This window comes from Mycolicibacterium pyrenivorans, from assembly GCF_025821625.1.
Taxonomy (GTDB): Bacteria; Actinomycetota; Actinomycetes; order Mycobacteriales; family Mycobacteriaceae; genus Mycobacterium; species Mycobacterium pyrenivorans.
In genome coordinates this window covers 1-42,054 of the sequence record NZ_JACKSH010000232.1, presented here as the reverse complement: position 1 = coordinate 42,054, position 42,054 = coordinate 1, and the positions used below count along the sequence as shown (strand labels likewise).

43 protein-coding genes, 1 tRNA gene and 1 pseudogene are annotated in these 42,054 nt (G+C 67.7%); 11 read left to right on the top strand and 34 right to left on the bottom strand.

The window, feature by feature from the left end; translation table 11 throughout:
• Positions 1-242: 242 nt before the first annotated feature.
• Positions 243-2,714 carry a cadherin-like domain-containing protein gene (locus H7I57_RS24930; RefSeq protein WP_264026795.1) on the bottom strand — a complete coding sequence of 824 codons (2,472 nt, stop codon included), beginning with the start codon at positions 2,712-2,714 and terminating at the stop codon, positions 243-245.
• A gap of 157 nt (positions 2,715-2,871) precedes the next feature.
• On the opposite strand from H7I57_RS24930, the gene H7I57_RS24925 reads away from it, so the two are divergent.
• Positions 2,872-3,651, top strand: a complete 780-nt coding sequence (locus tag H7I57_RS24925; protein WP_264026794.1) for an acyl-CoA thioesterase — start codon at positions 2,872-2,874, stop codon at positions 3,649-3,651.
• 49 nt (positions 3,652-3,700) lie between these two features.
• Here the strand turns inward: H7I57_RS24925 and H7I57_RS24920 are convergent, their stop codons facing one another.
• Positions 3,701-4,549 (bottom strand): endonuclease/exonuclease/phosphatase family protein, encoded by an 849-nt coding sequence (locus tag H7I57_RS24920; protein WP_264026793.1) that lies wholly within the window; start codon positions 4,547-4,549, stop codon positions 3,701-3,703.
• A gap of 125 nt (positions 4,550-4,674) precedes the next feature.
• On the opposite strand from H7I57_RS24920, the gene H7I57_RS24915 reads away from it, so the two are divergent.
• Positions 4,675-5,718: a PQQ-dependent sugar dehydrogenase gene (locus H7I57_RS24915; protein ID WP_264026792.1), complete on the top strand. Its 1,044-nt coding sequence runs from the start codon at positions 4,675-4,677 to the stop codon at positions 5,716-5,718.
• A gap of 32 nt (positions 5,719-5,750) precedes the next feature.
• Here H7I57_RS24915 and H7I57_RS24910 read toward each other — a convergent pair.
• Positions 5,751-5,836 (bottom strand) — tRNA-Tyr (locus H7I57_RS24910).
• A 161-nt stretch (positions 5,837-5,997) separates the two neighbouring features.
• Between H7I57_RS24910 and H7I57_RS24905 the strand changes: the two genes are divergently transcribed.
• A complete protein-coding gene (locus H7I57_RS24905; protein ID WP_264026789.1) occupies positions 5,998-6,489 on the top strand; it encodes a YajQ family cyclic di-GMP-binding protein in 492 nt (163 codons plus the stop codon).
• Here the strand turns inward: H7I57_RS24905 and H7I57_RS24900 are convergent.
• Positions 6,476-6,919: a type II toxin-antitoxin system VapC family toxin gene (locus H7I57_RS24900; protein WP_264026787.1), complete on the bottom strand. Its 444-nt coding sequence runs from the start codon at positions 6,917-6,919 to the stop codon at positions 6,476-6,478. The two genes, H7I57_RS24905 and H7I57_RS24900, sit on opposite strands and share 14 nt — an antisense overlap.
• Positions 6,906-7,163 (bottom strand): ribbon-helix-helix domain-containing protein, encoded by a 258-nt coding sequence (locus tag H7I57_RS24895; RefSeq protein ID WP_264026786.1) that lies wholly within the window; start codon positions 7,161-7,163, stop codon positions 6,906-6,908. The genes H7I57_RS24900 and H7I57_RS24895 overlap by 14 nt, the downstream gene beginning before the upstream one ends.
• Before the next feature lie 122 nt (positions 7,164-7,285).
• On the opposite strand from H7I57_RS24895, the gene H7I57_RS24890 reads away from it, so the two are divergent.
• The gene (locus H7I57_RS24890; RefSeq protein ID WP_264026784.1) at positions 7,286-8,311 is read left to right on the top strand and encodes an NAD(P)H-dependent glycerol-3-phosphate dehydrogenase; all 1,026 of its coding nucleotides are present in this window, start codon (positions 7,286-7,288) and stop codon (positions 8,309-8,311) included.
• Between the two features lie 21 nt (positions 8,312-8,332).
• On the opposite strand, the gene H7I57_RS24885 is transcribed toward H7I57_RS24890, so the two are convergent.
• The 4 genes from H7I57_RS24885 to grcC1 all read right to left on the bottom strand — a co-directional run bounded on the left by H7I57_RS24885 (position 8,333) and on the right by grcC1 (position 11,580).
• A complete protein-coding gene (locus H7I57_RS24885; RefSeq protein WP_264026797.1) occupies positions 8,333-8,863 on the bottom strand; it encodes a hypothetical protein in 531 nt (176 codons plus the stop codon).
• 51 nt (positions 8,864-8,914) lie between these two features.
• A complete protein-coding gene (locus tag H7I57_RS24880) occupies positions 8,915-9,385 on the bottom strand; it encodes a hypothetical protein (protein WP_264026782.1) in 471 nt (156 codons plus the stop codon).
• Positions 9,386-9,535: 150 nt separating this feature from the next.
• On the bottom strand, positions 9,536-10,423 hold the full coding sequence (gene htpX, locus H7I57_RS24875) for a zinc metalloprotease HtpX (RefSeq protein ID WP_264026781.1): 888 nt from the start codon (positions 10,421-10,423) through the stop codon (positions 9,536-9,538).
• A 149-nt stretch (positions 10,424-10,572) separates the two neighbouring features.
• Positions 10,573-11,580: a nonaprenyl/(2E,6E)-farnesyl/geranylgeranyl diphosphat synthase gene (gene grcC1, locus H7I57_RS24870; RefSeq protein ID WP_264026780.1), complete on the bottom strand. Its 1,008-nt coding sequence runs from the start codon at positions 11,578-11,580 to the stop codon at positions 10,573-10,575.
• Between the two features lie 21 nt (positions 11,581-11,601).
• Here grcC1 and menJ point away from each other — a divergent pair, with 21 nt between their 5' ends.
• Positions 11,602-12,864, top strand: a complete 1,263-nt coding sequence (gene menJ / locus H7I57_RS24865; RefSeq protein ID WP_264026779.1) for a menaquinone reductase MenJ — start codon at positions 11,602-11,604, stop codon at positions 12,862-12,864.
• On the top strand, positions 12,861-13,298 hold the full coding sequence (locus tag H7I57_RS24860; protein ID WP_264026777.1) for a GAF domain-containing protein: 438 nt from the start codon (positions 12,861-12,863) through the stop codon (positions 13,296-13,298). The genes menJ and H7I57_RS24860 overlap by 4 nt, the downstream gene beginning before the upstream one ends.
• Here H7I57_RS24860 and H7I57_RS24855 read toward each other — a convergent pair.
• A pseudogene (locus tag H7I57_RS24855) lies at positions 13,270-14,170 on the bottom strand (alpha/beta hydrolase fold domain-containing protein). The gene H7I57_RS24860 and the pseudogene H7I57_RS24855 sit on opposite strands and share 29 nt — an antisense overlap.
• Before the next feature lie 192 nt (positions 14,171-14,362).
• Here H7I57_RS24855 and H7I57_RS24850 point away from each other — a divergent pair.
• The gene (locus tag H7I57_RS24850; protein ID WP_264026776.1) at positions 14,363-14,839 is read left to right on the top strand and encodes a YflT domain-containing protein; all 477 of its coding nucleotides are present in this window, start codon (positions 14,363-14,365) and stop codon (positions 14,837-14,839) included.
• Between the two features lie 98 nt (positions 14,840-14,937).
• On the opposite strand, the gene H7I57_RS24845 is transcribed toward H7I57_RS24850, so the two are convergent.
• The 3 genes from H7I57_RS24845 to H7I57_RS24835 form a co-directional block, all read right to left on the bottom strand.
• Positions 14,938-15,837: an FAD-dependent oxidoreductase gene (locus tag H7I57_RS24845; protein ID WP_264026774.1), complete on the bottom strand. Its 900-nt coding sequence runs from the start codon at positions 15,835-15,837 to the stop codon at positions 14,938-14,940.
• The gene (locus H7I57_RS24840; protein ID WP_264026773.1) at positions 15,834-16,463 is read right to left on the bottom strand and encodes an NAD(P)/FAD-dependent oxidoreductase; all 630 of its coding nucleotides are present in this window, start codon (positions 16,461-16,463) and stop codon (positions 15,834-15,836) included. Before H7I57_RS24840 ends, H7I57_RS24845 begins: the two co-directional genes overlap by 4 nt.
• A gap of 130 nt (positions 16,464-16,593) precedes the next feature.
• Positions 16,594-17,286, bottom strand: coding sequence for a demethylmenaquinone methyltransferase (locus tag H7I57_RS24835; RefSeq protein ID WP_264026772.1), 693 nt, complete (start codon positions 17,284-17,286; stop codon positions 16,594-16,596).
• Between the two features lie 69 nt (positions 17,287-17,355).
• On the opposite strand from H7I57_RS24835, the gene H7I57_RS24830 reads away from it, so the two are divergent.
• Entirely contained in the window at positions 17,356-18,180 is an 825-nt protein-coding gene (locus tag H7I57_RS24830; protein WP_264026771.1) for an SDR family oxidoreductase, read from the top strand.
• 2 nt (positions 18,181-18,182) lie between these two features.
• Here the strand turns inward: H7I57_RS24830 and H7I57_RS24825 are convergent, their stop codons facing one another.
• Positions 18,183-19,310 carry a glycosyltransferase family 4 protein gene (locus H7I57_RS24825; protein WP_264026770.1) on the bottom strand — a complete coding sequence of 376 codons (1,128 nt, stop codon included), beginning with the start codon at positions 19,308-19,310 and terminating at the stop codon, positions 18,183-18,185.
• 90 nt (positions 19,311-19,400) lie between these two features.
• Between H7I57_RS24825 and H7I57_RS24820 the strand changes: the two genes are divergently transcribed.
• A complete protein-coding gene (locus H7I57_RS24820; RefSeq protein ID WP_264026768.1) occupies positions 19,401-20,084 on the top strand; it encodes a DsbA family protein in 684 nt (227 codons plus the stop codon).
• 1 nt (position 20,085) lies between these two features.
• Here the strand turns inward: H7I57_RS24820 and H7I57_RS24815 are convergent, their stop codons facing one another.
• From H7I57_RS24815 to H7I57_RS24790, 6 genes are all read right to left on the bottom strand, one after another.
• Positions 20,086-20,613: a DUF3592 domain-containing protein gene (locus H7I57_RS24815; protein ID WP_264026767.1), complete on the bottom strand. Its 528-nt coding sequence runs from the start codon at positions 20,611-20,613 to the stop codon at positions 20,086-20,088.
• Positions 20,610-22,268, bottom strand: a complete 1,659-nt coding sequence (menD, locus tag H7I57_RS24810; RefSeq protein WP_264026766.1) for a 2-succinyl-5-enolpyruvyl-6-hydroxy-3-cyclohexene-1-carboxylic-acid synthase — start codon at positions 22,266-22,268, stop codon at positions 20,610-20,612. Before menD ends, H7I57_RS24815 begins: the two co-directional genes overlap by 4 nt.
• 2 nt (positions 22,269-22,270) lie before the next feature.
• Entirely contained in the window at positions 22,271-23,053 is a 783-nt protein-coding gene (locus H7I57_RS24805) for an alpha/beta fold hydrolase (protein WP_264026765.1), read from the bottom strand.
• Positions 23,054-23,063: 10 nt separating this feature from the next.
• On the bottom strand, positions 23,064-23,834 hold the full coding sequence (locus tag H7I57_RS24800) for a DJ-1/PfpI family protein (protein WP_264026764.1): 771 nt from the start codon (positions 23,832-23,834) through the stop codon (positions 23,064-23,066).
• Between the two features lie 19 nt (positions 23,835-23,853).
• On the bottom strand, positions 23,854-24,819 hold the full coding sequence (locus H7I57_RS24795; protein WP_264026763.1) for a GlxA family transcriptional regulator: 966 nt from the start codon (positions 24,817-24,819) through the stop codon (positions 23,854-23,856).
• Positions 24,820-24,883: 64 nt separating this feature from the next.
• Positions 24,884-25,840: an o-succinylbenzoate synthase gene (locus H7I57_RS24790; protein WP_264026762.1), complete on the bottom strand. Its 957-nt coding sequence runs from the start codon at positions 25,838-25,840 to the stop codon at positions 24,884-24,886.
• A gap of 130 nt (positions 25,841-25,970) precedes the next feature.
• Between H7I57_RS24790 and H7I57_RS24785 the strand changes: the two genes are divergently transcribed.
• A complete protein-coding gene (locus H7I57_RS24785) occupies positions 25,971-26,600 on the top strand; it encodes an SOUL family heme-binding protein (protein WP_264026761.1) in 630 nt (209 codons plus the stop codon).
• On the opposite strand, the gene H7I57_RS24780 is transcribed toward H7I57_RS24785, so the two are convergent.
• The 14 genes from H7I57_RS24780 to H7I57_RS24715 all read right to left on the bottom strand — a co-directional run bounded on the left by H7I57_RS24780 (position 26,597) and on the right by H7I57_RS24715 (position 41,058).
• A complete protein-coding gene (locus H7I57_RS24780) occupies positions 26,597-28,159 on the bottom strand; it encodes a long-chain-fatty-acid--CoA ligase (RefSeq protein ID WP_264026760.1) in 1,563 nt (520 codons plus the stop codon). The two genes, H7I57_RS24785 and H7I57_RS24780, sit on opposite strands and share 4 nt — an antisense overlap.
• A gap of 144 nt (positions 28,160-28,303) precedes the next feature.
• Complete coding sequence (locus tag H7I57_RS24775; protein ID WP_264026759.1) at positions 28,304-28,891, bottom strand: TetR/AcrR family transcriptional regulator; 588 nt, start codon at positions 28,889-28,891, stop codon at positions 28,304-28,306.
• Between the two features lie 13 nt (positions 28,892-28,904).
• Entirely contained in the window at positions 28,905-29,864 is a 960-nt protein-coding gene (locus tag H7I57_RS24770) for an oxygenase MpaB family protein (protein ID WP_264026758.1), read from the bottom strand.
• A gap of 66 nt (positions 29,865-29,930) precedes the next feature.
• The gene (locus H7I57_RS24765) at positions 29,931-30,527 is read right to left on the bottom strand and encodes a hypothetical protein (RefSeq protein WP_264026757.1); all 597 of its coding nucleotides are present in this window, start codon (positions 30,525-30,527) and stop codon (positions 29,931-29,933) included.
• Between the two features lie 2 nt (positions 30,528-30,529).
• Positions 30,530-31,321: a mannan-binding family protein gene (locus tag H7I57_RS24760; RefSeq protein ID WP_264026756.1), complete on the bottom strand. Its 792-nt coding sequence runs from the start codon at positions 31,319-31,321 to the stop codon at positions 30,530-30,532.
• Positions 31,322-31,344: 23 nt separating this feature from the next.
• Positions 31,345-31,989, bottom strand: a complete 645-nt coding sequence (locus H7I57_RS24755; protein ID WP_264026755.1) for an Rv1363c family protein — start codon at positions 31,987-31,989, stop codon at positions 31,345-31,347.
• Positions 31,990-32,015: 26 nt separating this feature from the next.
• Entirely contained in the window at positions 32,016-33,266 is a 1,251-nt protein-coding gene (locus tag H7I57_RS24750; RefSeq protein WP_264026754.1) for an MlaD family protein, read from the bottom strand.
• Complete coding sequence (locus tag H7I57_RS24745; protein ID WP_264026753.1) at positions 33,263-34,501, bottom strand: MCE family protein; 1,239 nt, start codon at positions 34,499-34,501, stop codon at positions 33,263-33,265. The genes H7I57_RS24750 and H7I57_RS24745 overlap by 4 nt, the downstream gene beginning before the upstream one ends.
• Positions 34,501-35,619 (bottom strand): MCE family protein, encoded by a 1,119-nt coding sequence (locus H7I57_RS24740; protein ID WP_264026752.1) that lies wholly within the window; start codon positions 35,617-35,619, stop codon positions 34,501-34,503. The genes H7I57_RS24745 and H7I57_RS24740 overlap by 1 nt, the downstream gene beginning before the upstream one ends.
• Positions 35,616-36,662, bottom strand: a complete 1,047-nt coding sequence (locus H7I57_RS24735) for an MlaD family protein (protein WP_264026751.1) — start codon at positions 36,660-36,662, stop codon at positions 35,616-35,618. The genes H7I57_RS24740 and H7I57_RS24735 overlap by 4 nt, the downstream gene beginning before the upstream one ends.
• On the bottom strand, positions 36,655-37,710 hold the full coding sequence (locus H7I57_RS24730; protein WP_264026750.1) for an MCE family protein: 1,056 nt from the start codon (positions 37,708-37,710) through the stop codon (positions 36,655-36,657). Before H7I57_RS24730 ends, H7I57_RS24735 begins: the two co-directional genes overlap by 8 nt.
• On the bottom strand, positions 37,707-39,389 hold the full coding sequence (locus tag H7I57_RS24725) for an MlaD family protein (protein WP_264026749.1): 1,683 nt from the start codon (positions 39,387-39,389) through the stop codon (positions 37,707-37,709). Before H7I57_RS24725 ends, H7I57_RS24730 begins: the two co-directional genes overlap by 4 nt.
• Positions 39,390-40,247, bottom strand: a complete 858-nt coding sequence (locus H7I57_RS24720) for an MlaE family ABC transporter permease (RefSeq protein ID WP_264026748.1) — start codon at positions 40,245-40,247, stop codon at positions 39,390-39,392.
• 1 nt (position 40,248) lies between these two features.
• Positions 40,249-41,058 (bottom strand): MlaE family ABC transporter permease, encoded by an 810-nt coding sequence (locus tag H7I57_RS24715; protein WP_264026796.1) that lies wholly within the window; start codon positions 41,056-41,058, stop codon positions 40,249-40,251.
• 468 nt (positions 41,059-41,526) lie between these two features.
• Between H7I57_RS24715 and H7I57_RS24710 the strand changes: the two genes are divergently transcribed.
• A complete protein-coding gene (locus tag H7I57_RS24710) occupies positions 41,527-41,946 on the top strand; it encodes a YciI family protein (RefSeq protein ID WP_264026747.1) in 420 nt (139 codons plus the stop codon).
• The last annotated feature ends 108 nt before the right edge of the window (positions 41,947-42,054 follow it).

The window sequence follows — 42,054 nt, the reverse complement described above, 5'->3', positions numbered from 1 at the left end:
CACCCACCACACCCCCACCCGCGGTCGCCCCATACCCCGGGCCCACCGGCGAACGCGCCGACTGGTGGTGGTACCAACCCTTCCAACCACAACCACCAGCGACCAACAACTAAGCCGGTCACCGGCCCCGCCCACGCCGGGAACGGTATCGAACGCCACACGGGTTGGTGCACAAAGGAATCGCGCTGCTTCCCTGTGCATCGTCGTGTCACTGCGTCACAGCGGTTGTTGCAGTCAGCGGGTCAGGTGATCTGCCAGCCGGTGGCGGGATCGACGGCGATTTGTGTGACGTCAACGGCTTCGAGCCACTGCAGCGGGATGGTGGACAGCTCGCGCTGCATGTCGGCCCTGTCGGTACCTTCCCACCCATTGCTCATGCCGGCGAGGTTTATCCCGTCGTGGCCTGGACCACCCGAGTCATAGATGACGGCACCGTGGACCTGCAGTGCGCGCAGCACCGCCTGCGTCGATTCGGCATAGCCGCTGAGGTCGATGTCTTCGCGCAGCCGGAACACCATGCCCATCGGGACACCGTCGGCACCGCTGCCGTCTCCGGCCCGCGCCGGCCAGACATAGCCCGCGCCGAGGTCTTTGGCGATGGTCAGGCCCAGCATGTGGTCGATGTAGCCGCGTTCGATCTCGTCGGGGCGCAGCATCATCGGCACCTGCGGAAGCTTGGACGCGTTGGCGAAGCCGATTGCAGGATAGAACCCTGAGTTCATGTCGTACTGCACCCCGCCCTGGGCGATCCATGACGACCCCCAGATCGACCGGTAGACGGCGTTGCCGAGAATGTCGAGGACACCGGCCCCCGGTAGCTCGACACCGTTGGCGACGTTGATGAGTTCTTGCGAGACGCAGGTTCCCTCTTGGAACACGAACAGGTGGCGGTCCCACGCCGGATACGACGGCATGCCCTCGACCAGCGGCCGATCGGGAATCGCGTACGGCCGGTCGTCGATGCCGGGACCGGAGGTGGAGTAGCCGCGGTTGAAGATGACCCGCTCGGTGGGGTGGTCGGGGCCCACCACATTGACCGGGATGCCGCCGGTGCTGCCCATCCACTCGTTACCGCCCCAGCTCGCGCGCAGGGTCGCTCCCCGGCTTCCACCGAGCAACTCGATCCAGGTATCCGAATCGGAAACTGTTGGCAGATCACGGATATCGGCGTGGAAGATGGTGTCGGCCGGCATCAGCGTGCAACCGCAGAACGTCGACTGCGGCACCGTCGGCGACTCCGTGTCGGGGGTGATCACGACGCTGACCGTCACGGTCGTGCTCCCGCCGTGGCCGTCGGAGATCGTCACCCCGAACGTATCGGATCGCCGCGCGGGGGTGGCGTACACCGAAGCCGCGATACGCCGCGCGATGTCGTTGGGAGAGTATGTGATTGCGCCGTCAGCACTCACCACGACTGCGCCCTTGGCAGTGGTGGTGGAGCCGCTGTAGGTCAAGCCGTCGCCGTCGGCGTCGAATCCGATCACTGTTCCGGTGACGACGCCGCTCGTCGCATCCGGATCCTGGAGCGCCGCGTTGCCGGTCGGCGCGGTGTTGGACGGGCTGATCGCGACCGTGACCGGGATTTCGGTGACCGCGCCGTAGACGTCGGAGACGACAATCCGGAAGGTGTCGGTGCGGTCGGCCGCCGGTGCGGTTTCCGCGGCCGCGTTGTGGCGGGCCGCCGCCGTCGGGGTGTAGGTGAAGGTGCCGTTGGCGTTGACGGTGACGCTGCCCTTGGCGGTCGGGGTCGTCGTGGCGAGATAGGTGAGCTTGTCCCGGTTCCGATCGGTGGCGTTGGCCTTCCCGGTCACCGCGCCGGTGTCCGATGCCGGTGCGTTGACGGTGGTGCCGCGTGCTGTGGGCGCGCTGTTGAGCGGGACGATCGTGGTGGTCACGGTCGACCCCGTGACGCCGCCGCGGCCGTCGCTGACTGTCACCGAGAACCGGTCGGATCTGACGAACGGAAGGAACCGGGCCAGCAGCCGGGAAAATGACGTCGGCGTGTAGGTGAACGCGCCGGTACCGTCCCCGGTGACAAGCCCGAGCCTTGCTCCGGCGGCGGTGTAGTTCAGCTCGTCGCCGTCCGGATCGTCGCCGGTCACCGTGATGTTGGTGACGCCGGTCAGCCCGTCGGGGCGGTCGACCTGGGTCGTGACCGTGGGGGCGGAGTTCGGTGCGTCAGCGGTGGCGGTGGCGGCGGCTACTGCGGCTACTGCGGGTTCCGCGGGCTCTGCGGGTTCTGCGGATCGGCGGCCTGCCGACGACACCAGTGCGGCGACGGCCTGGGTCTGCACCGGAAGCGACCGGTCGCGGTCGTCAGTGTCCTCGGCGTCCGTGACGTCGTCGATGTCCTCATCGAGATCCACGTCGAGATCCACGTCAAGGTCCACGTCGGCGAGAGTGTGTTCGTCGCCCTCCTCTTCGTCCCGGTCGCCGTTCTCTTCATCCGCCCAGGTGTCTGAAAGCTCAGCCGGCAGGCTCTGGTCGGCAACGTCGTCATCGTCCGCTGAGGCCGAAGCGTCGGCCGCCGTGCCGTCTCTGTGGTCGCGCGGACCGTTGTCGGCGGTGGACTCCTTGGCGTCGTCCGAGGCGGAACTGTCCGACGCCGAGGTGTCCGCGGCGGCCACCGCCGCACCACCGAGAAGAACCGCGGCTCCGACACCCGCCGACACCGCCAGGCCGGCGACCCACCCGAAATGTTGCTGCGCTACCACGGGACCCCCTCCCACTTCCGCCTGAGGGTAACGATGCCGTTAGCCCGACGAGGCCGAATCACCAAATCGCAGGAGCGCCACGGCCGACCCCGCAGTGACGACGGCCGGGGACAGACCCTTAACATGTGTCGACCGCGCCGATCACCGATGGAGGGCCATGCCGAGCTGGATCGCCGAGCTGGTACGACTCGACGGTGAGGGCGAGAATTTCTGCAGCACAGTGACTTTCGGAGCCGGTGGCCGACTCTTCGGTGGCCTGATCGCCGCTCAGGCGCTCGCCGCGGCCGGTGCGACCCTCGAGCCCGGCCGGCTGCCGCAGTCCCTGCACGCGTACTTCATCAAAGGCGGCCGCGTCGGCGTCGATGTCGAGTACGTCGTCGAACTCACCCGAGACGGCAAGTCGTTCAACACCCGCCGGATCACCGCCAGCCAGGACGGAGTGCCGATCTTCGAGATGCTGGCGTCGTTCCACCGATCCGAGACGACCACGGACTGGCAACGGCCCGGGGGCCCGAGCGTCGCCTGGTCGGAGGCCACCACTGAGACCGGGCTGCCGGAGCAGTGGGCCGATCACTTCGAGGTACGCACTGCTCGCGCGGGCCTGGACGACTGGCCGGTCCAGCCGATGTGGTTCCGCAGCCGCGAGCCCATCGAGGACGATCCGCTGCTGCGGGCGTGCGCGCTGACGTTCATCTCCGACGTGGGACTGGTGGCGGTGGCCCGGCCGCCCGACGCGGCGCAGCTACCCAGGGGCGGCGCGGCCAGCCTCGACCACGCCCTGTGGCTGCACCGCCCCTTTGATCCGCAGCGGTGGCATCTCTACGACGCCGAGGCCATCAGCCACTGCGACGCCCGCGGTCTGGCCCGAGGATCCATCCTCGACGAGGACGGCACCCTGGTCGCCAGCGTGGCACAGGAGTCGCTCTGGCGGATCTGAGGGACTGTCCCCGCCTGCGTCACAACGCCCGGGTCGGCCGGAACGGGGCCTATCCCGGCGCGGACATCGTCAGCCGGCACCGCAACCCGAAATGATCGGACGGGAAAACCCGCGGCATCGCCGGCGAAATCGGTTCGGTACCAAGCACGTCGATGTCGGTAGGGGTCCAGTCGGCACCTTTGACGAGGACACGGTCGAACCGTACCTGCCGGGGCTTCTTCTTGGTCTCACGCAGCATCGGGTTGGTCCAGGAGTCCTCGGTGTACCCGGGGTCGCGTGGACGCAGCGCGGTCCAGACATCGCGATACGCCGAGGAGATCCACCTGTCCTCGTCGTCGCGCATGTTGAAGTCGCCGAGAATGATTGCGTTATCGGTCGCCACCGCGCGGAACACCCGGCGCAGCTGCCAGGCCCGCAACCATGCGCCGTCGTTTCCGCTTTCCAGATGTACCGAACAGATCCGCAGGGTCCGGCCGTTGATCGTGAGGTCGGCGTGCAGGAGGCTGCGCCTGCGCCGGCTCGGCAGCCGGCGGAAGGTCACCGCGGCGATCGGCAGCCGGGACAGCATGAGCATGCCGTAGCCACCGATCCTGCCGCCGACGAAGCCGGCGCAGCGGTATCGCTCACGCACCCAGGGCTGGCACAGGAGAACCCTCTGCGCTGCCGGGGTGACCTCCTGGAACACCATGACGTCAGGGGCGTCCTCGGCCAACAGGTCTGCCACTGCCTGATAGCGCTCGTCGGCGAAGAACGCCTTGTTCCAGACGTTGAACGTCGACACGGTGATGTCCTCGACCTCGACCGAGATGTCGTCGACGGTGCTCTCCGACCACCTGCGCCGGTCGGCATCAAAAGTGCTGACCGTCAGCCGACGCCGGCGAAGTAACGCCGGGATCACGTCGGCAACATCGCCGCGACGGCACGCGTCGTGGCGATGGTCGCTGTCGACAACTCCGTCACGGTCATGCGCGCGATGATTTCAGACGCCCCGATGCAGTCGCGAATCCTGGGTACCCCGTACCCATGACCACGCCCGTGCGACGAGCCACCTCCGTTTTCGCCGCCGCCCTGCTGCTCGCCGCGTGCGCCGGCCAACCGCAGTCACCGGCGCAGCCCGCAGCCGGCACGGCACAGGACATCGCCACCGGTCTCGAGGTGCCGTGGGGAATCGCCTTCCTGCCGGACGGCAGCGCGCTGATCGCCGAGCGCGACAACGCCACCATCCAGCGCCTGTCCGAGCCCGGGGTCGTCAGCACGGTCGGTGAGGTTGCCGACGTGGCGCCACGCGGTGAAGGGGGGCTGTTGGGCCTGGCCACCGCCGGATCCGCCGTGTACGCCTACATCACCACCGGCACCGACAACCGGGTGGTGACGATGCAATTCGACGGCACCGCGCTGGGTACCCAGGCGCCGCTGTTCACGGGCATCCCGGCCGGCACCATCCACGACGGCGGCCGCATCGCGTTCGGCCCCGACGGCAAGCTCTACGTCGCGACCGGAGAAACCGGCAGCCCGCAACTGGCGCAGGATCGGTCGTCGTTGGGCGGCAAGATCCTGCGGATCAATCCCGACGGTTCGGTCCCACCGGACAATCCAGACCCCGCTTCACCGGTGTTCTCACTGGGACACCGCAACGTGCAGGGGTTGGCATGGGACTCCGCCGGACGGCTATGGGCCAGCGAGTACGGCGCAAACACCTGGGACGAACTCAATCTCATCGAGCCGGGCGGCAACTACGGCTGGCCCACCGTCGAGGGCCGCGCAAACCGCGACGGGCTGATCGACCCGGTGCTGCAGTGGCGACCCGACGAGGCGTCGCCGTCGGGACTGGCGTTCCACGGCGGGTCGCTGTGGATGGCTGCGCTCCGCGGGCAGCGCTTGTTCCAGATCCCGGTGCGCCCCGACGGCACCGTCGCCGAGCCGGCGTCGTTGTTCGTCGGCGCGTACGGGCGGCTGCGCACCGTGGTGGCGGCTCCCGACGGCGCGCTGTGGTTCACCACGTCCAACCTCGACGGCCGCGGAAGTCCCCGCGCGGGCGACGACCGGATCCTGCAGTACCGGCCGTAGGCGGCGAGCGGGCCGATACGGCCCTCTGATCATGGTGGCAGGTACAGGATTCGAACCTGTGTAGGCGTTAGCCGACGGATTTACAGTCCGCTCCCATTGGCCGCTCGGGCAACCTGCCTGGGTGCTGCATGTGCGCTGCACAGCGCGCTCAGCAGGATACAACGACGACACGCCCCAGGCACAAACCGGCGGGTGGGGGGCGGTGTTCACCGCTTCACGCCGGGCGTCCAAGATGGAACCAAGCCACTCAAGACCACCATCGAGGGAGGGACGAGTCCAATGGCGGATTCATCGTTCGACGTCGTCAGCAAGGTCGACCGCCAGGAGGTCGACAACGCGCTCAACCAGGCCGCCAAGGAGCTGTCCACACGCTTCGATTTCCGCGGCACCGACACCACCATCGCTTGGAAGGGTGACGAGGTCATCGAGCTGGTCAGCTCCACCGAGGAGCGTCTGAAGGCCGCGGTCGACGTGTTCAAGGAGAAGCTGGTCCGCCGGGACATCTCGATGAAGGCTTTCGACGCCGGCGACCCGCAACCCAGCGGCAAGACCTTCCGGCTCACCGGCACTCTCAAGCAGGGCATCAGCACCGAGGAAGCCAAGAAGATCACCAAGCTCATCCGCGACGAGGGCCCCAAGGGCGTCAAGGCGCAGATCCAGGGCGACGAGATCCGCGTCAGCTCCAAGAAGCGCGACGACCTGCAGGCTGTTCAGGCGCTGCTGCGGGGTGCCGACCTCGACGTCGCGCTGCAGTTCGTCAACTACCGCTGAGCGGGTCCAGTGGATGGCGCCATCGCAGCCGGCTGAACCTGGCGAAGCCGCGATCAGCGCTCAGGAACGTCGCGTTGTTGTCGATCGCGTACGCGCCCAGATAGGCGTCGGGCACGTCGTTTCCGCGGGCATCGATCTCGGTTGCAAGCTGCCGGAACAATTCCCAATGTCGTGAACCCGCCCGAAGGACGATCGACGCGGGAGCTCGCAGCACGGCGTCGACCGCCGCCCACGCTTCGGCCGGCCGGGTGGGTTCGCGGAAGACCCTGCGGTTTGTCATGATCCGCACGAATCCACTCACCACGACATCGGGTAGCCCCAGCGGCTCATCGCCGTTGGCCCAGTCTTCCAGCAGCGCTCGGTACGCCTGGTTCTCAGGCAGATCTGCCCGGAACGCGTACACCAGAACGTTGGTGTCAACGCATCGCATCGAGGGATGTCTCGTCGTCCATGACCTCGGCGAGTGCGGCGTTCGAGGACAAATCCACGCCGGGCATCAGCCCGCCTGCGCCTGTGGGATGCACGGTCAATCGCTCGCGTGCATCGCCGTCCGTCGGATTGAGACCGCGCCGGACCGCGTCCTCGAGCACCGCCGCGACCGTGCGGCCCGAGCTGGCCGCACGCTGCTTGACTTCGCGGTAGAGCGCGTCGTCGATACGGATCGTGGTTCGCACTTTTGCACTTTAGCACCACTATGACGCATCAAGATGCCTCCATTTGACCGATTCGCGCAGCCCCCCGGCGATGCTCGCCAAACCCGCCCTCGCGCCGAGGTCATCGACCTAATGTGATCGCCATGGCACCTGCTCAGCGCGAACCCAAAGTCGTCGTCCTCGGGGGCGGATCCTGGGGCACCACCGTCGCGTCCATCTGCGCCCGGCGCGGGCCGACGCTGCAGTGGGTGCGCTCGGAGGAGACCGCCAAGGACATCAACGACAACAACCGCAACTCGAAGTACCTCGGCGACGAGGTCGAGTTGACCGACACCCTGCGCGCCACGACCGACTTCTCGGAGGCAGCCGCCTGTGCCGACGTGATCGTGATGGGCGTGCCGTCACACGGGTTCCGCGGCGTGCTGGAGCAGCTTGCCATGGAGTTGCGGCCGTGGGTGCCGGTGGTGTCGCTGGTGAAGGGTCTCGAGCAGGGCACGAACTACCGGATGAGCCAGATCGTCAACGAGGTGCTGCCCGGCCACCCGGCGGGGATCCTGGCCGGGCCGAACATCGCGCGCGAGGTCGCCGAGGGCTATGCCGCGGCCGCGGTGTTGGCGATGCCCGATCAGTATCTCGCCGCGAACCTGGGACAGTTGTTCCGCACCAAGCGGTTTCGGACCTACACCACCGACGACGTGGTGGGTGTCGAGATGGCGGGGGCGTTGAAGAACGTCTACGCAATCGCGGTCGGGATGGGCTACTCGCTGGGCATCGGCGAGAACACCCGCGCGATGGTGATGGCCCGCGCGGTGGCCGAGATGTCGAAGCTGGGCGTGGCGATGGGCGGGCACCGGGACACGTTCGCCGGCCTGGCGGGGATGGGCGACCTGATCGTCACGTGCACCTCCCAGCGCAGCCGCAACCGCCACGTCGGCGAGCAGCTGGGTGCGGGCAAGCCGATCGACGAGATCATCGCGGCGATGAACCAGGTGGCCGAGGGCGTCAAGGCGGCCAGCGTGATCATGGAGTTCGCCGAGAAGTACAGCATCGCGATGCCGATCGCGCGCGAGGTCGACGGTGTCGTCAACCACGGCTCGACCGTCGAGGACGCCTATCGCGGGCTGGCGGCGGAGAAGCCGGGCCACGAGGTCTACGGCGCCGGCTTCTGAGCGGGCTTCCGAGCGCAGCGCTCAGTTGAAGTACGGGTTGGTGCCTTCGGGACGCGCGACGAGCGGGTTGACCTGGTTGACGATGTAGGAGCCGCCGGGTCCGACGACGAATCCCGACTGGTTCTTGGTGTCGACGCACGCCGTCATGGCACCGTCGCCGCCGCAGCTGACGGTGCCGAAGCTCAACCGTGTGTTCGGAGGCAACGGGTTGACCTCCCCGGTGTACATAGGGGTCGGTGAGGCGCCGAAGACAGGCACACCGCCGGAGCTACCGCCGACGAGGTTCGCGCCCTCGGGTCCCCCGGGGATCGGACCGTTGCAGCCGTAGCCGCCGGACCGCTGCAGCATGCACGTCAGGCCCGCCGAGCCGAAGACGTAGGCCGAGCCGTCGTACACGGCGAAGTCCTTCGGGTTCACCGGCGGCAACGCGTTGATATTCGGGGCGGGCGGTGGAGGCGGCGGCGGCGCGGGCTGCGCGGCGGCGAACCCGGGTGTGGTGAGGACACCGGCCGCGGCCACGCACGCTGCGGCCACGAGTCTGCCGACGGACATTCTGCTCAGCACTGTCACAGCCTAGATGTCGTCGCAGGGGCCGGCATCGTTTCAGAAAGTGAAGCTACCGGCCGGGCTCAGCACGAACCCGGAGTTGTCGACGGTGTTGAGGCAGGACGTGATGAGGCCGTCGGTGCCGCAGCTGACGGTCTGGAAGCTCATCCGCGTGTTGGGCGGAAGCGCGGGCGGGTTGTCAACTGCGCCGTACATCGGCCGAGTGGAGTTGGCGAAGCCAGGACTTCCATTCGCGTACCCCGTGACCAGGTTCGCACCACCCGGCGCCGCGGGCAGCGGGCCGCTGCAGCCGTAGCCGCCGGTCTGCCTGTCCATCACGCACGTCAACCCGCCGGGGGCCCCGAACGCATAGGCAGCGCCCTCCATCACGGCGAAGTCCTTCGGATTCACCGGCGGCATGGCGTTGATGTCGGGCAGCGGCGGCGGGTCGGCAGCGGCGATGCCTGGCGCCGCGAGGACCGCCGCCCCCGCGGCCAATGCCACTCCGGTCAGGATTCTGGTCAGCACGGACCACACCCTAAGGGGCGCACCGTATGCCCGCAGAGCTAGCCACAGAGTCTGACGCAGCCGTCAACGAAGTGACCCGCCCGGCCGAAATTGCATTCCAGCAGAGGAATCGCGGGTGGACGCCTGCCGGAATGCAATTCCGGCGGGGAATCAGTAGAGGCCGGGGCCTCGGTAGTTGGGGCCCGCCATCGCCTCCAGGCGTGCGATGCGCTCCTCCATCGGGGGGTGCGTCGAGAACAGCTTGCCGATCTTCTCGCCGGCACGGAACGGGTTGGCGATCATCAGGTGCGCCTGATCGGCCAACTGCGGCTCCGGGGGCAGCGGCGCCCGTTCCACGCCGCCGCTGATCTTGCGCAGCGCGCTGGCCAACGCCAGCGGGTCGCCGGTCAGCTCGGCGCCGGACTGGTCGGCCTGGTACTCGCGCGAGCGTGACACCGCCAGCCGGATGACGGTCGCGGCGATCGGGCCGAGCAGCGAAACCAGAAGGATCGCAAAAGGATTGGTGCCGCCGTCGCGGTTGCCGCCGAACATGCTCGCGAAGAACGCCAGGTTCGCCAGCGCGGTGATCACCGAGGCCATCGCGCCGGCGACACAGGAGATCAGGATGTCGCGGTTGTACACGTGGGACAGCTCATGGCCGAGCACCGCCCGCAGTTCGCGCTCGTTGAGGATTCCCAGGATGCCCGTCGTGCAGCACACCGCGGCGTTGCGCGGGTTGCGTCCGGTCGCGAACGCGTTCGGGGCGGCGGTGTCGCTGATGTAGAGCCGCGGCATCGGCTGCCGCGCCGTGGTGGCCAGCTCCCGCACGATCTTGTACATCAGCGGCGCCTGCATCTCGGTGACCGGCTGGGCGTGCATCGCCCGCAGCGCCATCTTGTCGCTGTTGAAGTACACGTAGGCGTTCATGCCGACGGCGAACACCACCGCCAGGAACATGATGTTGCGCCCGAACAGGGCGCCGACACCGACGATCAGACCCGAGAACACCGCCAGCAACAGGAAGGTCTTGGCCCTGTTGGCATGCGGGTGCCAGGTCATCGTGGCTTACCTCCTTTACGAGCTGCCGACTTCAAAACTGCCGACTTCAAAACTGCCGACTTCAAAGCTGCCGACTCACAGAAACCTGCGAGAGTCATCGGCTAGTCAACGCCCGGACAGCACGTGCGGGTTCCGCGAGCCCCGAAGTCTCAGCCGTGCCGGTTGACGGTGTAGTCCACCAACGTGGCCAGCGCCTGCCGCCCCGGCCCGTCGGGCAACTCGACGAGCTCCCGCTGGGCCTGTTCGGCATACCCGGCGACGGTCTCCTTGGCCTTCGCGATGCCCTGCGACGCCCGCAGCAGCCGCAGCGCCTCGGCGACGTCGTCGTCGTCGGTCACCGGACCGGCCAGCAGCTCACGCAGCCGGTCGGCGTCGGGGCCGGTCTCGCGCAGCGCGTACAGCACCGGCAGCGTGTGCACGCCTTCGCGCAGGTCGGTGCCCGGCACCTTGCCCGACTCGTCGGGATCGCTGTCGATGTCGATGATGTCGTCGGAGATCTGGAAGGCGGTACCCACGATGCCGCCGAGCCGGGCCAGCCGCTCGACCTGTGCCTCGTTGGAGCCGGAGAAGGTCGCCCCGAAACGGCCCGACGCCGAGATCAGGCACGCCGTCTTCTCGTAGACGACCTTGAGGTAGTGGTCCACCGAGTCGACCTGGTCGGCGGCGCCGCGCGTCTCCCGCATCTGCCCTGTCACCAGCAGCGCGAAGGTGTCGGCGATGATCCGCACCGCGTCTGGCCCCAGCCGCGACACCAGCCGCGACGCCGTCGCGAACAGGTAGTCGCCCGCCAGGATCGCGATGTTGTTGCCCCAGCGCGCGTTGGCGCTGGGCGCACCGCGCCGCACCTGCGCCTCGTCCATCACGTCGTCGTGGTAGAGGGTCGCCAGGTGCACCAGCTCGATCACCGAGCCCGCGACGGTGACCTGCCACGCGTCGGGCTCGGGCCCCAGCTGGGCAGACAACACCGTGAACAGGGGCCGGAACCGCTTGCCGCCCGCCTGGAACAGATGGTTGACCGCCTCCGCCATCAGGGTGTCGGCGCGGCCCAGTTCCTCGGACATCAGGGCCTCGATTCGGGCCACTCCGTCGCGAACATCCTGTGCGAATCGGGCATCCCCGAAGTCCACTCCCGCCACCACGCTCGCCGGTGTCCTCACACAGCCAACATACTGGGAGTCATGACCGGTTCGACGAGCGAGGCGACCGAGCCCGAAGTGCAGGGGTCGAGCAGCGCGGAGGTCGTGGTCGTCGGGGCAGGGCCCGCCGGATCGGCGGCGGCGGCGTGGGCGGCGCGCGCCGGCCGCGACGTGCTGGTCGTCGACTCGGCCCAGTTCCCCCGGGACAAGGCGTGCGGCGACGGGTTGACGCCCCGCGCGGTCGCCGAGTTGCGGCGCCTCGGGTTGGGCGGGTGGCTCGACGGGAAGGTCGCCCACCGCGGGTTGCGGATGTCGGGGTTCGGCGCCGACGTCGAGGTGGCGTGGCCGGGACCGTCGTTCCCGCCGACCAGCAGCGCGGTGCCCCGCACCGAGCTCGACGAGCGCATCCGCCTGGTGGCCGTCGATGACGGGGCCAAGATGAAGCTCGGCGTCAAAGCCGTTGACGTACAGCGGGATTCCACAGGCCGGGTGACGGCGGTGGTGCTCGGCTCCGGCGAGGTGATCCGGTGTGAGCACCTGATCGTCGCCGACGGCGCGCGCTCGACGCTGGGCCGCGTCCTCGGCCGGGAGTGGCACCGGGAAACCGTCTACGGGGTGGCCGTCCGCGGCTACATCGCCACCCCACGCAGCAGCGAGCCCTGGATCACGTCACACCTGGAACTGCGCTCCCCCGAGGGCCAGGTGCTTCCGGGCTACGGCTGGATCTTCCCGCTGGGCAACGGTGAGGTGAACATCGGCGTCGGTGCGCTGGCCACGTCGAAGCGGCCTGCCGACGCGGCGCTGCGCCCGCTGATGAACTACTACACCGACCTGCGCCGAGACGAATGGGGCTTCGACGGGGAGCCGCGCGCCGGGCTGTCGGCGCTGCTGCCGATGGGCGGGGCCGTTTCGGGGGTGGCGGGGCCCAACTGGATGCTGATCGGTGATGCCGCGGCGTGCGTGAATCCGCTCAACGGCGAGGGCATCGATTACGGGCTGGAGACCGGCAGGCTGGCGGTGGATCTGCTGGGTCATGGCGACTACTCGCAAGCCTGGCCGGCGGTTCTGCACGAGAATTACGCGCGCGGCTTCTCGATTGCGCGGCGGCTGGCTCTGCTGCTGACGATCCCGCGGTTCCTCCCGGCCACCGGGCCGTTGGCGATGCGGTCGTCGGCGCTGATGAAGGTGGCGGTGCGGGTGATGGGCAACTTCGTCACCGACGAGGACGAGGATGCCGTCGCGCGGGTGTGGCGCGGCGCGGGCATGCTGTCGCGGCGCATCGACCACCGCCACCCCTTCACGTGACGGCCGTGTACCGGGCACCGATGCGGTCGCGGCGCGACGACATCGACCCGCAGGGGGCGCTCGACCGCGCACAAGCGTTGGGCCTGTGCGGTTTCGGCGGCCACGACGATCCGGTGCGGCTGGCCCGCCGCATCGAACGTTTCGCCGAGGTGGCCGACGGCTCGTTCGTGTGGACGCGTGACGTCGACGGGCTCTACTGGCTGGGGCGGCTCGACGGGGCGTACTTCTACGACGCGGACGGCGAGAGCGTCGACCTCGTCCATGTCCGCCCGTGCGAATGGCGCACTGCCCCGATGGCCGAGTCCGCGGCGCCGACGGCGGTCGTCGCCACCTTCGGGCGGGGCGGACGCAACTTCCAACGGATCCACGACGCCGCTGTCGGCGACGAGTCCGCGAGGCTGTGGGTTAGCTCAGTGAGTGGGCGAACCCGCTGACGTCGCGGATACTGGCGCCGAACACCTCCGGCATCGCGCTTCCCAACATCAGGTCCCCACCGTGGCAGGTGCCCGCCACCACACGGCCGACGGTGGGCACCCCCGCGCGCAACAGCCTGCGGTAATACTGCAGACCCTCGTCCCGCAGCGGATCGAGTTCGTTGACCGAGATCACGTGTGGCGGAAGGTCTCTCAGTTCCTCGTCGGTGGCGACCGCGGCCCAGCACGTCGCGTCCCCGGCGTACGTGCCGTCGGGATCGTAGAGCGATCCGAGCAACGCGAGTTGTTCACGGCTGATGAAGTACTCGTCGTTCTCCTCGAGCGACGGCAGATCATCGCACGCCTCGAGCCACCTGTTGGAGATGAACGGGCACTGCGCGTAGAAGCCGGCGATCTCGTCGATCCACCCTTCTCGTTTCGCCTTGTGCGCCAACGTGAGTGTCAGGTTCCCTCCGCCGGATTCCCCCGACGCGATGAAACCGGTGATGCCGAGGTCGTCGCGGTGGGCGCTGACCCACCTGGCCGCCGCCGTGCAGATGCAGCACACCCGGCAATGGGCCTGCCGTGCCGGCGGGCCGGCTGACGAAGAGCGTGATGTCGTTGCCGTCGACGCCGATGATCGTGCTCGTCGACGTGGTCACCAAGCCGGCACCGGGGGGCTCGAGCGCCAGCTCCTCGAAGATCGCGCCCATGCCCTCCTCGCTCATGGCCGCGAACGCATGCCGTTCCTCGATCGGCGAATCGCAGGTGAGACCGCTCGCGGGCAGCCGGCCCTCCAGGCCGAACCGGGAGAACACCCCGACCATGCGTGGGTCCGATCGCGGATCGTTGCCCAGCGTCGACTCGGGGTCAGCGTGGCGCCCATACAGCATGGTCTGAACATAGCGGTGTCGCGCGCGCCTCCTGCACGTAGTTGAGCACCGTGTTGAGCGTGATCACGGCCAAAATCGCCGCCCGGGGTCTCCCAGATCGTTCATGCGCATACCGTTGTCGGTGCCCACCGACTGGTGTTCCCTGGAGGGGGTAACCGGGCGACAGGCCGACACAAGTTTCTGGAGGAAGAAGTGACGAACCCAAGTGGACCGCACGAGCCGCAGGACGGTATCAGGCCCGCCCCGCGGCAGGTCATCGCCTCATTCGACGATTACGCTGACGCCCAGCGACTGGTGGACCGGATGTCCGACGACGGCTTCCCTGTCGAACACGTGCGCATCATCGGCGACGGATTGCGCACGATCGAACGCGTCACCGGGCGGATGACGAAGAGCAGGGCGGCGTTCGCAGGCGCTGCCAGCGGCGCCTGGTTCGGGTTGTTCATCGGTCTGCTTCTCGCGATCTTCACAGTCGGACCCGTCTGGATCGTGACGATGTTGATAGCGCTGGTGATCGGCGCCTTCTGGGGAGCGGTGTTCGGTTTCGTCGCCCACGTCGCCACCGGAGGCGAACGGGACTTCGCGAGTGTCAAGTCGCTCGAGGCCCAGCGCTACGACGTGTGCGTATCGGCGGAGTACGCCGCCGAGGCTGCGCGCTACGCGTCATGACGAACTATCGGGTGAACCCTCGGAGGCTGTGTCACCGGACCCGAAGACGTTGCCGCACAACAGCGCTGGCGCCGGCCGACTCGTGAACATCTGACGCGCTATGGCCAGCGGGTGTCGAGGATTTCCAGCGCGTTCGGCAGCTTCGCGCGGTAGCGCGCCCGGTCGGCCTGTTTGAATGGTATCCACCAAGGTGCCTTGAACAGTTCGACGATCTTGACCATCGGACCGCGAAAACCCGACGCCTGCAGCACACCGTTCGCCGCGTACCGCCCACCCTCGTTGGCACCCTCCATGGTGGTGACGTTCTGGTCGGTCTTCACCCACTCACCCGCCAGGAACAGGTTGTCGATACCCGTCACGGCCTCCGGCCGGCGCGCCCACGAACCGGCGTGCTGGATGAACAGCGGTTCGTCGTTGCGAACCTCCGGGGTTCCCGGGGCGATGATCGACGGGTCGAGGAACCACGAGTGCAGCATGTCGTCGGTGAGCACGGTGCCGGTGTCGTTGAGGTGCGCCTTGATCTGCGCCCACGCCTCCCGCGCGATCTCCTCCGGAGTGCAGTCCCGCGCGCTTCTGCGGTTGAAATTACCGGCGGTCGTCCAGTCCGAAATGATCGCCGACAGACAGTCCTTGACGGTGCCGTCACCGTAGCTTCTCAGGCTCCGCTTCCAGAACTGGGCCTCACTGATCGAGGTGATCGCCCAACCCGAATCAACATAGCTCACATGGCCTTTCGTGACGTCTACCCGTTCTCTGAGATAGAACATCAACCCGTTCATCCATTCGGTGCGCAGCAGTGCGACATCGGCCAGTTTCGGGTCTGCGGCGACGACGTCGGGGGTGAGCACCGCGGCGAGTTTCTCGCATGGGATCGCGCTGACGTACCAGTCGGCGATGACGGGCTGCGCCACGCCACCTGGGCCCACGACGGTGGCCGACGCGATGTGTTTACCGTCCGGGGTCAACCGGGCCAGCGCCTGGCCCACGTGGAACGTCACACTTTCGACCGCAGGTGGGCGACCCACGGGTCGAGCCATTGTGAACTCGTCGGGCCATTGAGTACGCGGTCAAAACCCTTGTAGTCATAGTCGTTGCCCAGCAACAGGATCGACCACACGGAGGCCTCACCGACCAGGCCGATGGAATGCGCGCTGGCGTCCTTGGACTTCGACGCCGCCAGATTACGGATGATGCCGTCGGCGAGGTAGCGGTTGTACTCGTGTGACCGCTTGTTCGCGCCGATGTAGTCCTCCCACGTCATGTTCTCCCACTGCCCGAGTTTGCGTTCGTCGCAGCTGGTTACGTAGACCGCCAACTTCTGGGCCGCATAGGCCGCCTCCCACAGCGGCAGCCGGTAGAGCGTCTGGAACACGGTGGTGACCGACTCGATGAGCGCCTTCGGGGTGATCGGATTCGGCAATGTCGGCAGCGGGAAAGGCAGCGGCACAGTGAGATCAGCGCGGTTGAGGCCTGAATGCAGGTACGACGTCGCCCTGGTGAGGTTCTGCCACGTGCCGCGGCTGTTTCCAGGGAACGGGATTCGCCGCATGGTATCGGTGACGTTGTAGCCGCGGTCGACGAGTTCGTGCGCGGCCGTCAACCCGGCGATTCTGGCGCGACACATGCTGTTGATGCTGTTGATGAACCCGACCCATGCCCCACCGCCTTGCCGCGGAATCCCCTCAGGGCGATAAGTTAATGGTGATTCGCGTCACAACCGTGCATTTGGACCGGGTTCGCGCGTGTCGGACCGGTCAGCGCGGCGGCTTGACCGCGGCGTGCAGGGCCACGATGCCGCCGGTCAGGTTGCGCCAGCGCACCTGCGACCAGCCCGCGGCCTCGATCCGCCGCGCCAGACCCTCCTGATCCGGCCAGGCGCGGATCGATTCGGCGAGATAGACGTAGGCGTCGGGGTTGGAGGCCACCGTCCGCGCGATCCGCGGCAGCGCCTTCATCAGGTACTCCTTGTAGAGCGTGGCGAATGCCCGGTTCGTCGGCGTGGAGAATTCGCACACCACCAGCCGGCCACCCGGCCGCGTGACCCGCGCCATCTCGCGCAACCCCGCGGAGTGGTCGACCACGTTGCGCAGGCCGAAGCTGATCGTCACCGCGTCGAAAACACCGTCGGCGAACGGCAGTTGCGTCGCATCACCCGCCACCTTCGGCACGTCACGGCCGGCCCCCGCGGCGAGCATGCCGACGGAGAAGTCCGCGGCCACACACCATGCGCCGGAGGCGGCCAGCTCCTCGGTCGACACCGCGGTCCCGGCCGCCAGGTCGAGCACCTTGTCGCCGGGACCGATCCGCAACGCCTCGCGGGTGGCGCGGCGCCAGAAGCGGTCCTGGCCGAGCGACAGCACGGTGTTGGTCAGGTCGTAGCGGCGCGCGACCCCGTCGAACATCGACGCGACCTCGTGAGGATTCTTCTCCAGCGACGCGCGGTTCACGCAGCCGACGCTACCTGTGAACATGCTTGCGGCGGGAATGCGCGGTCACACCGCGGGCATTGACCAGGCATGAGCGAAAAAATCTGGTTCATCACCGGCACGTCGCGCGGGTTCGGGCGCGAATGGACGATCGCGGCGCTGGAGCGGGGCGACAAGGTCGCCGCCACCGCCCGTGACGTGTCCTCCCTCGACGACCTCGCGGCCGAGTACGGCGACGCGCTGCTGCCGATCGCGCTCGACGTCACCGACCGCGCCGCGGACTTCGCGGCGGTCAAGCAGGCCCATGAGCACTTCGGCCGGCTCGACATCGTCGTCAACAACGCAGGCTACGGGCAGTTCGGCTTCATCGAGGAGCTCTCCGAGGCCGAGGCCCGGGCACAGATCGAGACCAACGTGTTCGGCGCGCTGTGGATCACCCAGGCAGCGCTGCCGTACCTGCGGGCACAACGCAGCGGTCACATCGTCCAGGTGTCCTCGATCGGCGGCATCACCGCCTTCCAGAACGTCGGCATCTACCACGCGTCCAAGTGGGCGCTGGAGGGCTTCTCGCAGGCACTGGCGCAGGAGGTCGAATCGTTCGGCATCCACGTCACCCTCATCGAACCGGGCGGCTTCTCGACCGACTGGGCCGGGCCGTCGTCGAAGCGGGCGACGCCGCTGCCCGACTACGACGCGGTCCACGCCGAGGCCGACGCCAAACGCGCGCAGCGGATGCCCGCCCCCGGTGATCCGACCGCGTCGGCGCGGGCGATCCTCAAGGTCGTCGACGCCTCCCCGCCGCCGCTGCGGGTGTTCTTCGGTGAGAAGCCGCTGGAACTGGCCAAGGCCGACTACGAGAGCCGGCTGGCGAACTGGGAGAAGTGGCAGCCGGTCGCCGTCGAAGCCCAGGGGTGAGGTCAGGCTGCCCGCAGCCGGCGGGCACCGACGACGTCGTCGTAGTGGCCGAGCAGCTCGTCGCAGATGACGGGCCAAGTCCGGCCCAGCACGCTGCGCCGCGCCGCCAGCGAGTAGCGGCGCCGTTCGGCCACCAGATGGTCAACCGACTCAGGCAGCCGGTGTTCGAACTCGCCGACGGGCAGGAGCAGGCCGGTGCGGTAGGGCGCGACCAGATCCCGCGGGCCGCCCGCGTCGGGGGCGATCACCGGGAGCCCCGACGCCATGGCCTCCTGGACCGCCTGGCAGAACGTCTCGTGCTCGCCGGGGTGGACGAAGACGTCCATGCTGGCGTACGCGGCAGCGAGCGCGTCTCCGTAGAGCGCACCGGTGAATACCGGTCGGGGAAGCGCTGATTCGAGTTCGGGGCGGTCGATGCCATCGCCGACGATGACGATCTGCAGGTCGTCGCGGCGGCTCAGCGCGGCGAGCCGTTCGACGTGCTTCTCCGGGGCGAGACGCCCGACGAAACCGACGATCGGCTTACCCTTGGGCGACCACGACCGACGCAGCCGTTCGTCGCGCGCAGACGGCGCATAGCCCGTCACGTCCACACCGCGTGACCACTTGTGCACTCGCGGGATACCTTGCGCGGCAAGGTCTTCCATCGCCGACGTGGAAGGAGCGAGGGTACGGTCGGCGCGTTTGTGCAGATGTCGGGTCCACGCCCACGCCGCCCGCGACGCAACCCCCATGCCGTAGCTGCTCGCGAATCCCGCGATGTCGGTCTGGAACACGGCGATCGTCGGGACACCCAGGTGCCGCGCGGCGTGCAGACCGCCGTAGCCGAGCAGCGCCGGGGAAGCCAGGTGGACCACGTCGGGGTCGAACCCGCGCAGCACCCCGACCATCCGGGGACGCGGCACACCCAACGGCAGCGACGTCACCTTCGGGAACATTCTCGACGGCACGCGGTGCACGCGGATTCCCTCGTACACCTTGTCGGCGGCGGGTTGCCCGCGCGGGGTGTCCGGTGCGATGACCAGCACTTCGTGACCGGTGCGACGCAGATGCTCCATCACCCGCAGCACCGAGTTGGTGACGCCGTTGACGTTCGGGAGGAATGACTCTGCGACGATCGCGACCCTCACACCGCGACAGTGACATCACCACCTGTCGGAGAGGTTGCGCGCAGGGATATGTCACGCGAATTGCCGGGTGCCGCGGGTTACTCTCTCGACATGCGGATTTCGAAGTCGGTGCTGGTCATCGCGATCCTCGGGCTGCTGTTCAGCGCCGGATGCTCGAGACAGATCGCCGGCTCCGCCCTGCCCGACCCCGCGGCGGTGCCGCTCGCCCTCGCCAAGGACGGGTACGGGATCGTCGCCGGCTTCGACGACGCGCCCGCGCAGATCGAGATCTTCACCGAGCCGCAGTGCACGCACTGCGGCGATCTGCAACGCGACTTCGGTGATCAACTGGCGTTCCTGATCAACATCGGCAGCCTTCAGGTCACCTACCGACCGCTGACGTTCCTCGACGACGACTACGACGGCTACTCGTCGAAGGTGGCCAACGCTATGTTCCTGGCGGCCGTGCCGGCAGGCGAAGCCACGGCCACCGGTGCGCAGTTCCAGCGCTTCGTCGAGGAACTCTGGATCAACCAGGACCCGGGCGGGCCCGGGTTCACCGGGGACGAGCTGCGCGACATGGCGATCGGCGCCGGTCTGCCCGCGCCCGTCGCCGACAACATCGCAGGCGACCGGGAGGCCGTCGACGTCGCCGACATGGACGCCGCCAATTTCGGGTTCCTGTTCGACATCGACCCGTTACAGGCCGGCACCCCGACGGTGTACGACCTGGAGGTCGGCGAGAAGCTCGACATCTTCGACGACAACTGGCTGGACGAACTAGTCCAATCCTGAATCAGGCATCCCGCCGCTCGAGGCGCCGCTCGACCAGCGCGGTCGCACCGAGCGCGGCACCGGCCACCAGCCATCCGACCACCGCGATCGATCCCGCGGGGATGATCGCCAGCGCGGCGTTGCGGTTGCGCACCCGCACCAGATCCGGGTTGTTCGTGTCGTATTCCACGTAGATGCGCATCCCGGTGTCCAGCTCCGACGGATACAGAACCCCCAGCTCGGGACGGTAGGTCACCCGGTCCTGCGTGACGAACTCGATGGTCGAGCGCCGCGGACCCGCGTCGAGCACGCTGGCCTCGGCCACCCCCATGTGCCGTTCGATCTGGCGGTCGTTGCGCCACGCACCCAGGACCAGCAGCGCCGACTGCAACGTCACCAGGCACGCCGCCACCACGATGCCGATCCGGATCCGTCGCACGATCCTGCCGCCACGCGTCTCGCCGGGCTCACCGTAGAGATGCGGAATGATGAGCCGCCACAACGCTTTCAGGCGATCGAGCAGCTGACTCGCCCTGCTCGCTCCGCTCACAGTGAAGCCTTGATCGATGCGTGCAACGCCCGCAGCGACGACCTGTCCGCCTTCACCTCCAGCACCCGCATCCCGTCGAACGGTTCCGCGAGCACGCCCGCGAGCTCACCGGCCTCGATCTGGCGGTTCTCGACGTGATAGGCGCGGCACAGTGCGCCGACGTCGACATCGTGTGGCGTGCCGAAGATGCGTGACGACACGTCGGTGAATCTCGGGTCGCCCTGCTCGAGCAACTCGAAGATCCCGCCGCCGTTGTCGTTGGACACCACGATCGTCAGGGCGCGCGGCGTCGGTTCCGTCGGGCCGATCAACAGGCCCGAGCTGTCGTGGACGAACGTCAGGTCACCGATCAGCGCGATGGTCCGTCCCCCACCGGCGCGCTCATGGGCGAGCGCCGCGCCGATCGCCGTCGACACCGTTCCGTCGATACCGGCCACCCCGCGGTTGGACCGCACCTTCACACCCGAGGCGTCGAACCCCACCAGCGCGATGTCGCGGACCGGGTTCGACGCACCGAGCACGAGCTGATCGCCGGGTCGAACCGCGGCGGCCACCGCCGCCGCGACGTGCAGTCCCGTGGTCAGCGGGTGGGCGGCGAGTTGCTCACGCACCGCGGTGACGGCGTGGCGGTTGGCCTCCGCGCAGCGGCGCAACCACTCCGGCGAGGGCGTTCCGGAGGTGACAGCGCGGGTCCCCGTCGCCTGGGAGTTACCCGACACGTCGGGCCAGCGCGGGCCGGTGGTCAGCGCGTAGACGGGCACCGACGGATCGGCCAGCAGCGCGGACACCGGGCGGTGCAGCGTCGGACGGCCCAGCATGATGACCTGCTTGGGGCGCACCAGCCGCAGCGCCAACGGGTGCAGCGGATTCTTCGCCGGCGGCGCCGTGGGCTCGGCGACCGTCGGCAGATGGGCGAGGTTCGGGTGCTCCCCCGCACCGTGCCCGGCGATGACCACAGTGTCGGCGGTGACGTCGATGTCGAGAGGCTGATCGAACGTCACCGGCGGCGTGTGGGTCCACGACCTGCCGTCGGGTCGCCCCTCGGGGGCGTACGGCCGCCCGGGCGCCTCGGCATCGTCGGCGTCGGGAACCAGCGGCTCGCGCAGCGGGATGTCGAATTGCACCGGCCCCGCGTTGGCCGACCGGGAACCCTTGGCTGCCACCAGAACCCGGCATGTCGCCGACCGCCACTGCGCGTTGTGGGTGTCGAGCTCGCCGGGCGCCCCACGCAGATCGGGGGCGAGCCCGAGGCTGACGTTGGCGCGCACCTGGCTGCCGAAGTACCCCAACTGCTCGAACGTCTGATTGGCCCCGGTGCCCAGCAGTTCGTAGGGACGGTTGGCCGACAGCACGATCAGCGGCACGCGGGCGTAGTTGGCCTCCACCACCGCCGGCCCCAGGTTGGCCACCGCGGTGCCGGAGGTCATGGCGATGCAGACCGGTGCCCGTTCGGCGACGGCCAGGCCGATGGCCAGGAAACCGGCCGTGCGCTCGTCGATGCGGACGTGCAGCCGGAGGCGGCCTGCGCGGTCGGCGTCGTGCAGCGCGAACGCCAGCGGCGCGTTGCGTGAGCCAGGGCACAGCACGACGTCGCGCACGCCGCCACGGATCAGTTCGTCGACGACGACGCGGGCCTGTGCCGTCGAGGGGTTCATCACTACAGACTATCGGCGAAGAAATTCAGGATCGCGGTGTTGACGACCTCCGGCTTCTCGATGAACCCGAGGTGACCGGCGTCGGGGATCTCCAGGTACCGCCCGTTGGGCAGCGCGTTGGCGACCTCACGGGCGAGGTAGGAGGGCAGCACGACGTCGTCGGCGAAACCGATGACCAGTGCCGGGGTGGTGACGTTCTGGTAGGCCGCCAGCCTGCTGTGCTGCGGTGCGATCGACAGCTGGGTCTTGAGGCCGGGTGTCGGCTTCTGCGGCCACATCGTGAACATGTCGATCCAGTCGCGGGCCGCGATGTCGTCGTTCAGGGTTTTCGGCGAGAAGCTCTCCAGCAGACGGACTTTCGCCTCGAACTCGACGGGCAACTGCACTCCGGATTGGGCGAGGGCCAGTTCACCCTGCCAGAAGAAGTCGCGGGTGCGGTCGTGGCGGCCGCGGGTGGCCATCAGCACCGCGGACCTGACCAAGTCGGGCCGGTCCACCATCAGCTCCTGGGCGATGAAGGCGCCCATCGACACCCCGACGATCCGCGCCGGGGCGAGATCGAGCTTCTCGATCAGGTCGGCGACGTCACCGACCATCGTCGCGGTGGTGAAGCCCTCGGCGTTCTCGGTGGCGCCGACGCCGCGGTTGTCGAACGTCACACAGCGGTAACCGGCGCGGGTGAAGACCGGCACCTGGTGCAGGTGCCAGGTCCGGCCGGCGCCCCCGCGACCCGCGACGAACAGCACCGGATCCCCCGAGCCGCGGTCGTCATAAGCCAAATTCACCCCGACGACGCTACTTTCTGCGAATCGGGCGCGCTAATGCACCCTGGCCCTCTTTGTCAGGCTGGTTTCGCTTTCCGCGCCGGATTCGCTGCAGGGCGGCGTCCCACAGCAGGCCTCCGGTGGCGGCGAGCGCGGCGGGCCTCGCCAGCTCCTTGCCCATCATCGCGGTGGCCGTGGCCTTGGTGCTCGCCGACGCCTTCGACATGTGCCCGGAGTCGAACGGTGGCTGCGGGTCGTACTCCATGGACAGCTGGATCGCCTTGGCCTTCGCCTCGCCGCCGATCCGGCCCGCCAGCCACAGCCCAAGGTCGATGCCGGCCGACACGCCCGCGCACGTGACGGTCTTGTCGTCGGCGGGCACGATCCGCTCGTCGCCGACGGGCTTGGCGCCGAAGGTCCGCAACACCGGCAGCGCCGCCCAGTGCGACGTCGCCCGCTTGCCCTCGAGCAGGCCCGCCGCGGCCAGGATCACCGACCCCGAGCACACCGACGTGGTCCACGTCGACGTCTGATGCGCGCTGCGCACCCAGTCGAGCACCGCCTCGTCGCGGGCGTGCTCGATGGTGCTGAACCCTCCCGGGATCAAAACGATTTCGGGAGAGGGAGTTTCGTCGAACGTGTGGGTGGCGCCGACGAGCAGCACGCGGGAATCCGCGGCGATCGGGCCGGTCTCGTGCCACACGAAGCGGACCTCGGCGTCGGGCAGGTACCGCAGGCTCTCGTACGGTCCGATGAAGTCCAGTGCGGTGAATCCCGGGTACAACATGATCGCGATCTGCATGACCGATCTCCTTCTCGTGTCAGGCGAATGTTCTGCGGTACTGGTCCGGTGAGATTCCGAGACGACGAACGAAGCTGCGGCGCAACGTCTCCGCCGAACCGAACCCGCAGCGCGCGGCGATCACCGTCATGGTGTCGTCGCTCTCCTCGAGTTGGCGACGTGCCGCCTCGGTGCGGACCCGCTCCACGTAGGCCCCCGGGGCCTCGCCGACCTCCTCGGTGAACACCCGGGTGAAATGCCGCGGACTCATCGCCGCGCGGCGGGCCAACTCGGCGATGCTGTGCGCGCCACCGGGCTCCGCCTCGATCGCTTCCTGGACGTCGCGGATCGGCGTCCGCCGGGCACGGGGCATCCACACCGGTGCGGCGAACTGTGTCTGTCCTCCCGGCCGGCGCAGGTACATGACCAGGTAGCGGGCGATGGTCTGCGCAGCCTCGGTGCCGTGGTCGTCCTCGACCAGCGACAGGGCCAGGTCGATGCCGGCGGTGACCCCCGCGGCCGTCCACACCTTGTCCGAGCTGCGGACGAAGATCGGATCCGGGTCGACGGTAACCGAGGGAAATTCGCCGGCCAGCTGCGGGGCGAAGGCCCAGTGCGTGGTGGCCACGCAGCCATCGAGCAGCCCGGCCTGCGCGGCCAGCACCGCCCCGGTGCAGACGCTCACCACACGGCGGGCACCGGGGGCCGCTGCCGTGATCCAGTCGATCAGCGCCGGATCGCGGCGTGCGGCGTCGGTGCCGAAGCCTCCGGGCAACACCACGGTGTCCACCGGATCGTGAGGGTCGGGCAGCGGATCGGCGACCAGTGAGAGGCCGGTGCCGGTGTTGACGGGTGCTCCCCCGACCAACACGACCCGCACGGTGTACCCGTCGCCGACTCCCTGGGCGGTCACGTACATCGACGCCCCGGTGAAGACCTCGAAGGGGCCCACGACGTCGAGTGCCTGCACGCCCTCGAAGCCGAGGATGAGCACCGTGCGCGACATGCACTCAGTGTTGGCCAGCGAGCCGATGGCGTCTAGGCCATGGACCCCACAGATCAGGACATGGTCAGGACAGCAGCGCGAAACAGGCCCTGACCCGCTCGATCCACCACTGCCTGCGCTCGGGCGGGGCGGCCAGCGCCGTGAGGCGCGCCGGGTCGGGCGTCACCGTCGCCGCGGGCAGGTACCCGTCGACGGGCGTCACCGGCTCGGCGACGTCCTCGACGAACAGGCCCCCGGTGCCCAGGCCGCAGGCATACGGCAGCTCGGCGAGGCAGCCGGCGGCGATGAGTCCCGCGCCGATCCCCACCGCCGAGTCCAGGGCGCTGGAGACCACGATGGGGATGTCGATCTGTCCGGCGATGTCCAGCATCGCGCGCACCCCGCCCAGCGGCGCCACCTTGAGCACCGCGACGTCGGCGGCCCCGGAGCGCACCACGTGCAGCGGGTCGTCGGCCTTGCGGATGCTCTCGTCGGCGGCGACCGGCACGTCGACGCGGCGGCGGACCTCGGCGAGTTCGGGCACCGTCCTGCACGGTTGCTCGAGGTACTCCAGCGGGCCGTCGGCGGTCAGCGCCGCGGCGGCGGCGACGGCGTCCTCGACGCTCCAGCCGCCGTTGGCGTCGACCCGCACCGCCGGTACCACCGCACGCACGGCGTTGACGCGGGCCACGTCGTCGGCCAGGGACTGCCCGGGCTCGGCGACCTTCACCTTCGCCGTCCGCGCGCCGGGGAACCGGGCCAGCACCGCGGCGACCTCGGCGGGCGCGACGGCGGGCACGGTTGCGTTGATGGGGATCCGGTCCCGGCGGACCGCCGGCGGCGGTCGGTAGGCCGCCTCGATTCCCGCGGCCAGCCAGTGCGCGGCCTCCGCGGGACCGTATTCGGTGAAGGCGCCGAACTCGCCCCAGCCCGCGGGGCCGTCGATCAGCGCGATCTCGCGCACCGTGATGCCGCGGAACCGCACCCGCATCGGCAGGGCCACGACGTGAAGCCTCTCGAGGACGTCCGACAGCTCCGCCATGGCTCCATCGTGCCTGCCGACGGTTCGGATCGAACAACCAATCCGCGGGCGGGGTGGCGACGAATAATGGGCACGACGATGATTCCGGGCCGCTCGGTCCGGGTAGTCGCGTGCGAGGAGGGAGTGCTCAGTGGCCAGCGTTGTGAAGATAGTGAGCCAGATCGGGGAGTCCGCGCTGTCGGTGGTCGGTATCCGCGCCGGGACCGAGGAGCCGCATTATGTCGGACGTCCCCTGGCAGATGACGTGGAGATCCGCCAGTACGGTCCCCGCATCGCCGCCGAGACCACCGTCACCGGCGAGAAGCAGCGTGCGCTCAACGCCGGGTTCCGCCGGCTGGCGTCCTACATCTTCGGCGGCAACCACCGTGAGACGAAGATCGCGATGACGGCCCCGGTCGGCCAGCAGTCGTCAGGCGGTGCCGACATCGCGATGACGGCTCCGGTCTCGCAGACGGGCAACGACGCCGAGGGGTGGACGGTGCGGTTCTTCATGCCGTCCAAGTGGTCGATGGAGACGCTGCCCACCCCCGACGACGCCGACATCCGGTTGGTGGAGGTGCCCGCGGAGACCGTGGCGGTGTTGCGGTTCAGCGGCGATCGCGGCCCGACGGCGGTGGCCGACAGCACCGACCGACTGTTGAAGGTGTTGCGTGACAACGGCGTCGAACCGAAGGGCGAGGCGGTCGCGTGGTTCTACGATCCGCCGTGGACACTGCCGTTCCGGCGGCGCAACGAAGTCGCGATGCCGGTCGACGCTTAGACCGTCGAGCGGTCGCGACCTTCCCAATGCGGCTTGCGTAGTTCCTTTTTCAGGATCTTTCCGGTCGGGTTGCGCGGCAGTTCCTCCATGATGTCGACGGTCTTGGGGCACTTGTAGGCGGCCAGTCGCTCACGCGCGAACGCGATCAGGTCGGTCTCGCTGATCTCAGTTTCGACCACCACGACGGCTTTGACGACCTCACCCCACTTGTCGTCGGGCACGCCGATGACCGCGACCTCCACCACCGCCTGGTGTTCGGCGAGCACCCGCTCCACTTCGATGGAGTAGATGTTCTCCCCGCCGGAGATGATCATGTCCTTGAGCCGGTCCTCGACGAAGATGTAGCCGCCGTCGTCGACACGACCGACGTCACCGCTGCGGAACCAGCCGTCCTCGGTGATCGCCTCGGCGGTGGCCTCGGGCTTGTTGTGGTAGCCCTTCATCAACTGCGGTGTACGGAACCACAACTCGCCCTGCTCACCGGTGGGGACGTCCTCGAGGGTGTCGGGGTCCACGACGCGCATCTCGGCGTTGGGCACCAACGTTCCCGCGCTCGTCAGCCGCTCCGGGTGGTCCTTGGCGCGGTGCGCCTCGGGCAGCAGATGGCTGATCACGCCGCATACCTCGGTGAGTCCGTAGGCCTGCATGAAATCGGTGTTCGGCCAGGCGTCCAGCGCGGCGCGCAGCAGCGGCAGCGGCATCGGCGACGCGCCGTACGCAAACGTCTTCAGTGCGCTGAACAGCTTGACCGCGTCCTCACCGGACTCGAGCACCTTGGCCAGGACCGCGGGAACGAGGAACGTCCGGTTGGCGCCCTTGAGGATCGCCCCGGCCAGCGCCGCGCCGTCGACCTCGCGGGTCATCACGCTCGGGAACCCGTCATGGATGCCGAACTGCACGTACGACGAGCCGCCGACGTGGAACAACGGCATCGACACCATGTTCTTGTCGCCCTCGTCGAACTCGAACCCCTCGTGGGCGTTGACGGTGTGGGCGATGAGGTTGGCCTGGGTGAGCTCGACGCCTTTCGGGCGGCCGGTGGTCCCCGAGGAGTACATGATGATGGAGACGTCTCCGGGGTCGACATCGTCGCCGCGCCCGGTCGGTGTCGCCGCCCCGAGCATCGCCTCGTATTCGTCGTCACCCTCGGGCCTGACGGTGATGACGTGCTCGACATTGGTTAGCTTGTCGCGGATCTTGTCGATCGCCGGCTTGAACTCCTCCCCGACGATCAGCACCTTGGCACCGGAATCGTTGAGCACGTAGCCGAGTTCGTCGGCGGCCAACCGGAAGTTGATGATCGCGTTCGCGGCGCCGAGGGACGCGGCGGCGAACGTCAGCTCGACGCAGGCCGGGTGGTTCTTGTCGAGGAACGCGACGACGTCGCCGCGTCGGACGCCGCGCTCGGTGAGCGCACCGGCCAGCCGACGCACCCGGTCGTCCCATTGCGCCCAGGTCCAGGAGCGATCGAGGTAGTCCATCGCCTCGGCATCGGGCGTCGTGCTCGCCCAGTGAGCGATGCGGTCGTCGAGAAAACGGGGTTCGGGCAGATCGGCCATGATCAGAAGCGTGCCACGCCGGTGCTCGCCGCTGTCCGATTTCGCACGATCCCGCGGACGTGATTCACAGTTCCAGTTCTACTTGGCCGGTATCGGCACGTCAAACCATTGCCGGTCGGACTCATGTGAACCCTCATTCTCGGTCTAGTGCACCAGCGGCGCGAGGTAGGTTCGCGCGTATCCGGCCACCGCGTCATCGTCGTTGACGTCGAGTACCCCGGTGTTGACCTGAACGAGCGAGGCCGCCAGACGGATGTGCATCTCCGCGACCGCCATCAGCTGGACGTCGGGCATGGTCGCGCCGGCCGCCCGCAGCGCCTTGGCCATCGCCGTCGCGGCGCTGATCAGGAACAGGCGCGCCTCGGCGACCATCTCGGTCGTCGCGGTGAACTCACCGTCGAGTTGCAGGAACCGGCGCATCACCGGCTCACCGGTGAGCAGCCGAACACCCTCGCGGAAGGCTGCCACCGCAGCCGCTTGCGGCCCGGAGTCGATCGCGACGGTCTGCAACCGCGCCATCGCGAAATCGAAGGTCTGACGGCCCAACTCGGTGATCAGTGCGTCACGGCTGGGGAACCGGCGGTACAGCGTGCTGCGGCTGACACCGGCCTGGCGGGCGACCACGTCCATGCTCAGGCGGCCGACTCCGACGAGTGAGACCTCCTCGGCGGCCGCCTTCAGGATCGCCGACTCCTGCTCGGTCCGGCTGTCGGTGTTACGAAGTCGTCGCATCGTCGGCCCGGGATCAGCCCGCGGGGCAGCGGCCGGCCGGCGGGGCGAACGAGTCAAGCGCGACCGAGCGGTGGAACCGCACAAGCTTCTCGTACTCGATGCGGTTGCGGGCCAGCGGGATCAACAACACCTTGTCGGGAAGCGTGCGCCACGCGAGCTGCAGCAGCCGGCTGTAGAGCGCGAACTCGCGGTCGTGCCGGTCCTGCCAGTCGAACCCGGTCAGCTCCCGCACGCCGGGATGCATGATGCCGAACGAACACACCTTCACGATGCGTCCGGCCAGTGGGCGGAGCACCAGCCAGGACGGCGTCAGGGCGACCCGAACCGCGGGCGGGAGGACAAGTGTGGGGAGGGGCAACCGGGTCAGGTTCTCGGTGACGCCGCGCAGGAACGGGTTGGCCGCCAACTCGTCGCGCACCATCGTGTCGTAGTACTCGACGGCCGCGTCGTAGCTGACGGGAAGCTTGGCGCTCTTCCCGGGCAGTTCCAGCGCCCGGAAGGACTCCAGGAGTTGCTGGTAGGCGACTTCGCGTTCGTCCTCGGTCAGGACCGTGCCGGTGCACGGCGTGAAGGAGTTCAGCACAAGGAACAGTCCGCTGACCGCGATCCAGTTCCACAGCTTCGGGTCGAGCGCGCTGTAGCGCACGTCGGCGAATTCGCCTGTGCCCCGGCCCCGCACATCGCGGTGCAGTGTCTTGAGCCGGTCCCCCTCGGCGGCCCGGTCCGCGGGATCGCCCCAGATCGCCAGGAACGTGGAGAAGCCGCTCCGCACACCGCGATCGGCGAAGTTGGACGCGAAGCGTCCCGTCTTGTCGACCGCGGCGGCCACCGGTACCAGTGCGACCTCGTCGAAAGCCGCAGCCCCGAAGAACCCGCCGAGGACACTGCCGGAGTGCTTGCGGAACTCGTCGATGACCCTGGGCCGAACCGAGCGCGTCACGTGCTCCGGGGTGTCCCTGATGACCGCGACCATGATGCCTCCCGACATTGTCGTTGACACAAAGACTAGTGATCTGTGTCAACATGTCAATGGCTCGTGTCAGGCCCCCGCGCAGACGGCCGAATCACGGATCACGGTGCCGTAGACATTCGCGGTCGCGTCGTTCGCGTTGATCTGACCGGCGGGCAGGCGGCGCTTGATCTTGTCGCTGATCTGGGTGAACTGATACCAGAGCCGATAGAACGAATCGCCATGGAACAGAGGCGAATATTCGCTCTGGTCCGGATAGTTGATGATGAACAACGTGTGCGCGCGGGGGTCCAGGAACGCCGCCGACTGGTCGAGGTTGGCGGCGACGATGTCGCCTGCCTCGGTGACGCCCGGCGCCGACCAGACGTCGCGCTGGTCGGCGAGGAAGCGCTGAAATCCCCACACCTGGTTCATCAGCTCGTCGTATTGGGCGTTGAACCATTGGCAGGATTCGCGCTGCGCGGTGACCTGCTGCGGCGTGACGCGCACCTGCCAGAGGTTGTACGGGAACACGGTGAAGTTCGGGGACCAGTTCGACGGGTATGGGGTGAACACCGGCATCGTCGAGGTCGCGCCCTCGGGCTGGGCGCCGCTGACCGGTACGAGCGCGAGAAACGGCACCACCAGCGCCGCCATTGTCCACCGAATCCCTCGCCGCCGAAACATGGCTAGGAACCGCCGAATTCGGGACGAAGCACCGGCCCCAGCGCCGAGAGCGGGATGCGCGCCTGCACCGTGCCGCCGTCCATCGACCACTGCATGACGCCCGGCGTGAAGTCGGTCGGGCGGTCCCGGCCCACCGGGTAGTCCGGCATGTAGATGATCAGCTCGTCGGGCGTCAGCGCCCACGCCTTGTATGCGCCGGAGTAGACCTTGTCCGGAGTCCAGCGATCGATCACGAATGGGTACGTGCGCGGGTGGTGCGGCGGCGGTGCGACATCGAGTGCCCGCTCGACGAACGGATGTGCCAGCGGCGGGATCGCGGTCAGCGGATCCAGCCCGGGCTTCACCAGATCGGCCAGGTGCAGTCGTCGACCGTCGGCCATGTCGAAGGCGAAGGTGCGGTAGGCGTTGTTGAAGTCCGGTCCGTCGGCGTGGTAGGTCTCGCGGAAGACCAACGACAACACGTCGCCCCGGCGGAAGATCTGGTAGTTGCCCTCGGCGTAGCTGTCGGCGGCCATCTTCACGCCGGCGGTCTTCCAGTTGTTCATCAGCGTGCGCAGGTAGTCCTGGATGACCGGTCCGACCGCGGGATGGTCGACGAGATCACCCGGGACGGCGATCTTGATGTCGCGGACAGCCTGACGTTCGGACGGCACGGTGCTTCGGCAGTACTGGCCGTCCCATTGTCCGCCCAGCTCGCCGCAGAACGAGGGCGCCGATGCGGCAGCGGTGGGCGCGGTGGCGGCCGTAGTGGCGACGGCGGCGGCCATCGCCAGGTTCGAAATCAGTCGGCGCATGTCACACCTCTCCTTGGAGATCCTTACGGCAGCTCGACTTTACTTGCGCGCCAATGTCCGTCGACGTGCTCCATGGTCATCTTGATCCGGCTGCGGTCGATGCGCGGGTCGGGAACGTTGGTGTTGGAGACCGACTGATCGACGAACAACAGCACGACCACCTTGTCCTTGGTCGCGGACTGGACTGCCGACTCCAGAACGACGCCGTGGGCGGATGCCTTGTTGTCGATCAGCAATTGCCGCAGTTCCGTGCTGGACTGCGAGTACATGTCCTTGAACTCACCGGTCGCGCCGTCGAGCACCGCGTCGAAGTTCTCGTCGACCTTCGCCGAATCGATGCTCGTCAAGACCTCTGCGTAGCCTGCAGCCGACTGTCGGGCTTGTTCGCCGGCCTGCGCGACCTGATGCTCCTGCCACAGTTGCCAACCCAGGAACCCAGTCCCTGCGAGGAGCACCACGAACGCCGCGGCCACGGCACCTCGGAACACGGGCCGGCGCCAATTGCGTACGGCCGGTTCGTCATCGTCGGATCGGGTGTCGGAAGACTCCTCATCCGCCGCGGCTTCAGCTTCCGGGGCGACCTCGGCGGCAGCGTCGGATTCCTCGGCTACGTCTGCGACGTCAGGCTTTTCGCCGGCGTCGTGGTCTTTATCGGTGCTCACGGACATCATCATCTCCTAGCGGGCGTGCTCGGTCAGCGGGGCGGTTCGATGGGCAGTGTCGGGCCACCGTAGGGTGTCGGAATCGTGTAGCGCCCCTTCGGGGTTGGATCGGTCTGCCGGCCGAGGTCGGCACCCGGCGGCGGCCCGGCAGTGTCGTCACCCGCGGGCCGCGGCGCGTTCTTCGCCCCGCGGACCAGGACTCCGGGATGGTCGTCCCGGCAGTAGGTGTACATGAACGGTTCCGGGTAATCCGCCGCTGACGGCGGCCGCTTGGGAGTGCCGTAGTCGCAGGTGTAGCGCGGATAGATCTCCGCGGTTTCCCACAGCCCGCCGTCGTGCATCGCGGCGCCGAGCGCGTCGAGTACCGAGGTGCGGTGTGTCGGGAACAACGCATTCAACGCCGGGACGCGCAGATACAGCAGTCGGGAGGTTGTCGCCAGGTTGCCCAGCAATTGCACCATGGTGTCGGAGTTGTCGGTGAACAGGTTGTCGACCTTGGCCAACGTGCCTTGAGTCTGGTCTGTGAGTCGTCGATAGCCGTCCCGCATCCTGTTGATGCCGGCGAAGGTATCGGTGAGATTGTCTGAGGCGACGTCGATTCCGGCGTTCTTGTCAGCGACCGTCGTGAAGACCAACCGGCTGGTGCGCAGCAGCGAACTGGTCTCAGGTACGACCGAATCGAGGGTGGACAACAGGAACGTGCCCCCGTCGACGATGTCGGCGAGTTTCTGCGGTCCGGCTTCGCTGAGGCTCAGTTCTCTCCTGATGAGTTCGAGCTTGGCGGTGTCAGCCTGAGCCAGAGCCCCGTCGGCATCGGCCAACAGGGTGGCCAGGCTCACCGGAACGGTGGCCCTGCCCTGACCGATCACGGCACCGTCGGCCAGGAACGGGCCCGAATCGCCGTCCGGGACGAAATCGATGTACTGCTCACCGGCCGGTGACAACCCGGACACGCGGACATCGGAGGACTCCGGAATCTGCGCCGCCGACTCGACGTTCACCACCGCCTCGACGCCCGCCGGGGTGATGTCGAGGCGTTCGACCCGGCCGATCTGCACCCCCCGGAGCGTCACATCCTGATTGGGCAGCAGGCCCGCGGACTCCGGGAGTTCCACGGTCAGCCGATAGCTGGAGGCAAGCGGGTTCAGCCGCAGTGCCCCGAACATCAGGTAACCGGTCGCGACCACGAGCGTCACCACCAAGCCCAGCGCCGACAGCCAGGCGCGGCGGCGGTAGCCGAACCGGACCAGACCGACGATCCGGTCCGCGGCACCGGTGATCATCGTGGAGCCTCCGCGGGTAGGGCGGACGGCGGCGGTGGCGGCGGCGCTAGCTGGGGGGCCGGGATGATCGCTCCGGGTTCGGTCGGGCTGGGGATGACCGGGAGCTGCGGCACGCCCGGCCCCTTGCCGACGACCCGTTCCTGCAGCCGGAACAGCGTGTACTTCAACGTGCCGACCAGTTGATGCCAGTCGTGCCGTTTCGGCCCGTGCAGCCCGGAATCGCCGGCGTATCCGATGTCGGGGATGGATCCCAGTATCAGCCGATCGATGCTGGCGTCCAATGCAATCGCGTCGCTGGTCATGGTCTTGATGAACGGTGGCATCAGCCGGTTGAGCTTGTAGAGCGTCGCGTCCGGAGCCAGCGCGACATCATTCCACGCGCGCGCAATGGTATTGGCGTCGGCAATGATGCTGCGGCCGGTGGTGTCGGTGCCCGCGATCGACGGGAACTTGCGCATCTGGCCAGAGATATCGCCGAGCTGCTGGACGAGATCAGAGATCTGAGTGGTGTGGGCTGCCAGCGTGTCGGTGGCCGGACGTGCCTGCGCCATCACGTCACTGATCACCTGGTTCTTGGCGGCGATCTCGGAGGCCAGCCGTGAGGTCTCGGTCATCGCGGTCGAAATCTCTTCCGAGCGCGCGTTGAGCTTACCGAGCGTGTGGTTGGTCTTGCTGATCAAGGTGCCGAATGCTTGGCCCTGGTCACCGGTCGCCTTGCCCAGGCCGTTGATGACATTGGTGAAGTTGCGCACCGCACCGCCGTTGACCAGGATCGCCGCCGAACCCAACACCGATTCGACGGTTGCCGCGGCCGTCGTCGATTCCAGGCCGATGGCGTCACCGTCCTTGAGCAGGGGCGTACCCGGTTCAACCGTGTTCGGCGGTTTGATCGCCACGAACACATCGCCGAGCGGTGTGGCAGAACGCAATTCAGCCGTGCTGCCCTGCGGCAACTGCACCCCGTCCATGATCCGTAGCGTGGTCACCGCCGTGTAGTTGCGGGCCACCATCGACTCCATCTGGCCGACGTCGGCGCCGGCCAGCTTGACCTTCGCGTTCGCGGGCAGGTTCAGCGCGTTGGAGAACACGGCGGTCAGGTGATATCCGCCGGACCCCACACCGGGCGCCGGCAGCGGCAAGCTGGCCAAACCCTCGGTGGCGCAGCCGGCGACGGTGAGGCACACGGTCATCGACAGGACGGCAGCGAGCCGCCTGCGGATTCGGATGGTCGCCATCACTTCTGCCCCATCGCCGCAAGGCCGTCCAGCATGTAGGTCAACCCGAAATCCGGTCCGAAGTCCTGCAGAGTTCCTGTGCTGCAACCCAGTTGTCGCAGGCCCATCATGTTGCAGACCTCCTTGATCAACTGGTTGTCGAACAGGATCTTGTCGGTGACCACCTTCACCCGGAGGGCACCGTTCTTCTGGTCGGCGACGTTGTACAGATTGTCCAAGGTCATAGGTGCGACATCGAGGAACTCCATCAGATCGCGCTGGTGGTCGACGGCGGTGGTGTTCAAGACGATGTCGCCGTTGGCGACGAGAGCCTTGATGGATTCCCGATGCTTGTCCAGCACCTCGCCGGTATTGGTCAGCACCTCGTTGATCTTCTTACCGGTGGTGCCGCTGCCGAGGTCCTCGTCGGCGAGGATCTGGCTCAAGGCCCGCACAGACGTACCGAATTCGCGCACCATCTCGTCGTTGCGCGCCGCTGCGTCCGACAGCGAACTCACGTTGCGGACGATGACCGTCAGCTGATCCTTGGTCACGGTGCCGCGATCGGCACTGAGGCGCAATGCGTTCGACAGTTCGCCCAGCGCATCTTTCATCTGCTGGCCGTTCCCGTCGACGACGGCGGCGCCACCGTCGATCACGTCGGCGAGCGGGCCGTTGCCCTTCCCGTCACCGCGCAACGAAACCGCGAGCTTGTCGAGAACATCGAGGACCCGGGCGAATTCGACCGGTGTGCGGGTGCGATTCAACCCGATGGTGTCGTGGTTCTGCAGGGTGGGACCGTCCCGATACGGCGGTGTCAACTCGATCTGGCGGTCGGTGAGGATGGAGTTCGAGATGGTGGCGGCCTGGACATCCGCGGGAACCTTGACGTCCTTGTCGACGGTGAAGTCGACTTCGACGTAACCGCCCTTCGGGGTGATCTTGGTGACCTTGCCCACCGGCATCCCGAGGACGGCGACCACGTTGCCTTCGTATAAGCCTGCGGCACTGTCGAATTGGGCGGTCACCGTCATGACGTCGAGCCGCCCTTTGGCGAATCTCACCACCACGACGGCGGCCACCAGCGCCACGGCCAAGCCGATGGCGGCGACCGCGATGATTTTCGACCTGGTGCTCATTTGCAGTCCTGGTAGTACTCGATCAGGCCGAACTGCTTGGCACGACCGCTGATTGCGCACATCCAGGAGTCGACCAACAGGCCGCTGGACGCGTTGAAGTCGATCGCATTGCCGGTGCCGGTGATGTTGGTCAGGTTGCGCAGCGCGATCGGTCCGGACTGCAGGATGCTGCGCACCATGCCGTCGTTCTTGCCGAGCAAGGTGGACAGTTCCCGCAGATTGGTCAGCAGCTCCTCCAGCTCGGGGCGATCGTCGATGACGATGCTGCTCAACGTCTCCACGAGGTTGGTGAGCGCGTCCATCATGGCGTGGAATGTGGCTCGCCGTGCGACGAACTCGCCGAGCAACGAGTTGCCCTGATCCATCAGGCTGCCGATGGTGGCCTGCTGGCGGCGCAGTGTGGTGCTGACCAGATCGGTGGTCTCCAGCAATTCCCCCAACTGGTCCCGTCGCTGGGCGATGATCGTCGACAGCGTGTGAGTGTTCTCCAACGCCTGAGGGACCACCGGGGGCAGGGTTTCCAACTGCTTACCGAGAACGGCCAGCGTCTTCGCGAACTGATCTGAGTCGACCTGCTCGAACGTCGTGCTGACGTCGGACAGCGCTTCCTGCAGGTCGTAGGGCACCTCGGTGTGCGTCAGGCCGAACGTGTCGTCGGGCAACGAACCTGGGCCGTCCGGGTACAGCGCGAGGTACCGCGACCCGAGAATCGTCGTGATCTTGATCGACGCCCGGGAGTCCTCGCCCAGCGGGACGTCGTCGCGGACCTTGAGGCCGGCCTCGACGTAGTCGCCCACGAGCTTCATGCTCGACACCTCGCCCACCGGGATCCCGGCCACGGTGATCGGATTGCCCGGCTGCAGCGCCGCGGCCTGCAGGAATCGCGCCGTGTAGTGGCGGTACCCGAAGTCGGCGACCCTGACCAGAAGCAGTGCGCCCACAAGCACCACCACCACGACGACGGCGACGGCGCCCAACCAGGTCTTGCTGTAGTCCTCCAGCGGGCGCCTCCTGCGCCGGATCTCGGGTGTTCCCTCAGCCATTGGCCATGCTCCTGCACTTGGGGGTGTGGCGGGCTCTGTTGCCGGGAGTGGCGGCATCGACCACGATCGGGGTCACATCGTTGAGCCCCGGGAAGAAGGCGGTAGCGTCCAACTCGCACGCGTAGGCGTTGGCGTAGGTGCCTTCGCCCGTGATGCGCGCGAAGCCCTTCAACATCAGCGGCAGATTGGCGCCGACGAACGCCAACTGCGGTTCGATCCGGACCATGTGCTGGGCGAAACCCGGTTCGCGCCGGACGAGTTCGTTCAGCGACGGGTACACCTCGTCGGAGATCGTCGACAGTTGACGCACCACTTTCGCGATCGAGCCCATCGAATCCACCAGCTCGGGGCGCCGCGCGTCGAAGGTCGAAACCATCGACTGGGCTTGCCCGACGACGTGGTCGAGGTCGTCGTTGTGTCGAGCCAGGTTGGCCACCACGACGTTCAGGTCGGTGATCACCCCGCCGAGTTCCTCGTCGCGCCCGGCGAAAGCCTCGGTCAGTTGCGCGGTCTGGTCGATCAGGGCGGTGATCGACGCCTCGTCCCCCTGCAGTGATTGGATGACGCCCTTGGTGAGGTTGTCGGCGTGCCGAGGGTCGAGCACGCTGAAGAGCGGCTCATACCCGTTGAGCAACGTCCCCACGTCGAACGACGGATCGGACTGTTCGACCGGGATGACACTGCCGGGGGGAAGGGGATCCGGCTCCCCCATGGAGCCCAACGACAACCCGAGATACCGCTGGCCGACGATGTTCTGGTAGGTCACCGATGCCACCGTGGTGCCCAGCACCTGCTGGTCTGCCTGCACCGCGAACGACACCTTGGCCTGTTTACCTTGCAGTTCAATGCTTTCCACCCGGCCCACCCGCACACCGGCCATCCGCACGTCGTCGCCCTCGCGCAGCCCGAACACGTCGGTGAACATCGCCGCGTACGGCACGGTCGACCCGGCCACGTCCCGGCGCAGCGTGACGTAGACGAGCCAGGTCAGCGTCAGCGCCGCCACCATGAACAGCGACAGCCCGATCAGTGCGCCGCGAGACTTCATCGGGGCTCCTCTCCCGCAGCCGGTTCGGCCTGAGACACTGTGGTCCCGCGGGCCACCGGGCCGAGCAGCAGCTGGGTCGCGGTGGTGACCGGTTGGCCGGTGATGACGCTGAGCGTTGCCCGCTCGTGCGGGCTGCCGACTGGACCGACGTTCCCGCCGAACGTAGCTGGCGGAGCCGGCGATACAGCAGACGCGGGCGCCGCTTCGGCAGGCAGCAACGGTCCCGGTGCAGGCGCGGCAGGCGGCGGTCCCGGGGCCGGCCCGGCCGGCGGCCGGGGCGGATCACCGGGTTTGGGCGCCACCGGTGCGAGCGGAGACTGGTTCACCGGCGGCGGCGGTATCGGGACCAATGCGTCGTTCGCTGTTCCGGGCACCGGCGGCGCAGGCGACAACCACGGCGGCAGAGGCGGATTCGGGTCGGCCAGGCTCGGATTCGGGTTGACCAGCGGCGGGCCCACGGCGATCAGGTTGCCGTTCTCCCCGGGCACCGTGCCCTGCGGGGGAGCCAGATCCTTGGGCGGCTGATAGTTCTGCGGCAGCAGCACGTCGGGCAACTCGGGTCGGGTCACCACCAGTGGCGCGGTGTGGCAGCTCGGGCCCAGAAGTTCGCCGTACCGCGGGCAGTCGGCTCGGGTGTAGGTGTAGGTGGGTGTGAGCGACAGATTCATCCGCATGTTGCCGACATCGCGCTCGGGCCGCCACACCTCTGTGAAGAATTTGTCGGACAATCCGTTGATCTTGACGAACGCCGGCAACCAGTGACGCGAGGTGTCGGCCAGGTTCGCGATGACCGGGGTCAGCTCGGAGGTGATCGTGACCAGTCGGTCGGTGTGGTTGTTCAGCGCAATCTCGGTGGTCCCTGTGGTGTGCAGACCGCTGCTGACCAGCGCGTCGAGTTGAGCACGCTGCTGCACCAAGGTCTGCATCGGTTCGACCGCCATGTGCAGCGCGTCGAGCAACTCCGGTGCGGTCGCACGCAGTCCCCGGGTCGCGTCGATCATCGCCGACACCGTCGTCGGGCCCGGGTCGGTGGCCACGATCGCGTCGATCTCGTCGACGAGCCGGCTCAGGTGCGCGCCGCTGGCCAACAGCTCGCTACGGCGATCCTCGGTGGCCGCGTTGATCGCGGCCAGGATGCCCACCGTCTTGTCCTCACGGCCACGCCCGGTGGCGGCCAGGATGTCGCGCAACTTGCTGATCGTGGTCTGGAACAACACCGTGGGCAGCTCGGTGTCCTCCGGAATGTGCGCACCCGCACTGATTGCCGGCCCGCCGCTCACACCATTGGGCGGCCCGCCGCCGCGGTCCACGAGTTGCACCGACGACACCGCGAACACGTTGCTGGGCACCACACGCGCGGTGACGGTGGCCGGGATCGAGGCGGCGTACTCCGGGTTGAGATTGATGTGGACGAAGTTCGGGTTGCCGTGTGCGGCCGGGGTGACGCTGTCGACGGCGCCGACCAGGACGCCGTGGTACTTGACGTCGGACCGCTGCGGGAGCCCGTCGCCGACGTTGACAAGGTTCGCGACGACGCGGACGAACGGATCCAGCCGTCCCGTCGCCTTGACCAACAGTGTCGTCGTGATCAACACCGCCACAACGACAACCACGACCCCGCCGATGAGCAACTGCCGATCGGTGGGTCCGCGCCCGTCCAGGTCGAAGGAATTCGCCACCTATCCCCCAAACCTCGCCCCGGAGTCCACGTTCCACAGCGCCATGGTGAGCAGCATGTTGACGATGATCACCACGGTGATGCTGGCCCGCATGGCGTGTCCGGCGGCAACCCCAACACCCTCGGGACCACCGCTGGCGTAGAAGCCGTAGTAGCACTGGATCGTCGTGGCGATCCACACGAAGACGATCGCCTTGAGCAACGAGTACAGGATGTCTTGCCCCGACAGCATCAACGTGAAGTAGTGCAGATACGAGCCGGCGGTGCCGCCGCTGATGATCTGCACCACGACCTGGGTCGTCAGATAGCTGGCCGCCAGGCAGACGACATAGAGCGGGACGACCGCGACCACCGAGGCCATCAACCGGGTGGTGACCAGATACGGAATGGGTCGGATCGCCAGAGATTCCAGGGCGTCGATTTCTTCGGCGATCCGCATCGACCCGAGTTGCGCGGTGAACCGGCAGCCGGCCTGGGTGGCGAACGCCAACGACAACGCGATCGGGGCCAGCTCGCGGGTGTTCACCAATGACGAGATGATGCCCGTCGCAGGCCCCAGACCCAGCAGGTCGAGGAAGTTGTACCCCTCGATGCCGACGAGCGCACCGACGGTGATGCCGAGGACGATCGCCACCCCAGCGGTTCCGCCACCCACCACCAGCGAGCCGTTGCCCCACGCTATGTCCGACAGTAGCCTGACGAACTCGGCGCGATAGTGCCGTAGTGCCAACGGAATCGCGACGATGGCCCGGACGAAGAACACCATCATGTGGCCGAGCCGGCCGATCGGCGTCATCGCCTTCCGGTAAACGCGGACGACGGGTGCCAGCAGCGGCGGTACGTAAGTCGAGGCCGACATGTCAGAGCCCGACCCGCGGAAACAGCATGATGTAGAGCTGGCTGATCACGACGTTGACGATCATCAGGATCAGGATCGACTCGACGACGGCGGCGTTCACCGAGTTGGCGACGCCCGTCGGGCCGCCCTGGGTGGACATCCCCTTCTGACAGGACACCACAGCGACGATGGCCCCGAAGATCACCGCCTTCACCAGGGCGATGACCATGTCCCCGGTTGTCGCGAAGGACGCGAACGTGGCGACGAAGCTGCCGGGGGCGCCGTCCTGGAAGTACACGTTGAACAGGTAGCTGGCCAGGAATCCGACGAAGCACACCACGCCGGTGAGCAATACGCCGACCAGAATCGCGGCGGCGAAGCGCGGCACCACGAGGCGCCGGATCACCGAGACCCCCATCACCTCCATCGCGTCGGTCTCCTCGCGCATCTTGCGCGACCCGAGGTCGGCCGTGATCGCCGATCCGACGGCCGCGGCCATCAGGATCGCCGCGGTCAGCGACGCCGCCTGGCGGATGACCGCGAGTCCGCTCGCCGCACCGGCCAGCGACGTCGCACCGACCTGGCCGGCCAGCAGCGCGAACTGGATGGACAGGGTGACCCCGATCGGGAGGGCCACCAGGACGGTCGGCAGCACGGCCGTGCCGGCCATGAACGCACCCTGCCTGACGAACTCCTGCCACTGGAAACGCCCGGTGAACAGGTCGACGAAGAAGTACTGCATGGTCCGCACCCCGACCACGAACTGTTCGCCGACGGTCGACAGCGACGCCAGCGGATGACGCTTGACGTAGCCGCCGGCCCAGCCCGTGATCGCGTCGACACCGTCACCAGGTGCCCGACCGTCACGGACAGGCGCCCCGAGTCGGTCCGAATTACTGTTCACTTATTGCCTGCGGCTTCGATGCGGTACGAGATCTGTCCGCCCCCTGTTCATGCTGGATGCCGCCATATAACACCAGCTGCGATGCCATTGTCGAGCGCGGCTCGACCCCTATGGCGAGCTTCGTCCGCTCTGCAGGCAGTAAGTATGCCTGTTAACTTTCCGGGCCGGAACGGTTTCCCGTAATCTTCCGCCGAAGGTGCGGGCCCCGCCGCCCGGCGCGGCTGGCTGCGCGTGCACGGCCGGGTGCCGGGCCGGTTCTGAGCCGACGGACAGATACTTCTCTTCGCCTTTTTCCGGTGCCGTGTCGACTTCGCGTCTCGGCGATCGACGTGTGTGTGAGGGCCGCCCGAACGAGACTGGACAGGGCCCTTCCCACAAGAAGAAGGAGACAAGATCATGACCCGCTACATGCTGATCCTGCGGTCCACCCCCGAGGCCGAGAAGGCGATGGAGAACGTCGACTTCAACGACGTGATCGCCGCCATGGGCCGCTACAACGAGGAGCTCATCAAGGCCGGCGTGCTGCTGGCCGGTGAGGGCCTCGCCGGACCCGAGGACGGGTTCGTCGTCAACTTCGACAACGAGACCCCGGTGGTCACCGACGGTCCGTACACCGAGGCCAAGGAGCTGTTCAACGGCTTCTGGGTCCTGGGTGTGTCGTCGATCGAGGAAGCCAAGCAGTGGGCGCTGAAGTGCCCGCTGGGCACCGGAGCCCGCCTCGAGGTGCGCCGCATCACCGAGACCGAGGAGTTCCCGCAGGACAACGAATGGGTCCAGAAGGAACTGCAGTGGAAGAAGGAAGGCGCCTGGAAGTAGCCCTCCTTCACGCCGGAATTGCATTCCAGCCAATGTGACCTTGCGGTCGCCCGTTCCGGGGTGAAAATGGGCTGGTGGTCGCCTTGCGACGCCGTGTCTGCATGGTTC

Bases quoted from the DNA above. Each gene is read 5' to 3' on its own strand.
- H7I57_RS24925 (WP_264026794.1), top strand. From the start codon at position 2,872: ATGCCGAGCTGGATCGCCGAGCTGGTACGACTCGACGGTGAGGGCGAG.
- H7I57_RS24915 (WP_264026792.1), top strand. From the start codon at position 4,675: ATGACCACGCCCGTGCGACGAGCCACCTCCGTTTTCGCCGCCGCCCTG.
- H7I57_RS24905 (WP_264026789.1), top strand. From the start codon at position 5,998: ATGGCGGATTCATCGTTCGACGTCGTCAGCAAGGTCGACCGCCAGGAG.
- H7I57_RS24900 (WP_264026787.1), bottom strand. From the start codon at position 6,919: ATGCGATGCGTTGACACCAACGTTCTGGTGTACGCGTTCCGGGCAGAT.
- H7I57_RS24890 (WP_264026784.1), top strand. From the start codon at position 7,286: ATGGCACCTGCTCAGCGCGAACCCAAAGTCGTCGTCCTCGGGGGCGGA.
- H7I57_RS24885 (WP_264026797.1), bottom strand. From the start codon at position 8,863: ATGTCCGTCGGCAGACTCGTGGCCGCAGCGTGCGTGGCCGCGGCCGGT.
- htpX (WP_264026781.1), bottom strand. From the start codon at position 10,423: ATGACCTGGCACCCGCATGCCAACAGGGCCAAGACCTTCCTGTTGCTG.
- menJ (WP_264026779.1), top strand. From the start codon at position 11,602: ATGACCGGTTCGACGAGCGAGGCGACCGAGCCCGAAGTGCAGGGGTCG.
- H7I57_RS24840 (WP_264026773.1), bottom strand. From the start codon at position 16,463: ATGTGTCGCGCCAGAATCGCCGGGTTGACGGCCGCGCACGAACTCGTC.
- H7I57_RS24830 (WP_264026771.1), top strand. From the start codon at position 17,356: ATGAGCGAAAAAATCTGGTTCATCACCGGCACGTCGCGCGGGTTCGGG.
- H7I57_RS24820 (WP_264026768.1), top strand. From the start codon at position 19,401: ATGCGGATTTCGAAGTCGGTGCTGGTCATCGCGATCCTCGGGCTGCTG.
- menD (WP_264026766.1), bottom strand. From the start codon at position 22,268: ATGAACCCCTCGACGGCACAGGCCCGCGTCGTCGTCGACGAACTGATC.
- H7I57_RS24800 (WP_264026764.1), bottom strand. From the start codon at position 23,834: ATGCAGATCGCGATCATGTTGTACCCGGGATTCACCGCACTGGACTTC.
- H7I57_RS24795 (WP_264026763.1), bottom strand. From the start codon at position 24,819: ATGTCGCGCACGGTGCTCATCCTCGGCTTCGAGGGCGTGCAGGCACTC.
- H7I57_RS24790 (WP_264026762.1), bottom strand. From the start codon at position 25,840: ATGGCGGAGCTGTCGGACGTCCTCGAGAGGCTTCACGTCGTGGCCCTG.
- H7I57_RS24780 (WP_264026760.1), bottom strand. From the start codon at position 28,159: ATGGCCGATCTGCCCGAACCCCGTTTTCTCGACGACCGCATCGCTCAC.
- H7I57_RS24775 (WP_264026759.1), bottom strand. From the start codon at position 28,891: ATGCGACGACTTCGTAACACCGACAGCCGGACCGAGCAGGAGTCGGCG.
- H7I57_RS24770 (WP_264026758.1), bottom strand. From the start codon at position 29,864: ATGGTCGCGGTCATCAGGGACACCCCGGAGCACGTGACGCGCTCGGTT.
- H7I57_RS24765 (WP_264026757.1), bottom strand. From the start codon at position 30,527: ATGTTTCGGCGGCGAGGGATTCGGTGGACAATGGCGGCGCTGGTGGTG.
- H7I57_RS24760 (WP_264026756.1), bottom strand. From the start codon at position 31,321: ATGCGCCGACTGATTTCGAACCTGGCGATGGCCGCCGCCGTCGCCACT.
- H7I57_RS24755 (WP_264026755.1), bottom strand. From the start codon at position 31,989: ATGTCCGTGAGCACCGATAAAGACCACGACGCCGGCGAAAAGCCTGAC.
- H7I57_RS24750 (WP_264026754.1), bottom strand. From the start codon at position 33,266: ATGATCACCGGTGCCGCGGACCGGATCGTCGGTCTGGTCCGGTTCGGC.
- H7I57_RS24745 (WP_264026753.1), bottom strand. From the start codon at position 34,501: ATGGCGACCATCCGAATCCGCAGGCGGCTCGCTGCCGTCCTGTCGATG.
- H7I57_RS24740 (WP_264026752.1), bottom strand. From the start codon at position 35,619: ATGAGCACCAGGTCGAAAATCATCGCGGTCGCCGCCATCGGCTTGGCC.
- H7I57_RS24735 (WP_264026751.1), bottom strand. From the start codon at position 36,662: ATGGCTGAGGGAACACCCGAGATCCGGCGCAGGAGGCGCCCGCTGGAG.
- H7I57_RS24730 (WP_264026750.1), bottom strand. From the start codon at position 37,710: ATGAAGTCTCGCGGCGCACTGATCGGGCTGTCGCTGTTCATGGTGGCG.
- H7I57_RS24720 (WP_264026748.1), bottom strand. From the start codon at position 40,247: ATGTCGGCCTCGACTTACGTACCGCCGCTGCTGGCACCCGTCGTCCGC.
- H7I57_RS24710 (WP_264026747.1), top strand. From the start codon at position 41,527: ATGACCCGCTACATGCTGATCCTGCGGTCCACCCCCGAGGCCGAGAAG.